At 46.9% G+C, this 57,671-nt stretch carries 46 protein-coding genes (1 of these 46 running past the window's edge); 22 read left to right on the top strand and 24 right to left on the bottom strand.

Going from position 1 to position 57,671, the window contains the following annotated elements:
• The 10 genes from KF839_RS01860 to KF839_RS01815 form a co-directional block, all read left to right on the top strand.
• Positions 1-2,061, top strand: partial view of a TonB-dependent receptor plug domain-containing protein gene (locus tag KF839_RS01860; RefSeq protein WP_292916120.1) — the 3' portion only. It extends 33 nt beyond the left edge of the window; the window shows 2,061 of its 2,094 coding nt (coding positions 34-2,094); its start codon lies off the left edge, out of view; its stop codon occupies positions 2,059-2,061.
• 14 nt (positions 2,062-2,075) lie between these two features.
• Complete coding sequence (locus KF839_RS01855; protein WP_292916119.1) at positions 2,076-2,651, top strand: YfiR family protein; 576 nt, start codon at positions 2,076-2,078, stop codon at positions 2,649-2,651.
• Between the two features lie 155 nt (positions 2,652-2,806).
• Positions 2,807-4,873: a TonB-dependent receptor plug domain-containing protein gene (locus tag KF839_RS01850; RefSeq protein ID WP_292916118.1), complete on the top strand. Its 2,067-nt coding sequence runs from the start codon at positions 2,807-2,809 to the stop codon at positions 4,871-4,873.
• A 2-nt stretch (positions 4,874-4,875) separates the two neighbouring features.
• On the top strand, positions 4,876-6,972 hold the full coding sequence (locus KF839_RS01845) for a TOL_0244 family TonB-dependent receptor (protein ID WP_292916117.1): 2,097 nt from the start codon (positions 4,876-4,878) through the stop codon (positions 6,970-6,972).
• Positions 6,944-7,558 (top strand): YfiR family protein, encoded by a 615-nt coding sequence (locus KF839_RS01840; protein ID WP_292916116.1) that lies wholly within the window; start codon positions 6,944-6,946, stop codon positions 7,556-7,558. The genes KF839_RS01845 and KF839_RS01840 overlap by 29 nt, the downstream gene beginning before the upstream one ends.
• Before the next feature lie 155 nt (positions 7,559-7,713).
• A complete protein-coding gene (locus tag KF839_RS01835; protein ID WP_292916115.1) occupies positions 7,714-9,774 on the top strand; it encodes a TonB-dependent receptor plug domain-containing protein in 2,061 nt (686 codons plus the stop codon).
• The gene (locus KF839_RS01830; RefSeq protein ID WP_292916114.1) at positions 9,774-11,867 is read left to right on the top strand and encodes a TonB-dependent receptor plug domain-containing protein; all 2,094 of its coding nucleotides are present in this window, start codon (positions 9,774-9,776) and stop codon (positions 11,865-11,867) included. Before KF839_RS01835 ends, KF839_RS01830 begins: the two co-directional genes overlap by 1 nt.
• A 20-nt stretch (positions 11,868-11,887) precedes the next feature.
• Positions 11,888-12,460, top strand: coding sequence for a YfiR family protein (locus tag KF839_RS01825; protein ID WP_292916113.1), 573 nt, complete (start codon positions 11,888-11,890; stop codon positions 12,458-12,460).
• Between the two features lie 371 nt (positions 12,461-12,831).
• Positions 12,832-14,829 carry a TonB-dependent receptor plug domain-containing protein gene (locus KF839_RS01820; RefSeq protein WP_292916112.1) on the top strand — a complete coding sequence of 666 codons (1,998 nt, stop codon included), beginning with the start codon at positions 12,832-12,834 and terminating at the stop codon, positions 14,827-14,829.
• A gap of 277 nt (positions 14,830-15,106) precedes the next feature.
• Positions 15,107-15,976: a hypothetical protein gene (locus KF839_RS01815; RefSeq protein ID WP_292916111.1), complete on the top strand. Its 870-nt coding sequence runs from the start codon at positions 15,107-15,109 to the stop codon at positions 15,974-15,976.
• Positions 15,977-16,268: 292 nt separating this feature from the next.
• Here KF839_RS01815 and KF839_RS01810 read toward each other — a convergent pair whose 3' ends face one another.
• The 6 genes from KF839_RS01810 to KF839_RS01785 form a co-directional block, all read right to left on the bottom strand.
• Positions 16,269-17,234: a septal ring lytic transglycosylase RlpA family protein gene (locus KF839_RS01810; RefSeq protein WP_292916110.1), complete on the bottom strand. Its 966-nt coding sequence runs from the start codon at positions 17,232-17,234 to the stop codon at positions 16,269-16,271.
• A 5-nt stretch (positions 17,235-17,239) separates the two neighbouring features.
• Positions 17,240-18,340, bottom strand: a complete 1,101-nt coding sequence (gene rodA / locus KF839_RS01805; protein ID WP_292916109.1) for a rod shape-determining protein RodA — start codon at positions 18,338-18,340, stop codon at positions 17,240-17,242.
• Between the two features lie 59 nt (positions 18,341-18,399).
• Positions 18,400-20,313, bottom strand: coding sequence for a penicillin-binding protein 2 (gene mrdA, locus KF839_RS01800; protein ID WP_292916108.1), 1,914 nt, complete (start codon positions 20,311-20,313; stop codon positions 18,400-18,402).
• Complete coding sequence (mreD, locus tag KF839_RS01795; protein WP_292916107.1) at positions 20,310-20,813, bottom strand: rod shape-determining protein MreD; 504 nt, start codon at positions 20,811-20,813, stop codon at positions 20,310-20,312. The genes mrdA and mreD overlap by 4 nt, the downstream gene beginning before the upstream one ends.
• Positions 20,814-20,841: 28 nt before the next feature.
• Entirely contained in the window at positions 20,842-21,732 is an 891-nt protein-coding gene (gene mreC, locus KF839_RS01790) for a rod shape-determining protein MreC (RefSeq protein ID WP_292916106.1), read from the bottom strand.
• A 72-nt stretch (positions 21,733-21,804) separates the two neighbouring features.
• Complete coding sequence (locus tag KF839_RS01785; protein ID WP_292916105.1) at positions 21,805-22,863, bottom strand: rod shape-determining protein; 1,059 nt, start codon at positions 22,861-22,863, stop codon at positions 21,805-21,807.
• A 130-nt stretch (positions 22,864-22,993) separates the two neighbouring features.
• Here KF839_RS01785 and gatC point away from each other — a divergent pair, with 130 nt between their 5' ends.
• The 7 genes from gatC (at position 22,994) to KF839_RS01750 (ending at position 29,721) form a co-directional block, all read left to right on the top strand.
• Positions 22,994-23,281: an Asp-tRNA(Asn)/Glu-tRNA(Gln) amidotransferase subunit GatC gene (gene gatC / locus KF839_RS01780; protein WP_292916104.1), complete on the top strand. Its 288-nt coding sequence runs from the start codon at positions 22,994-22,996 to the stop codon at positions 23,279-23,281.
• 70 nt (positions 23,282-23,351) lie between these two features.
• Positions 23,352-24,800 (top strand): Asp-tRNA(Asn)/Glu-tRNA(Gln) amidotransferase subunit GatA, encoded by a 1,449-nt coding sequence (gene gatA / locus KF839_RS01775; RefSeq protein ID WP_292916103.1) that lies wholly within the window; start codon positions 23,352-23,354, stop codon positions 24,798-24,800.
• Between the two features lie 43 nt (positions 24,801-24,843).
• Positions 24,844-26,283, top strand: a complete 1,440-nt coding sequence (gatB, locus tag KF839_RS01770) for an Asp-tRNA(Asn)/Glu-tRNA(Gln) amidotransferase subunit GatB (protein WP_292916102.1) — start codon at positions 24,844-24,846, stop codon at positions 26,281-26,283.
• Between the two features lie 208 nt (positions 26,284-26,491).
• Positions 26,492-27,091: a ubiquinone biosynthesis accessory factor UbiJ gene (locus tag KF839_RS01765; RefSeq protein WP_292916101.1), complete on the top strand. Its 600-nt coding sequence runs from the start codon at positions 26,492-26,494 to the stop codon at positions 27,089-27,091.
• Positions 27,092-27,193: 102 nt separating this feature from the next.
• Positions 27,194-28,708: a ubiquinone biosynthesis regulatory protein kinase UbiB gene (gene ubiB, locus KF839_RS01760; RefSeq protein ID WP_292916100.1), complete on the top strand. Its 1,515-nt coding sequence runs from the start codon at positions 27,194-27,196 to the stop codon at positions 28,706-28,708.
• Between the two features lie 38 nt (positions 28,709-28,746).
• Positions 28,747-29,055 (top strand): (2Fe-2S) ferredoxin domain-containing protein, encoded by a 309-nt coding sequence (locus KF839_RS01755; RefSeq protein ID WP_292916099.1) that lies wholly within the window; start codon positions 28,747-28,749, stop codon positions 29,053-29,055.
• 27 nt (positions 29,056-29,082) lie between these two features.
• Entirely contained in the window at positions 29,083-29,721 is a 639-nt protein-coding gene (locus tag KF839_RS01750) for an alpha/beta hydrolase (RefSeq protein ID WP_292916098.1), read from the top strand.
• Between the two features lie 15 nt (positions 29,722-29,736).
• Here the strand turns inward: KF839_RS01750 and KF839_RS01745 are convergent, their stop codons facing one another.
• From KF839_RS01745 to KF839_RS01730, 4 genes are read right to left on the bottom strand one after another with little or no spacing between them, the layout of a single operon-like run.
• A complete protein-coding gene (locus KF839_RS01745; RefSeq protein ID WP_292916097.1) occupies positions 29,737-30,369 on the bottom strand; it encodes a response regulator in 633 nt (210 codons plus the stop codon).
• Positions 30,362-31,819 (bottom strand): response regulator, encoded by a 1,458-nt coding sequence (locus KF839_RS01740; RefSeq protein ID WP_292916096.1) that lies wholly within the window; start codon positions 31,817-31,819, stop codon positions 30,362-30,364. Before KF839_RS01740 ends, KF839_RS01745 begins: the two co-directional genes overlap by 8 nt.
• A 6-nt stretch (positions 31,820-31,825) precedes the next feature.
• Complete coding sequence (locus KF839_RS01735; protein ID WP_292916095.1) at positions 31,826-32,269, bottom strand: response regulator; 444 nt, start codon at positions 32,267-32,269, stop codon at positions 31,826-31,828.
• 18 nt (positions 32,270-32,287) lie between these two features.
• Positions 32,288-33,532, bottom strand: a complete 1,245-nt coding sequence (locus KF839_RS01730) for a sensor histidine kinase (RefSeq protein ID WP_292916094.1) — start codon at positions 33,530-33,532, stop codon at positions 32,288-32,290.
• A gap of 997 nt (positions 33,533-34,529) precedes the next feature.
• Here KF839_RS01730 and KF839_RS01725 point away from each other — a divergent pair.
• On the top strand, positions 34,530-36,242 hold the full coding sequence (locus KF839_RS01725) for a methyl-accepting chemotaxis protein (protein ID WP_292916093.1): 1,713 nt from the start codon (positions 34,530-34,532) through the stop codon (positions 36,240-36,242).
• Between the two features lie 179 nt (positions 36,243-36,421).
• Positions 36,422-37,420, top strand: a complete 999-nt coding sequence (locus tag KF839_RS01720) for a YheT family hydrolase (RefSeq protein ID WP_292916092.1) — start codon at positions 36,422-36,424, stop codon at positions 37,418-37,420.
• 6 nt (positions 37,421-37,426) lie between these two features.
• Here the strand turns inward: KF839_RS01720 and trhP are convergent, their stop codons facing one another.
• Complete coding sequence (trhP, locus tag KF839_RS01715; RefSeq protein ID WP_416362341.1) at positions 37,427-38,794, bottom strand: prephenate-dependent tRNA uridine(34) hydroxylase TrhP; 1,368 nt, start codon at positions 38,792-38,794, stop codon at positions 37,427-37,429.
• 205 nt (positions 38,795-38,999) lie between these two features.
• On the opposite strand from trhP, the gene dnaE reads away from it, so the two are divergent.
• Positions 39,000-42,482: a DNA polymerase III subunit alpha gene (dnaE, locus tag KF839_RS01710; RefSeq protein ID WP_292916091.1), complete on the top strand. Its 3,483-nt coding sequence runs from the start codon at positions 39,000-39,002 to the stop codon at positions 42,480-42,482.
• Positions 42,483-42,556: 74 nt separating this feature from the next.
• Here the strand turns inward: dnaE and KF839_RS01705 are convergent, their stop codons facing one another.
• The 7 genes from KF839_RS01705 to KF839_RS01675 all read right to left on the bottom strand — a co-directional run bounded on the left by KF839_RS01705 (position 42,557) and on the right by KF839_RS01675 (position 52,771).
• The gene (locus KF839_RS01705; RefSeq protein WP_292916090.1) at positions 42,557-43,504 is read right to left on the bottom strand and encodes a class I SAM-dependent methyltransferase; all 948 of its coding nucleotides are present in this window, start codon (positions 43,502-43,504) and stop codon (positions 42,557-42,559) included.
• A gap of 215 nt (positions 43,505-43,719) precedes the next feature.
• On the bottom strand, positions 43,720-46,095 hold the full coding sequence (locus KF839_RS01700) for a fatty acid cis/trans isomerase (protein WP_292916089.1): 2,376 nt from the start codon (positions 46,093-46,095) through the stop codon (positions 43,720-43,722).
• 224 nt (positions 46,096-46,319) lie between these two features.
• Entirely contained in the window at positions 46,320-47,582 is a 1,263-nt protein-coding gene (gene odhB / locus KF839_RS01695; protein WP_292916088.1) for a 2-oxoglutarate dehydrogenase complex dihydrolipoyllysine-residue succinyltransferase, read from the bottom strand.
• Between the two features lie 12 nt (positions 47,583-47,594).
• Positions 47,595-50,435 (bottom strand): 2-oxoglutarate dehydrogenase E1 component, encoded by a 2,841-nt coding sequence (locus KF839_RS01690; protein WP_292916087.1) that lies wholly within the window; start codon positions 50,433-50,435, stop codon positions 47,595-47,597.
• Positions 50,436-50,464: 29 nt separating this feature from the next.
• Entirely contained in the window at positions 50,465-51,763 is a 1,299-nt protein-coding gene (gene gltA, locus KF839_RS01685; protein WP_292916086.1) for a citrate synthase, read from the bottom strand.
• Between the two features lie 82 nt (positions 51,764-51,845).
• Positions 51,846-52,079, bottom strand: a complete 234-nt coding sequence (locus tag KF839_RS01680) for an FAD assembly factor SdhE (protein ID WP_292916085.1) — start codon at positions 52,077-52,079, stop codon at positions 51,846-51,848.
• Positions 52,076-52,771 carry a succinate dehydrogenase iron-sulfur subunit gene (locus KF839_RS01675; RefSeq protein WP_292916084.1) on the bottom strand — a complete coding sequence of 232 codons (696 nt, stop codon included), beginning with the start codon at positions 52,769-52,771 and terminating at the stop codon, positions 52,076-52,078. The genes KF839_RS01680 and KF839_RS01675 overlap by 4 nt, the downstream gene beginning before the upstream one ends.
• 277 nt (positions 52,772-53,048) lie before the next feature.
• Between KF839_RS01675 and KF839_RS01670 the strand changes: the two genes are divergently transcribed.
• Both KF839_RS01670 and KF839_RS01665 read left to right on the top strand, forming a co-directional pair.
• Entirely contained in the window at positions 53,049-53,447 is a 399-nt protein-coding gene (locus tag KF839_RS01670; protein WP_292916083.1) for a hypothetical protein, read from the top strand.
• Between the two features lie 393 nt (positions 53,448-53,840).
• On the top strand, positions 53,841-54,020 hold the full coding sequence (locus KF839_RS01665) for a hypothetical protein (RefSeq protein WP_292916082.1): 180 nt from the start codon (positions 53,841-53,843) through the stop codon (positions 54,018-54,020).
• 10 nt (positions 54,021-54,030) lie between these two features.
• Here KF839_RS01665 and KF839_RS01660 read toward each other — a convergent pair whose 3' ends face one another.
• From KF839_RS01660 to KF839_RS01635, 6 genes are all read right to left on the bottom strand, one after another.
• Positions 54,031-54,165, bottom strand: a complete 135-nt coding sequence (locus tag KF839_RS01660) for a hypothetical protein (protein ID WP_292916081.1) — start codon at positions 54,163-54,165, stop codon at positions 54,031-54,033.
• Between the two features lie 387 nt (positions 54,166-54,552).
• Positions 54,553-55,398: an RHS repeat-associated core domain-containing protein gene (locus KF839_RS01655; protein WP_292916080.1), complete on the bottom strand. Its 846-nt coding sequence runs from the start codon at positions 55,396-55,398 to the stop codon at positions 54,553-54,555.
• A 56-nt stretch (positions 55,399-55,454) separates the two neighbouring features.
• Positions 55,455-55,802 (bottom strand): hypothetical protein, encoded by a 348-nt coding sequence (locus tag KF839_RS01650; protein ID WP_292916079.1) that lies wholly within the window; start codon positions 55,800-55,802, stop codon positions 55,455-55,457.
• Positions 55,803-55,841: 39 nt separating this feature from the next.
• Positions 55,842-56,768, bottom strand: a complete 927-nt coding sequence (locus tag KF839_RS01645; RefSeq protein ID WP_292916078.1) for an RHS repeat-associated core domain-containing protein — start codon at positions 56,766-56,768, stop codon at positions 55,842-55,844.
• Between the two features lie 339 nt (positions 56,769-57,107).
• A complete protein-coding gene (locus tag KF839_RS01640; RefSeq protein WP_292916077.1) occupies positions 57,108-57,536 on the bottom strand; it encodes a hypothetical protein in 429 nt (142 codons plus the stop codon).
• A 6-nt stretch (positions 57,537-57,542) separates the two neighbouring features.
• Positions 57,543-57,671: RHS repeat-associated core domain-containing protein (locus KF839_RS01635; RefSeq protein ID WP_292916326.1), on the bottom strand; the 129-nt coding region annotated here is incomplete at its 5' end.

The raw sequence follows: 57,671 nt of genomic DNA, 5'->3' as shown, positions 1-57,671 counted from the left end.
CGGCGGAAACAAGGCCTGTTGCATTTTTTGAAATTGAAATACTGCGTATTGCTATGCCTCGGATGCTTTGCAAATTTCGCTGATGCAACCAATCAATCTGTTGACAATCAGTTTCTAAATCTAAGCATCGAAGAATTGATGAATGTTAAAGTAACCACAGTCTCCAGAACACCTCAGAAACTCAACGAAGTCGCATCCGCCATCTTTGTCATCACCCAAGACGATATTCGCCGCTCCGGCGCAACCAGTATCCCGGATGCGTTGCGGATGGCGCCCGGTGTCCAAGTAGAGCGTGTCGGCACCGATAAATGGTCCATTGGCATCCGTGGTTTTAATGGTATTTACGCCAATAAATTGCAAGTACTGATGGACGGCCGCAGCGTGTACTCACCGATTTTTTCCGGCGTATTGTGGGAACAACAAGATACCATGATGGAAGATATTGAGCGCATCGAAGTCATCCGGGGTCCTGCCGCTACATCATGGGGATCGAATTCCGTCAACGGTGTCATCAACATCATCACTAAAAAAGCCGCCGACACGCAAGGTACGCTCTTTACCGCTGGCGGTGGAAGTTTTGAACATGGTTTTATCGGAGCCCGCTATGGCGGAACGATTAATCAGGAAACGCCGTTTCGTGTTTATGCCAAAGGCTTTACCCGAGGCCATACGCAAGCGCTATCGGGAGAGAACGCAAACGATCAATGGCATTCAGCCAGAGGCGGATTCCGCATCGATCATCGTCGCGGCATTGACCAGTTGACATTGCAAGGGGATTTTTTCTCCAATTTTAACGGCAGCACGCTGGATTATGACGCCCGCTATCTCTCACGCAACAATCCCACTGGCGAGATGCGCGGCCATAATGAAGGCGGCGATATTCGTTTCCGCTGGGACCGGACCTTCTCCGAACGTTCCTCCCTCATGCTGCAAGCTTATTATGACCGTACCTTGTCGCAAATACAGCCGCTCGGCAAATTTGACGCGGAAAGCTTCGATATCGACATGCAATACCGGTTCCCGCTTTTCGACCGGCATCAACTGACATGGGGAGCCAATTACCGGCTTTATCACAACAAAGTTTTCGATACCAACTTATATACATTTTCTCCGCGTGAACAAACCAACCATGTAGCCGGAACCTTCATTCGCGATGACATCACGTTGATACCCGACCGCTTATTATTCACTTTGGGTAGTCGATTCGAACATAACGATTTTACCGGCATGGAAATCCAACCCAATGCGCGCCTGATGTGGACGCCCAATCACGAGAATTCCGTTTGGCTGGCAGTATCCCGTGCGGTCAGAACACCTTCACGGGGTGAAAACGATGGCAAAATTGACATTACGCCATTCCTGCCCCCCGCGATCGGATCTGCGTTATCCGGCTTACCTTTTCCGTTATCCGCGACATTGTTCGGCAATCATCGCTACAATTCCGAGAAACTCATCGCGTACGAACTGGGTTACCGGCATCAATTCTCACCACAGGCTTCCATTGATATCGCCGGTTTCATCAACGACTACAGCCAATTACGCGATGTAAGCTTTGGCGCTCTATCGCTCAGCACCGGATTACCGTTACAGTTGCTACAACCTGTTGCGATCAATAATCACGGTTCTGCATTGACTTACGGCGTTGAAGCTTCCGCTGATTTAAAACCCAAAGAAAACTGGCGCCTGCAAGCAAGCTATAGTTTCCTCAATATTGATTTCTCTTCGAATAATTTATTATCACGATATGACCCGTCCGGAAAAGGCGCGGAAAAAGTCGCTCCGCAACATCAATTGTCAGTCCGTTCAAACTACGACTTTTCCGAAAGATTACAACTTAATCTCTGGATGCGTTATACCAGTAACATCGCGCTTTACAACATCCCAAGCTATGTCACGATGGATGCAAAGCTGGCTTACAAACCTACAAAAAACACGGAACTGTTTGTTGTCGGCCAAAACCTGTTTAGTCAGAACCACAGAGAATCCGTCGCTGAGTTCCTTCCTATAATCCCGGTGTATATTCCTCGAGGAGTTTACGCTGGCGTGCAGTGGCGTTTTTAAGGGATATCGGAACAGTGCGCGAGCTGACTCAACAATTTAAGTTACTGAATACATCGATATGGCGATGCATCGGTCGCTTTTTATTGATCATATTGTGTAGCTTCGGCCTCCCTATTTCCCATCCCGTCGCAAAAGCCGACAACATGCTGGAGTATCAGGTCAAAGCGGCTTTTATTTACAATTTCATCGCGTTCACACAATGGCCGGAGAATACCGATCCAGTGATCAATCTTTGCTTGTACGGCGTGGATTATTTCGGTCAAGAAATCGATAAATTACAAAACAGAGCGGTTGGTACGCAATCGATCAAGGTTATGCACATCAATAGCATCAACCAATTACAGCAATGCCAGGTCATCTTCTTTTCCAAATCGACTGACAATGCTTTGGCGAGTATCGTCAATAGCCTCCAGAATCGACCGATCCTGACCCTCGCGGATACTCCCAATGCAATATCAAGAGGTATTATCATCAACATGAATTTAATCAACGAAAAAATCGTGTTCGAAATTAATCTGGCAAATGCGAGAAAATCCGGCCTGGATATCAGCTCCAAGTTGCTGCAATTAGCAACCAAAGTTCATCAATAAAACATTCATAACGATTCACCGGTTTTCACCAGGTTGATTCGGCTTTTTTACTGAATTTAAAAAAAAGGAATTTTGTGCTTCAACTCAAAACATTACATTTCCAAGTCATCAATTATCATGACAAAATAAGCTTATATCATTCATTTTATTGATCTATGACGTTTGTGGACAACTTGACTGTCCTATTAAAATTCGGGTTATCGGTTTTTGTATTGCTTTGGAGCTTTTCCAAAACAGTTCAAGCTGACAACAAACCTCGTATTAAAAAAGATACCGATCAGCTATTGACGTTAAGCATCGAAGAATTGATGCAAGTCGAAGTCACGTCCGTATCCAGGCGCACACAGAAACTATCGGAAGTACCCGCCGCCATCTTCGTCATCACTCAGGACGACATCCGCCGTTCTGGTGCGACCAGTATTCCCGAAGCATTGCGCATGGCGCCCGGTGTCGAGGTTGCGCGTATCGGCACCGATAAATGGGCAATTAGCATTCGCGGTTTCAATGGTCGTTTTGCCGACAAGCTGCAAGTCTTAATGGATGGACGCAGCGTCTACAATCCGCTGTTTGCCGGTGTGCAGTGGGAACAGCAAGATACCTTGATGGAAGATATCGAACGCATCGAAGTCATCCGCGGCCCTAACGCGGCAGTATGGGGCGCCAACGCCGTTAACGGTGTTATCAATATCATTACCAAGAAAGCGGCGGACACTCAGGGTGCATTATTTTCGGGCGGCGGCGGCAGTTTTGAGCATGGTTTCACCGGTGCGCGCTACGGTGGAAAAATCAATGAAGACACACCTTTCCGCATCTACGCCAAAGGATTCACCCGAAGTCATACCAAATCCTTAACGGGTGAGAATATTAACGATCAGTGGCATTCCGCCCGTGGCGGATTCCGCATCGATCATCATCGCGGTATTGATCAGTTTACCTTGCAAGGTGACGTTTTTTTCAATTCGTATGGTGACCGGCTCGATAAATCCGCACTCAGCGCACCTATCATTCAAATAGCATCTGCCAGAGCGCATGATGCGGGTGGAAATATACGCTTCCGATGGGATCGCGCCTATTCGGAAAAGTCGGCCATTATGCTGCAAACTTATTACGACAGGGTTGATTATCGGGCATTAACCGGCTCAATCTACAGAACTGAAAGCTTTGATATTGACTTTCAATATCGTTTTCCTTTGTTTGAAAAACACGATTTGACATGGGGAGCGAATTATCGCCTCTATCACAATAAAGAATTCGATACGGAATTGGTTTCATTTAGTCCCCGCTCGCAAACCAATCACATGGCCAGTGCATTCATTCGTGATGAAATCACCTTGCTACCGGAATATTTGCGGCTTAATTTGGGATCACGCTTTGATCATAACGATTTTACCGGATGGGAAATACAGCCAAACGCACGTTTAATGTGGACACCTAATGAGCAAAATTCGATTTGGATGGCTGTCTCACGCGCGGTGCGCATCCCCTCCCGGGCGGAAAATGATATTCAACTCAATACCCGGACACTGAGTTCAATTCCCGGCTTGCCGATACTGCTCCCGTTCCCGGTTTTGGCACAATTAAATGGCACATCAAACTTCAAGGCGGAAAAACTAATCGCTTACGAAACGGGATATCGCTATCAGTTTTCGCCCCAAGCTTCCATTGATATTTCCGCTTTCTATAACGATTATAGTCAGTTACGCGACCTATCCGTCGGATCGCCATTGTTTCATGCGAGCTTTCCGCCGCATCTGATACTGCCGGTCGAACTGACCAACAATGCTTCGGGAAAAACATATGGGGTGGAAACATCGCTCGAATGGAAGCCAAATGAAAAATGGCGTTTGCAAGGCAATTATAGCTTTCTGAACATGCATATTCATTCCGACTCGGCACTGAAACAAATCGATCCCACGACCGGTAGCGCGGATAAGGTCAGCCCGCGTCATCAATTTTCGATACGTTCCAACTACGATTTCTCGGAAAAATCGCAACTCAATCTCTGGCTGCGTTATGTCAGCGGCGTGGATTTTTACCGCATTCCCGGCTACGTCACCATGGATGCCAAACTGGTGCATAGACCCCTCAAAAATGTCGAGTTATTTGTCGTCGGCCAGAATCTGTTTAGTCAGAACCACAGGGAACTTGTCGCTGACTTCCTCCCGTCATTACCAACAACGATACCACGCGGTGTGTATGCCGGAGTGGAATGGCGCTTTTAACCATGAATAATATTCAAATACCCCTGATGCAATCAGTGACAGCCTTTTGGCAGCGGCGTTTGTTGCAGATTTTTATTCTGGAGCTCTCAACTTTGATTCTGCTGATGGGAAGTTTTGCAAATATGGCCATCGCACAAAATAAGCCTATCGATAGCGAGCTTCTAAGCTTAAGCATTGAAGAGTTAATGAATGTCAAGGTAATCACCGTTTCAAGAAATCCGCAAAAACTGACCCAAGTCGCATCAGCTGTATTTGTGATCACCCAAGACGACATCCGCCGTTCCGGTGCCACAAGTATTCCGGACGCCTTAAGAATGGCGCCCGGTGTACAAGTAGAACGCATCGGCACTGACAAATGGGCGGTCAGTATTCGCGGCTTTAACGGTCGCTTCGCCAACAAATTGCAAGTCCTGATGGATGGACGCAGCGTTTATTCACCCTTATTCTCAGGGGTACTGTGGGAACAGCAGGATACGCTGATGGAAGATATTGAACGTATCGAAGTAATCCGTGGACCCGCCGCTGCGGTATGGGGAGCGAATGCGGTGAATGGCGTCATTAACATCATTACCAAGAAAGCCGCCGATACTCAGGGAGTACTTCTCAGCGCAGGAGGGGGAAGTTTTGAGCACGGCTTCGCCGGTGTTCGTTATGGCGGCATAATCAATGAAGACACGCCTTTTCGCGTCTATGCAAAAGGCTTCACCCGGAACAATACTGCATCGTTATCCGGAGAAAATAATCGCGACCAGTGGCATTCCGCTCGAGGAGGATTCCGGGTGGATCATAGCCGTGGCATCGATCAGCTCACCCTGCAAGGTGATGTTTTTTTTAATTCCAATGGCGACAAAATTAATAGAGCCGTACTCGATTTACCGACAATTCCGGTCAACGGCTATCGTGGCTATGAGGAAGGAGGAAATATTCGTTTCCGATGGGACCGGGCAATCGCTGACCGTTCTTCCATCATGTTTCAAACTTACTATGACCGTATTCGCCAAAAAATATTACCGGTTGTCGATTATGATGCTGAAAGCTTTGACGTTGATTTCCAGCATCGTTTCCCCTTGTTCGACCGACATGACTTAACTTGGGGCGCTAACTACCGGCTTTATCATAATACGTTCTTCGATACTGATGTTATTACTTTTCATCCGCGTACTCGAACCAATCAGCTCATCAGCGGTTTCATCCGCGATGAAATCACGTTAATACCCGATTACTTGCGGTTCTCAATCGGCACTCGTTTGGATCACAATGACTTTAGCGGGTTGGAAATACAACCCAATGCACGTCTCATATGGACCCCCGATGCCAAGAACTCGGTTTGGATGGCGGTTTCACGCGCAGTTCGCACCCCTTCTCGCGCTGAAAACGACATTCGCATCAACGCAGCGCAAATACGTGATTTTCCAGGATTGCCGGCCCTACCTTTCCCGATATTGGCAGTCATCCAAGGTTCGCACAACTTTAATTCCGAAAAGCTCATCGCTTATGAACTAGGCTATCGGCATCAATTTTCTCCGCGAGCATCTGTCGATATTGCCGGATTTGTTAATGATTATAGCCAGCTGCGCGATGCCAGTTTTGGCGCGTTGTCGCTAAGCACGGGAATACCCACTCAATTTTTATTGCCGGTCATGGGCAATAATCAAGCATCGGCATTAACTTACGGATTTGAGATTTCCGCTGATTGGAAGCCTACAGACAAATGGCGCTTGCAGGGCAATTACAGTTTTCTGCAAATGGATATCTCCGCGAATTCACTGACAAAAAGGTTTGACCCTATTACCAGCGGCGCCGACAAAGTCAATCCTCAACATCAATTGTCACTCCGTTCAAACCACGATTTATCGGATAAACTGGAAGCCAATTTCTGGTTGCGCTACACCAGTGATATCTCGTACTACAACATCCCCGGCTATGTCACGATGGATGCCAGAATGACGTATAAGCCGGCAAAAAATCTCGAGCTGTTCGTTGTCGGGCAAAACCTGTTCAGTCAAAATCATCAAGAATTCGTAGCTGATTTCCTACCCTCATCACTCGCCGTCATTCCACGAGGGATTTATGCAGGAGCGCAATGGCGCTTTTGGTGAGAATATGAACCTGCATACCCTTCATCGACTCACCAAATGGCCGGATGGCTTCGTGACACGGAGCATCTGCACCGGGCTGTTGGCCTTCTGGCTCGGCTATGGTCTGCCTGCTACTTATGCACCGGCAAAAGCGGATAGCATCCTGGAATATCAAGTGAAGGCCGCTTTTATCTATAACTTCATCGCCTTTACACAATGGCCAGAAAATACAAATCAGGCCATTCATCTTTGCCTTTACGGTGAGGATCTGTTCGGAAAAGAAATCGACAAGCTACAAAACAAATCGGTTGGCACGCGCCCGATCAAGGTGATGCGCGTCCACAATAGCAATCGATTATCGCAATGCCAAGCGATCTTTTTCTCCAAATCCGTCAATAACACCATGGCGGACATTATCAGCGGCTTGGAAAGTTATCCAATTCTGACGATTGCCGATACCCCTGATGCAATTTCGCAAGGAACTACCATCAACATGAATTTGGTGAACGAAAAAATCGTATTTGAAATCAATCTGAGAAGCGCCAGAAAATCCGGTTTGGACATCAGTTCCAAGTTACTGCAATTAGCAACCAAAGTTCATCAATAGAACTTCGCAGGTCTGCCCGTTTTCATCAGATCAATTCAATCTTCTTGCAACAGAGTTTGAAAAAAAGGAATTTATTGCTTCAACTCAGAGTATTACATATCCAAGTCATCAATTATTATGACAAAGTAAGTCTATATTATTAATTTTATTGATCTATGACGCTTGTGGACGATTTGACTGTCCTGTTAAAACTCGGGTTATTGGTTTTTGTACTGCTTTGGAGTCATTCCAAAACAGCTCAAGCCGATAACAAACCTCGCATTAAAAAGGATGCCGATCAGCTATTGACGTTAAGCATCGAAGAATTAATGCAAGTCGAAGTTACGTCCGTGTCCAGGCGCGCGCAGAAACTATCGGAAACCCCTTCGGCTATTTTTGTCATCACTCAGGATGACATCCGCCGTTCCGGCGTTACCAGTATTCCAGAAGTGTTACGCATGGCGCCCGGTGTGGATGTCGCGCGCGTCGGCACCGACAAGTGGTCGATCAGTATCCGCGGCTTCAATGGTCGATTTGCCAACAAACTACAGGTATTGATCGATGGCCGCAGCGTTTACACGCCATTGTTCTCGGGCGTCATCTGGAGTCAGCAAGATACGCTGTTGGAAGATGTCGAACGCATCGAAGTCATCCGCGGTCCTGGCGCCACTGTCTGGGGCGTCAACGCAGTCAACGGCGTGATTAACATCATCACCAAAAAAGCTGCTGATACGCAAGGCTTACTGTTTACAGCCGGCGGCGGCAGCTTCGAGCAGGGTTTTGTCGGTGCGCGCTACGGCGGCATGCTCGGTGAGAACACGCCGTTTCGCATTTATACCAAAGCTTTCAGCCGCGATCACAGTCACACTCTCTCGGGAACCAGTACGCATGATAGCTGGCAATCGGTCAGAACCGGTTTCCGTATCGACCATACTCAGGGGATCGATCAACTGACCCTGCAAGGTGATATTTTTGCGAACCGCATCGGCGACAGTCTGATGCAGCCTTCATTGATAGCGCCTTTTTCCCGTTTGGACGTTGTCGATACCACAGAAAAAGGCGGCAACATTCGCTTACGCTGGGATCGTACTTTCTCCGAAAAATCATCCATCATGCTGCAAACCTACTACGATCGCGTGCATAATCAGCTAGCGCCTTGGACAAAATACGCGGAGAGTTTTGATGTCGATTTCCAGCATCGACTGCCACTGCTTCAACGACACGATGTCACTTGGGGTCTCAATTACCGCTTATATAACAACAAAGTTACAGAAACAATGTTGACCGCTTTCACCCCGGCGCAACGCACCAATCACAATTTTAGCGCTTTCATTCGTGACGACATCATGCTGTTACCGGACAAATTGGTTTTATCGCTCGGCACCCGACTCGATCACAATGATTTCACCGGCCTGGAAGTACAACCCAATGGACGCCTGATGTTTACACCGGATCCGCAAAACTCGATGTGGCTATCGATATCGCGCGCGGTGCGGATTCCATCGCGCGGTGAAAATGATGTCACGATTGCCGGACGCGTAGTACCAGGACTGCCCGGTATGCCGGCATTCCCGGTACCGGTATTAATGGCGGTGCAAGGCAATCATCACTACCAAGCCGAGAAACTGATCGCTTACGAATTGGGCTACCGCCGCCGCATAACTGAAAATGCATCGGTCGATTTAGCCGGCTTCTTCAACGATTACAGTCAATTAAGGGATTTTCGTTTCGGCCCGATGGTACCCGGTACTGGTCCGATACCGTATTTGGTATTGCCGGTCGTCTTCAGTAACGACACCACCGCGCATTCGTACGGTTTTGAATCCTCAGTCGACTGGCGGCCTCGTGACAATTGGCGCTTGCAAGGCAGTTATTCATTTTTGCACATCAATACCGCTTCGAATCCCGAATTTCGTCAACTGGATTCATCTTCCGCCGGCGCTCACAAAGCCAACCCAAGCCATCAGTTATCAGTGAGATCGCACTATGATTTTTCCGAGAAACTCCAGCTGAATCTATGGCTGCGCTACGTCAGCGGTCTCGCATTCTTCAATATTCCAGGCTATGTCACCATGGATACCAAGCTCACGTGGAAGCCCATCAAGAATGCTGAAGTTTTCGTAGTCGGACAAAATTTGTTCAGTCAGTACCATCGAGAATCGCAATCCGATTTTATTCCGTCCTTAGCTACTTTTGTGCAGAGGGGTGTTTATGCCGGTGTCGAATGGAGATACTAATGCCATATAGGTATTTCAGTACATGGCTGCTACCGATAGCACCGGGGATAAGATTACCCGCGTTGCGAATGGCTTTCATAGGGGCATGGCTGATAATAATTTGTAGCAGTTCGGCAGTTGCGCAAAACAAACCGCTTGACAATCAATTTCTCAATCTCAGTATCGAGGAATTGATGAACGTCAAGGTAACCACGGTATCAAGAGCCCCTGAAAAGCTGACTCAAGTTGCGTCGGCTATCTTTGTCATTACGCAAGATGATATTCGCCGTTCCGGCGCAACCAATATCCCCGATGCATTGCGGATGGCGCCTGGTGTACAAGTAGAACGCGTCGGCACCGATAAATGGGCGGTCAGTATTCGCGGCTTTAACGGCGTATACGCCAACAAATTGCAAGTGCTCATGGACGGTCGCAGCGTCTACTCGCCGATTTTCTCCGGCGTATTGTGGGAACAGCAGGATACTTTGATGGAAGACATCGAACGCATCGAAGTGATTCGAGGTCCGGCTGCGACTTCTTGGGGCGCCAATGCGGTTAACGGTGTCATCAATATCATTACCAAAAAAGCCGCGGATACCCAAGGTACACTCTTTACCGCTGGAGGTGGCAGCTTTGAACGCGGTTTTATGGGCGCTCGCTACGGCGGAAAAATCAACGATGAAACGCCTTTCCGGGTTTACGCCAAGGGATTCACCCGCGATCAAACGCAGGCGGTTGCCGGTGAGCATGCCAACGATCAATGGCACTCCGCCCGTGGCGGGTTCCGCGTCGATCATCAACGCGGCATCGATCAATTTGCATTGCAAGGCGATGTTTTCTTCAATTTTGACGGCAGCACGTTGGATTATGACGCGCGCTATCTTTCAACATCCCCTAACAGTCAGATGCGAGGGCACAACGAAGGCGGGAATATCCGCTTCCGCTGGGACCGGACGTTCTCCGAACGATCGTCTTTCATGCTGCAAACCTATTACGACCGGAATCTTTCGCAACTCTTGCCAATCGGCAAATTTGACGCCGAAAGTTTCGACATCGATCTGCAATACCGATTCCCATTGTTCGACCGTCATCAACTTACTTGGGGCGCGAATTACCGGCTCTATCATAACAAGGTATTCGATACGCCCTTATTGACGTTTTCTCCGCGTGACCGGACTAATCACTTGATTGGCACCTTTATCCGCGATGACATCACGCTGATACCGGATCGTCTGTTGTTCACCATCGGCAGCCGGTTTGAGCACAACGACTTCACTGGCATGGAAATACAGCCGAATGCACGGCTGATGTGGACACCGAATCACGAGAATTCAGTTTGGCTAGCCGTGTCCCGCGCTGTCCGCACACCATCGCGCGCGGAAAATGATAGCCGGATCGATATTACGTCTTTCATACCCACCGCGTCCGAATCGATTTTATCCCAGTTGCCCTTCCCGATTTCAACAACACTGTTCGGCAACAGTCACTACAATTCGGAAAAACTGATCGCATATGAATTGGGATATCGACACCAATTTTCTCCGCAAGCGTCCATCGACATCACCGGTTTTGCTAATGACTACAGCCAATTACGCGATGTCTCCTTTGGCGTATTCTCTCTAAGCACCGGCTTACCGTTGCGATTGTTGCAACCGGTATTTGTTAATAACCAGGGATCGGCCTTAACGTACGGCGTGGAAACTTCGATCGACCTCAAACCGAGAGAAAACTGGCGCGTGCAAACCAGCTACAGTTTCCTCAATATTGATTTCTCTTCGGATAATCCACTTACAAATTCTAACCCAACCACCGGAGGATCCAAAAAAGCAAACCCTCAGCATCAATTATCAGTCCGCTCCAATTATGACTTTTCCGATAAATTACAACTAAACCTGTGGTTGCGCTATACCAGCGAAATCGCTTTCTACCGGATTCCGAGCTATGTCACGATGGATGCCAAACTGGCCTATAGACCGGTAAAAAATACGGAGCTGTTCATCGTAGGTCAAAACTTGTTCCGCCAGCATCACCAGGAACTGACCTCCGATTTTATTCCATTGGTACCCGCGTCCATTCCGCGCGGAGTTTTCGCCGGCGTGCAGTGGCGTTTCTGATGAGAGCATACGATCAAATCATGATGCCATTATTTCGGAAAATACTGAACGATTGTTTGCTCAAACGCTGGATTGGCCGCTTTATGCTAACCCTATGGTTAAGCTTCGGCCTGCCGCTCGCGCACGAAACTGCCAGGGCCGATAACACTCTCGAATATCAGGTGAAAGCAGCTTTCATCTATAACTTCATCGCATTCACCCAATGGCCGGATAACTCTGATGCGACAATCAACCTATGCCTGTATGGCGAGGATTATTTCGGTCAAGAAATCGACAAGTTGCAAAGCAGAACGGTGGGTACGCGTCCTATCAAGGTGTCACGAATCAGCAATCCTCAGCAATTGGTGCAATGTCAGGCAGTCTTCTTTTCCAAATCCGTCAATGACAACCTAGCGGAATTGATACCGGAGCTGGCGGACAAGCCAATCCTCACCCTCGCAGACAGTTCTAACGCCGCCTCCAGAGGAGTCGCCATCAATATGAGTCTAATAAATGAAAAAGTTATTTTTGAAATTAACTTGGGAGTTGCAAGGAAAGCGGGACTGGATATCAGTTCCAAATTGTTGCAACTCGCGATTAAAGTTTACCAATAACCACATTTTGCGAAACCATTAGATAAGATTCTGTATTTATTATGAATCAAACGATAGTCAATCAATTCCAAATCTTAAAAATACAGTATTTCTGACCATCAGCTTCACGTTTTACTACATCATTTGCTCAGGTACGATAGCAATCGGTCAAAAATCGCTGTCATTCCCTTTTTGATAATTTCGCTGGATTCGATCGCTAGATTCAGATGCAGTCAAGCATATCTGTTAGGTGATGGTATTGGAAAATGTTATTAATTAAAAAGCTAATAAAAATAACCGCTTCACTGGATAGATCAGCCGCAATTCCCCCCATTCCGGTATGGACTCGAGTGACAACCCGAATGCTAAAGATCGCCCTGTTGGTGATTCTTATGAGCGTAATGAAGTTATCGTTTTCCGACAACAAGTTAATTGATTCTTCGTTGCTTTACATGAGCATTGAAGAATTGATGAATGTTAAGGTGATCACCGTCTCAAGAACCCCGCAAAAGCTTGCCCAAGTTGCTTCAGCGATATTCGTAATCACACAAGATGATATCCGCCGTTCCGGTGCCACCAGTATTCCGGATGCGCTACGAATGGCACCCGGAGTACAAGTTGAACGTATCGGCACCGACAAATGGGCCATCAGCATTCGTGGTTTCAATGGTATTTTTGCGAATAAATTGCAGGTTCTAATGGATGGGCGCAGCGTTTATACGCCCATTTTTTCCGGGGTATTGTGGGAACAACAAGATACACTGATGGAAGATATCGAACGAATTGAAGTGATTCGTGGCCCTGCAACCACATCATGGGGTTCTAACGCTGTTAATGGCGTCATTAACATTATTACCAAACGGGCAACAGACACACAAGGTATGCTTTTCACGGTTGGTGGTGGAAGCTTTGAACATGGCTTTATCGGCGCCCGCTATGGCGGAATGATAAATGAGGAAACACCTTTTCGCGTTTATGCCAAGGGCTTTTCCAGAGGCCATACACAATCAATTTCAGGTGAAAATGCCAATGATCAATGGCATTCAGCGAGAGGCGGATTTCGCCTCGATCATCACCGCGGTATTGACCAATTTACCCTGCAAGGCGATTATTTCTCCAATTTCGAAGGCAGCTTGCTCGATAAAAACGCGCTTTATCTATCGTCGAATTTGACAGGCGGAATGCGCGTTAATAATCAAGGAGGAAACATACGTTTCCGTTGGGATCGGACTTTCTCCGAGAGCTCTTCCTTTATGTTACAAGCCTATTACGATCGCACTCAGTCAACACTTCAGCCGATCGGTCGATTTGATGCTGATAGCTTTGATGTCGACATCCAATACCGATTCCGCCCTTTCGACCGGCATCAACTGACATGGGGTTCCAATTACCGGCTTTATCACAATAAAGTTTTTGATACGGATCTGTTAGCATTTTCTCCTCGCGCACGCTCCAATCATTTAATCGGAACGTTTATACGCGATGATATTACCTTGATCCCTGATCGTTTATTGTTTACTTTAGGCAGCCGGTTCGAACATAATGATTTCACAGGAATGGAAATACAGCCCAGTGCGCGCCTGATGTGGACACCGAATCCGGAAAATTCTTTCTGGTTGGCGGTATCTCGTGCAGTCAGAACACCTTCCCGGGTTGAAAACGATGGCAAAATAAATATCACCCCATTCTTACTACCGGCTCTCGGGCCAGAGTTTTCAAATTTGGTTCTGCCAATCTCCGCAACACTGTTTGGTAATAAGCATTTCGGATCAGAAAAACTTATCGCGTATGAACTGGGTTATCGGCATCAATTCTCACCACAAGCTTCGATCGATATCGCCGCTTTTATAAATGATTACAGTCAATTGCGTGATGTGAGTTTTGGCGCTTTATCCCTGATCACTCGATCGCCCATCCAATTTCTGCAGCCGGTTTATCTGAATAATCAGGGATCCGCTTTGACGTATGGTATAGAAACATCGATTGACTGGAAGCCAAAAGATACTTGGCGTTTGCAAGGCAGCTACAGCTTTCTCGATATTAATTTCTCTTCCAGCAGTTTCATGAAAGACATCAATCCAACTACGGGTGGCACGGAAAAAGCCAATCCTCAGCATCAACTATCGTTTCGCTCAAACTACGATCTATCGGAGAAATTACAATTGAATCTCTGGTTACGATATACCAGCAAAATTGCCTTATACGATATTCCCAGTTATGTCACCATGGATGCAAAATTGGTCTATAAACCTGTCAGGAATACCGAGTTGTTCGTAGTCGGGCAAAATTTGTTTAAACAGAACCATAGAGAAATTGTGTCTGATTTTATCCCAATAGCGCCTGGGTATATCCCACGCGGGATTTATGCTGGCATACAATGGCGTTTCTAGTAACAATTTGTTCTTTCACCCGATTTGCAGAATTTCTTGACGACATTCATGCGTTTCTGAGCCGGTTGCGCCGAATGTAGCTTCAAGGATACGATTAATATCGCTTTTTTATCAATAGCAGCCTGATTAAGCAGAAATGTCGCCATTTTCATGGCCAATTCTTACCTTTGATCGCAAGGATATTTATTTAAAATCAGGTCTTGCCATTTTCTTTGCCTCAATGAGGTAATATTTTGATATTAAATACTTCCTTTTATTCAGCCCACAGGAGTTTCTCATGAAACAATTCAAATTGTTATTTCTCACACTCGCCCTATTCGGTAATATTCAATGGGCTCATGCCACGCTTGCAAGCGACTCTGAAAAGCTTTTCAATTGGGCGGAAAATACCTTCCCGACAATTTTTCCTAGCCGCCGTGCAACTCAAAATATCGAGCCTTGGTTTTTCAGGCATTACCCCGAATCCGATATTTACGTCGGTGTTAACAAAAGCGACAATAATGTTTATGCTATGGGCGGCCCTTGGGGGAGCAGTCCGGTAGTGATTGATACGCTATCCCGTCTGATCAGTCAGATTGACAACTCGGGCGGTTCAACCGGAATCGCTGCTTGCGATACTGCCGACATTCTCGCAGGCATCAGCTACAGCCAGAGCGACAACATTGTCACGGTAACCACCAATGGCGCCTGCGCCGTCGTGTCGGATCTTTCTAACACCAACTTATGCAAAACACCGGCGCAAACGACCGCCAGCGGCATTTCGATACTTGGAAGCAATAACGTTACTTCGTCGAGTATTGAAGGTCTATCGACCAGTATCCCTGGATTACCGAATCCCTTCCAAGCAATTGTCGATGCTGCGGCTAACGTTAAGCATTGCACTATCAATGCTCCTGCTAGTACTGCCAATCTGGTTGTAAATTCCGATCTATGTCTTGACATCACGGCACCGCTATCCGGTACTTTGTCCAGCCTTCCTATCGAAGGTATCGTTGTTACACCGCCGGTAAAGTATTACACCCGGGGAACCTATACGAGCCAGGTTGTTGCTGATTGTTTTGCGACGGATGCTGCAACGATAACCGATGCTTTTACCGGTGAGATTTGGGTCAATCAGGATGGTAATTTTGTCAAAGTCGGCAGTTAATGGTCATGATAAAAAATCTGCACGACAATGTGAGAAAAGTCACAGTCAAAACGGAGATATAAGGATATATTCCCCCTCTGTTTTCATCTTCAAAAAATTCAGTAAGTATTATACTTAAAATCAATTAATCGCAATCGATCCAAGTATCGAAGCGGAATGTAAAAAACGTGGCGATACTTTACTGATGAAGATGTTTTACATTCAACCGCTGATTGTGATGAACGATTTTATGACGAGGCCCTTTAATCCCTATTGCTCGCAATAGGGATTTTTTTTGCTTTGCTTACTTTGCTTAGTCAGTCACCACGATAGGTGTAATCGCCAGGTGCCGGCTAATCGTATTCGCCGCCAGTTTGGCAACCGCTTGATCGGGATATGGTCCCGCATGAATTTTGTACAACCCATTATTTCTTGAAATGTTGACGGAATCCTTCAAAGAAGGAATTCTTTTCTGCACTTGCGCCAGAAAATTCTGGGCATTATCCGATGAGCCAAAGGCTCCCAACTGCAAATAAACCAGAGTCATCTCAGTATTGCTATCCGCCACAGGTAATGACCGCGAGGGACTGGAAATGGCCAATGTCATTGAGTCATTATCCGGCAGGATGCTCTCAACCTCCACACGGCCACTGCCAGCCGCCAATATCCCTAGTTTATAAGCAGCAGTGTAAGACAAATCAATTAGACGATCGGCCAAAAATGGGCCGCGGTCGTTGAGCCGCACGATCACCGATTTACCATTATCCAGATTGGTTACCCGGACGTAACTCGGTAACGGTAGCGTCGGATGCGCTGCCGTCATTGCGTACATGTCATAGACTTCGCCCGAAGCCGTATTATTCCCGTGATAACGGCGCCCGTACCAAGAAGCAACTCCGCGTTGTTTATAAAGCCCCAGTTTAGACATCGGCTTAAAGGTTTTACCCAGAGCGACATACGGTTGCATATTGGCCTGGCGCAATGGTTCAGCCTTGGGAATCGCATCCGGAACCAAATGTAAATTTGGCGGAGGATTATCTTCAGGGCCATCATCAAGATAATATCCCCCCCCTCTTTTGGTCAGCGAGACAACCCGGCTACCGGGATCCGATTTGGATGTAGCAGCCGAAGACAAATGTTTAGATTGAGTCGCGCCGCTATAGTGAGGAGTGCTACTGCATGCAGTCAGTAATGCAATCAACAGTACTGGCAAATACCCAGCGGTAACCCATGCGAATGAAAAAAAACGCTTTCCGTATAACCGTAAGTCAGAGTTCATGTCTATCATGTTTTTACTAGCTTAGGATGTGTTTGAATGCTCATCAAAATACCAAAACCCAGTAACATTGTCACCATGGAAGTGCCGCCATAACTAATCAACGGTAACGGTACGCCCACAATTGGAAGAATTCCGCTCACCATGCCCATGTTGACAAAAATATACGTAAAGAACGTGAGTGTGATCGAGCCGGCAATCAGTCTTGTAAATTGTGTTGAAGCATTTGCAGTGATCACTAAGCAGCGCCCGATTACCAGGAAATAAAGTAATAATAACATAGTATTACCAATAAGACCAAATTCTTCGGAAAAGACAGCAAAGATGAAATCTGTGCTTTGTTCGGGCAAGAAATCCAATTGGGTCTGCGTGCCGTTAAGCCATCCCTTGCCACCAATGCCTCCGGAACCAATCGCAATCGACGACTGGATTGTATGATAACCGGCTCCCAGCGGATCTTGCGTCGGATCAAGCAATGTCATAATGCGGCGCCGCTGATAATCATGCATGAATGTCCAGAAAATTGGCAAGCTTGCCGATGCCGTCAACAATAATCCAATCATGATGCGCCAAGACAATCCTGCCAAAAACAGCACATAAAAACCGCTGGCCGCAATCAATAATGCAGTTCCCAAGTCCGGTTGCCGCAAAATCAAAAGCACTGGCAGCATCAATAAAATTGTCGCCCCCAAATAATCGCGCAGCCTTAAGGTAATTTCATGCTTATCAAAGTACCAAGCCATCATCAGCGGAATGGCGATTTTCATCAACTCCGAAGGCTGAATCCGGGTAATTCCGATATTCAACCAGCGTCTGGCACCATTATTAATCTCTCCAAATAGCGCGACACTCACGAGTAATACAAGCCCGATAAGATAGAGTGGCAATGCCAAACGCATGATTTGCTGCAAAGGAATATTCGCGACCATCCACATGATCACCAAGGCGATCAGCATATTGAAAAATTGATTACTGACCCGGGTTATATTTGCCCCGGTCGCGCTATAAAGCACAAACAATCCAACGGACATGAGCGCCAGCAGCCCGATTAGTAAAAAACTATCGACATAGCGCGTAAGGTAATGCCAGATGGTTTTAAATTCAATCATGCATCTATCAGTTCAACGCCATTCCAGGAATGGCTGCTGATGGTATCGACAAAGGATTTTCACAAATGATCATGGTCGTGATCTTCGGCCAACTCAGCCAGTTGCGCCACTGTTGTTTCCGGCATCTGCCCTAACAAAAAATAATCAAATACTTGCCGGGCAATCGGCGCCGCTGTCGAACCACCTGTTCCGGTATTCTCCACCAATACCGCCAAAGCAATTTGAGGCTTCTCCGCAGGAGCATAAGCGATAAACATTGCGTGATCGCGGTGCCGCTCATTGATGCGTTTCTCGTCGTAACGTTCACCTTGTTTGATACCGATTACCTGCGATGTCCCGGTTTTCCCCGCAAATGTGTAAGCTGCATTGGCTCCGGCTTTTGCCGCCGTACCACCCGGCTGAGTCACATCCACCAATGCCCTCTTTACCACTTCAAGATGCTTGGACTTCAGATCCAGGGTATAGAGCAATTGCGGCGGAATCTCCCTGATTTCACCGGTATGACTGTCCTGAATCTGTTTAACAAAATGCGGCTGAAACGCTTTACCGTCATTGGCAATCAACATCGTGGCAAAAGCAAGCTGCAACGGTGTAGTCAAATTGTATCCCTGCCCGATTGAAACCGAGATGGTATCTCCGGCATACCACTTCTGCTTGTATTGATTCATCTTCCAGGCAGCCGACGGCAATAAACCCGAAACTTCACCCTCAACATCAATACCCGTTTTCCGGCCCAATCCAAATTGACTGATGAAATCATAAATATTATCGATGCCGAGATCGTTCGCAAGACTGTAATAATACGTATCGCATGATACAACCAATGATTTATGCAAATCGACTCTGCCGTGACCACCCGGTTTCCAATCGCGGTAACGCCGATCGACACCCGGTAATGAGAAAAACCCGGGGTCATTCATACTGTATTCCGGCGTACGTTTCCCCAATTCCAACGCAGCTAACGCCATGAAAGGCTTAAACGTTGACCCTGGCGGATATACACCGCGCAATGCCCGGTTATTGAGCGGCCGGTCAATCGACTCGTTCAGCAATTTCCAATTCTCATGATCGATCCCGCCAACAAAAAGATTATTGTCATACCCGGGTTTACTGACAAACGCCAACACTTCGCCATTATTCGGATCCAAGGCAACCAACGCTCCGCGCCGATCGCCAAAAGCCTTTTCTACAGCTTGCTGCAATCCCAAATCTAAAGAAAGGATTAAATTATTGCCCGAAATAGGGGGCGTACGAGATAAAACACGAATGGAGCGACCTGCCGCATCAGTTTCCACCTCCTCAAAACCGGTGATACCGTGCAGGTATTTTTCATAGCTCTGTTCGATACCAATTTTTCCTATGTACTGTGAGCCGCGATAGTTGTTCAACTCTCCGTTACGTTCCAGATGTTCGAGGTCCTGATCATTGATGCGGCTAATATAACCGATCACATGTGAAACAATTTCTTTCTCAGGGTATTGCCGAAACACCCTTGCTTTGATTTCAATACCTGGAAAACGATAACGATTTGCGGCAAAAGTTGCGATTTCCACATCGGTCAAGCGGCTCCTAATGGGAAGGCTTTTGAAACGTTTGCTTTCTTTCAATAATTTCTTAAAACGCTGTCGATCCGTTGGAGTAATCTCGATCAATGTCGACAACTCATCCAGAGTCGCGTCAAGATCTTTGATTTTACTAGGCACCACTTCCAGAGCGTAAGCCGAGTAGTTTTGCGCCAGCGCCTGACCATGGCGGTCAAGAATCACCCCCCGATTAGGAACTATCGGAAGAATGGAAATACGATTTGCTTCCGCCAAGGTATGGTAGTGCTCTTGTTGAGTAACCTGCAGATAATAGAATCGTACATAGAGAATGAAAAATAACACGAGCATAAAACCCGCGCTTAGAGCGAGGCGAATGCGAAATTTGCTTAATTCAGCAGCGAGGTTTCGTAACTCTACATGCTGCTTCATAACGCATCGGGATCAGGTTTAGGCTGTAGCAGCAATGTTAGCAATAAAGACATCGGCACCCAGACAATACTGCCGGATACGGCAGCAAGAAAAAATTGCCAATCGACTAATGATGCGCCAGTGGAGACTGCAATCAAAACAATAACAACCTGCATGATAAACAGCACGAGACCAATCTGCGGCGCTTGCTGCAACGCGCTGAACAACCTTAAACGGCGTCCAAAGACTATGGTGAGATACATAGCCACGCAATAGGCCAGCGCGTGCTGACCCAATATACTGACATTACCGACATCCATCATGAGACCCATACCAAAAGCCACGCTCATGCTCATTCTTTCTGGATGATTAATGCTCCAATAAGCGATCAGGAGCGCAACGAAGTCAGGACGTAAGAACGCAATTCTCTCAGGCAATTGCAAAAAATTCAGTATCAAGGCTACCACCAGACTAATAGCGATAAACCAGCTACTCGCAGGAACATACATATCCTGTTCCATATAGCTTTCCTGAATCACATTATTTTCTTTAATTCTCTCCCGGTTCAATTGCCGGCACCTCTGAGGATTCGTTAAGTTCCGATTGTACTAAAGACAGAACCAATACCTGTCGGTTTCGTTCCACACCTGCCACCGGCATGCTGATGATCAACGCAAAGTCACCGGCAGGGTCTTGTTCGATCTTTTCAACAATAGCAACCGGAATGCCCGGTGGATATATTCCCCCGATTCCGGAAGTCACTAACAGATCGCCTCGCTGGATATCCGTATTGATCGACAAGTATCGCAGTTCCAATTCATTATTCTTGCCACTGCCTGAAACAATCGAACGCAAACCATTCCGAACCACCTGCACCGGCACGGAATGATCCTTATCGGTCAGCAGCGTCACTTCGGACGACCATGGATAGAGCCGCGTTACTTGTCCAATGATACCTTGGTCATCGATAACCGCTTGTCCAAGCTGAATACCGTGGAAACTACCTTTATTGATTGTAATTTTATGATTAAACGGATCACGCGGTGACGATAAAATCTCAGCCAATACCGTTGTTGTCTTACTATTGGCTTGAATTTCCTGAGCTGCTCCCAATAGCCTGCGCAAATGAAAATTCTCCGCTTCCAGCGCCTCCAGTTTCAGCAATTGCTCACGGCGATCCCAGTATAATTGACGCAGTTTGGCATTTTCCTCCAACAGGTAAAAACTGGCAATAAACGCCTCTAGCTGATCATAAACAACGACAGGGAAATATGCGATTTTTTGCAACGGATGAATCAGTACGCCGATAGTTTGCCGCAACTGTGGAAAATAATTAAAACGGGTATCCTCGGCAATCAGCGCAAACGAGAGTAATGCGAATACAAATAAACGCGCAAACGGGCCAGGGCCATTTCTAAAAAACTGAGGCGTTTTCTCCATTACGTTCCGTACTCAATCATTTGATCGTTTCCGAAGCGATACACAAGAAAGAATGGAAAAATCAAATCATTTCTAGTCGCGCGCAAAAATACCGATGGACCGATCCATATTCTCCAGCGCGATGCCAGCGCCGCGCACGACACAAGTCAACGGATCATCGGCAACAATCACGGATAAACCGGTTTCTTCCATGAGTAATCGATCAATATCCCGCAACAATGCACCACCACCCGTCATCACCATCCCTTTCTCGGCAATATCCGAACCCAGCTCAGGCGGGGTATGCTCCAATGCTGATTTAACAGCGCTCACAATACTATTGAGCGGTTCCGCCAGCGCTTCCAATATCTCATTACTCGAGATTGTAAAGCTTCGTGGTATCCCTTCCGCAAGATTACGGCCTTTCACTTCAATTTCGCGGACTTCGGAACCCGGAAAAGCCGATCCGATTTCTTTCTTAATAATTTCTGCAGTCACTTCACCAATCAACATGCCGTAATTGCGGCGAATGTAGTTAATAATCGCTTCATCAAATTTATCGCCACCCACACGAACAGAATTGGAATAGACGATACCGCCCAGCGAAATCACACCGACTTCCGTAGTACCGCCACCAATATCAACCACCATTGAACCGGTCGGTGATTCCACTGGCAGGTCAGCGCCCAATGCTGCCGCCATCGGTTCCTCAATCAACTCCACTTTGCGGGCACCCGCACCATATGCCGCTTCCCGGATTGCACGGCGCTCCACTTGCGTTGAGCCATAAGGTACACAAATGACGATACGCGGGTTGGCGGAAAACAAACGCGGGGGATTCACCTTACGGATAAACATCTTGAGCATTTGCTCCGTCACGGTAAAATCGGCAATCACACCGTCTTTCATCGGACGAATTGCGGTAATATTCCCCGGTGTGCGCCCGAGCATTTGTTTGGCCGCGAGACCGACCTGCTGAATCATTTTTTTTCCGTTAGCGCCGCTTTCTTCACGAATAGCCACTACAGAGGGCTCATCCAGTACGATACCTTGGCCATGAACATATATCAGCGTATTGGCCGTACCCAGATCAATCGCCATGTCTGTTGAAAAATAACTTCCAAGAATACTGTTGTTCAAGAAATTAAACATAGTGGCAGAATCCGATATTAATAATTATGATGAGAGCGAATGATAAATAAAACCGGCAAAAAATAATACGCCGGTTAAACTGCGGCATGATACCCTAATACTTCTTTGAATATAAGATTCCCCATATAAAATGACTTTGTCTGTTAACGATGTAAAACGGATTGCTGATCTTGCCTATATTGAGATAAACGATAGCGAAGCAACAGAAACTTTGGATCAGTTATCCGGTATTTTTAATTTGATTGAATCCATGCAAGCCGTCGATACCACTGAGGTGGAACCCATGTCTCATGCGCAGAATGTCTTTCAGCGGTTACGGGAGGACGAAATCACGGAAACTGACCAGCATGCACTATATCAATCGATCGCCCCGCAAGTTGAAGCGGATCTCTATCTGGTTCCTCAAGTTATAGAATAAAAAAAGGCACTGAAAATAAAAATATAACAATTTCACGCAACATTTTATTTTTTACAATCCCGCAATAGCCATGTTTAACGACAGTCTTAAGCAACTCTCAGATCAACTATCCGCAAAGAAAATTTCCAGCACAGAACTCACGTCCGATTTTTTGCGGCGTATCAAGCAACTTAATCCGGAATACAATGCATTCATCACGATTAACGAAGAAATGAGTTTGGCGCAAGCGCAAACAGCCGACAAAATGATTGCCGCCGGACAAGCGGGGCCGTTAACCGGTATCCCGATTGCACAAAAAGATATTTTTTGCGCCAAAGGCTGGTTAACCACATGCGGCTCGAAAATGCTGTCAAACTTTATTTCCCCTTACGACGCAGGCGTTATCGAGCGATTCAATCAAGCCGGCGCCGTCAATATCGGCAAAACCAATATGGACGAATTTGCCATGGGATCCAGTAACGAAACATCATTTTTCGGCTCGGTGAAAAACCCTTGGGACCCAGCTGCGGTGCCCGGCGGCAGTTCCGGTGGCGCAGCATGCGCGGTTGCTGCCAGGTTGGCGCCTGCCGCCACCGGCACCGATACCGGCGGCTCGATCCGTCAACCCGCTGCGCTATGCGGCATCTCCGGTATTAAACCGACGTATGGATTAGTATCCCGTTACGGCATGATCGCTTTTGCTTCCAGTCTCGACCAAGCCGGCCCAATGGCCAAATCAGCCGAAGATCTGACGTTATTACTGAATGTCATGACCGGCTTTGATGCGCGTGACTCCACCAGCTTACAGCGCGAAACCGAAGATTATGGACGTGATCTGCAAAAACCGCTCAATGGTCTGCGTATCGGCCTGCCTAAGGAGTATTTTGCCGCTGGCATGAGTAATGACGTCGCCAGCGCAGTCGACAAAGCGCTGGATGAATATCGTAAACTCGGCGCACAAACCGTTGAGATCTCGTTGCCGAATGCGCCGCTGTCGATCCCGGTTTATTATGTGTTAGCGCCCGCCGAGGCTTCAAGCAATTTATCGCGGTTCGATGGCGTTCGCTATGGTTATCGCGCCGAATCATATAGCGATCTCGCCGATATGTACCGCAAAACCCGTGCGCAAGGCTTCGGTGCGGAAGTCAAGCGGCGCATCCTGATCGGCACTTACGTATTATCACATGGTTATTACGATGCTTATTACATTAAAGCGCAAAAGCTGCGCCGCCTGATCGCGCAGGATTTCACCGACGCTTATCGACAATGCGACCTGATTATGGGTCCGACGACACCGACAGTGGCATTTAACCTCGGAGAAAAAAGCGGTGACCCGATTCAGATGTATTTATCGGACATTTACACCAGCGCCGCCAATCTGACCGGTATGCCGGCGATGTCGATCCCGATCGGCTTTGGCGATAAAAACCGCCCGATTGGCTTGCACATCATCGGTAATTATTTTAAGGAAGCGCACCTGCTCAATGCCGCGCATCAATACCAACTGGTCACCAATTGGCATTTACAATCACCTATTTAGTAATTCCTTGTTAATAATATACGTTATCTGAGAAGAACCTATCATGCAGTGGGAAATTGTCATCGGTCTTGAAGTTCACGCGCAACTGTCAACACATTCCAAGATCTTCTCGGGCGCCTCTACCGCCTACGGCGCCCCGCCGAATACGCAAGCATGCGTCATTGACCTGGCATTGCCTGGCGTATTGCCGGTTTTGAACAAAGGCGCGGTAGAACGTGCTATTAAATTCGGATTGGCGGTTGGTGCAAAAATCAATTCACCGTCGATTTTTGCGCGTAAAAATTATTTCTATCCCGACTTACCGAAAGGTTACCAAATCAGTCAATACGAATTGCCGGTAGTGCAAGGCGGGAGCATTGTCATACAAGCCGACGGCGTCGACAAGAGTATCCGTTTAACCCGGGCGCACTTGGAAGAGGATGCAGGCAAGTCTCTGCACGAGGATTTTCATGGCATGAGCGGTATCGATCTGAACCGGGCGGGTACGCCGTTGCTGGAAATCGTCTCCGAACCGGACCTGCGTAGCAGCATAGAAGCAGTGGCTTACGCCAAAACGCTGCACGCATTGGTGCGCTGGATCGGTATTTGCGACGGCAACATGCAGGAAGGCTCGTTTCGCTGCGACGCCAATGTTTCGGTACGCCCACGCGGCTCGGACAAACTCGGCACACGTTGCGAAATCAAAAATCTGAATTCATTCCGTTTCCTCGAAAGAGCCATTGATTACGAGGCCCGTCGGCAGATTGAAACTCTCGAGGATGGCGGTACAATCCGCCAGGAAACACGGCTGTACGATGCCAGCAAAGATGAAACGCGCACCATGCGCAGCAAGGAAGACGCCAACGATTACCGCTATTTCCCTGATCCGGATTTACTGCCGCTGGAAATTTCATCGGGTTGGATTGAGCAAATCCAGTCAACCCTGCCGGAACTACCGCAAGCGCGCTGCAACCGCTACGTAACGGAATTCAAGTTATCCGCTTACGATGCCGGTGTGTTGACAAGTTCACGCGAGACAGCGGATTATTTTGAAACAACTGTTAAACAATTACCGACGCAAGCCAAACTCTGCGCTAATTGGATTATGGGCGAAATCAATGGACAATTGAACAAAGACGGTATTGAGATCAACGACTGTCCGATTAGCTCTGCACAACTGGCGGCACTTTTAACACGTATCAGTGACGGCACCATTTCCGGGAAAACCGCTAAGACAGTGTTTGAAAGTATGTGGAATGGCGAACTCGACAAAGATGCGGATGCGGTCATTGCTGCAAAAGGCTTAAAACAAATTTCGGATGACAGCGCCATCGAGAAATTGGTGGATGAAGTATTGGCCGCCAACGCTCAACAAGTGACCGACTATCGTAACGGCAAAGAAAAAGCCTTTAATTCGCTGATCGGTCAGATTATGAAAGCCACGCAAGGCAAGGCCAATCCAGCGCAAGTCAATACTATTCTGAAAAAGAAACTCACCGGATAGGCAGGCTTCACTGCAAAACAGTCATTTTAACTATGCGAAACATCAACCAGTTCATATAATGAATGACCAATATGGTGCTATACTCAAACAGGCATTCCGAGATGCAAAGGCTGGCTGTGCGGCTAATTAGAATCCCGCAGATACTATAATGAAATAGCGGTAGCTTTTTCTGTTATTCCGATTATTAGATTTTCAAATCATACATATAATGCTGGCAGCAGTCGCAATTAACCCCGTCAATCATGTATTACGGTGTGAAGCTTGGGCAGGCAAGCGATTACAAAAACACTCGGGTAAGACCCTGCGTATAAAGATACCCCCCTTGATCAATCTCAAACTGCTGATTGATGAAGAAGGACAAATGCAGGCCGCAGAGAGTGATAGCGATGCCGACGCCACGTTTGTGCTGGCGCATGCCATGCTGCTCAAACTACTTTCAGGTGACGCTGCCGTATTTGAGCAAATAACAACGATAGGGAATCACGCTTTGGCAGAGGAACTGCTTGAGATCGGAAAACAAATCGATTTAAGCGTAATCTTTGAGAACGATCTGAGCAAAATGATCGGTGATATTCCTGCGCATCGCGTCTCACGAACCGGCAAGAATCTCGTTCAGTGGCAAATTGGCAATGTTGATCGCTTAATTCTGTCTCTTAAAGAATACTTGACCGAAGAAAATATCATTCTGACCAAGTCCATTGCTATGCTGAATCTGACTGAGGAAATAAAAAATCTGCAGATGGAAACTGAATTGTTGGAACAGCGGTTAAATCGATTGATACGGCAAACCACTTCGTTCAGCGAATAATCCGGGGCCATGATGATTATAGAAAATTTATTATGAAAAATAATTTGTGTTGCATCAATTGATCGCCAGGGTTCAAAGCTCGTCATCGATTTCTAATCATTCATGCGCCTATTCCGCCTCATAAAAATTCTGTACGTTGCGTTTCAATCCGGATTGGATGAATTTGTTCTCAGCCATAGCCGGTTGCAATTTTTGCGTGTCACTGTCAAAACTTTAACCTTTTGGCGCAAGTTGGATAAACCGCGGGGTCAACGTTTACGTTTGGCGCTAACGGCACTGGGCCCGATTTTTGTCAAATTTGGACAAATGCTTTCCACCCGGCGCGACCTTCTGCCGCAGGATGTAGCCGATGAATTGGCCAAACTGCAAGACCAGGTTCCCCCGTTTTCTTCCGATCTTGTAGTGACCACTTTAGAAGCGGAGTACGGGCAAAAGGTCGATGAGGTTTTTTTGAAATTTGATCTGACGCCGCTCGCCAGTGCCTCTGTTGCACAAGTTCATTTGGCCGTATTACACGACGGCACCGAAGTAGCGGTCAAAATTCTGCGCCCCAATCTGTCGCCTATTATCGCGCATGATGTTGCCTTGATGGATACCGGCGCCTGGCTGGCTGAGATGCTTTGGGCGGATGGCAAACGTCTGAAGCTGCGCCAGGTTGTCTCGGAGTTTGCCAGGCATTTGGACGACGAACTCGATCTGATGCGCGAAGCAGCTAATTGTAGCCAGTTACGCCGTAATTTCCTGAATTCTCCGTTACTGCTGGTTCCGGAAGTTTATTGGGATTACTGCCGCAGCAATGTCATGGTTATGGAACGCGTTAAAGGAATTCCGATCAGCCATGTCGAGGAGCTGAAAATACAAGGTATCGATATCCCTCAGTTAGCACGTGTCGGTGTGGAAATATTCTTTACCCAAGTTTTCCGAGATGGCTATTTCCATGCGGATATGCATCCAGGCAACATCTTCGTTGGCAAAGATGGCCGATATATTGCGGTTGATTTCGGCATCATGGGAACATTGAGCGACCAAGATAAAAATTACCTGGCTCAGAATTTCCTGGCTTTCTTCCGTCGCGACTACGCACGGGTTGCGCAAGCCCACGTCGAAGCCGGCTGGGCTCCCAAAGATACTCGCGTCGATGATTTTGAAGCCGCCGTGAGAGCCGTCTGCGAGCCTATTTTTGATAAGCCGCTGAAAGAAATATCATTTGGTCGCGTTTTGCTACAGTTATTCCAAGCTTCCCGGCAATTTAACGTTGAGATTCAACCGCAATTGGTCTTATTGCAAAAAACATTGCTCAATATTGAAGGTCTGGGACGCGATCTGGATCCCGATCTGGATCTATGGAAAACAGCCAAACCCTTTTTAGAAAACTGGATGTCCGAACAAATCGGCTGGCGCGGACTCACCAGCCGCATTCAAAAAGAAGCGCCAGGCTGGGCCGTCATCATGCCTGAATTTCCTCGCCTCATCCACCAAGCACTTGCGGAAAATCGCAATCATGAAATCGAAAAAAGGATGGCTGATTTAATTACTGAAGAAAAGCGCCAGAATCGATTACTCGCCCTCATCGCGATTCTGCTCGCCGGGTTGCTTGCTTGGCAAATATTTCATTAGCCTATAATGTTGCATATCTCCATATTCCAGGTACTCTCATGAGCTACTACCAATATCATGTTTTTTTTTGCACCAATCAGCGCGAAGGCGGCGCAAATTGTTGTAATAATTTTTGCGCTCAAGAATTACGCGATTATGCTAAACAACGCATCAAATCATTAAAACTGAGCGGTGAAAAAAAGATTCGCATCAACAATGCAGGTTGCCTGGATCGCTGCGACGAAGGTCCGATCATTGTCATTTATCCGGAGGATATTTGGTATACCTATATTGATAAAGATGACATTGATGAAATCATCAATGAGCATCTCATTAAAGGCAAGATCGTCGAGCGGCTTAGAATTTGATTGCTACTTCCAGTCAGCTAAAATAACTTGTCGACCACCCATCAAAAATTTTTTATAAGCGGACCTGCTGGAAAACTGGAAGCCGTTCTAGGCGAACCTTCCTCGAATCCAAAAGGAATCGGCATCATCGCACACCCTCACCCGCTTCATGGCGGGACCATGGAAAATAAGGTAGTGCATACGTTATTCACAACTCTGCTGGAACTCGATTTTATTACCGTCAAATTCAATTTCCGCGGCGTTGGTCAAAGCGACGGCATCTTCGCAAACGGAATCGGTGAAACAGAAGATGTCGTAGCAGTAACGCAAGCAATCCGGAAGCAATTTAGCAATCATTTTGCAGATCTGCCGCTGCTCTTAGCCGGATTTTCATTTGGCGGCGCGGTACAAATCTTTGCCGCAACGGAGTTGGCACCGGAATTTCTTATCTTGATTGCACCTTCGGTTGCAAGACTCCATGCACCGGCAATCCCTGACACGACTCAATGTGCCTTAATTATCCAAGGCGATAAAGATGACATCGTATTAACGGAAGAAGTGCTAACATGGGCAGCACCCGCATCACAACCCATCGTTGTTGTTCCGGGTGCCGAGCATTTCTTTCATGGAAAATTAACAATACTTAGAAAGCTGATATTGAAATACTTCTCGGAAACAGCAAAATAACCGGGATCTTCCTCATTACTCCACTAATTTGTGCTGGATCGCATACCGAACCAATTGGGCATTATTTTTCATATTCATCTTTTCCAAGATACGAGATCGATAAGTACTGACTGTCTTCACACTTAACGACAACTTATTGGCAATCGATGTTAAAGACTCTCCGGCAACGATCAATTTAAACACATGAAACTCGCGGTCGGAAAATGTCGTATGAAGCATTTCCTCGGAGTCCAAAGATGGATTAAACAAAAGTTTCTCCGCTAATTCCGGATTCACATATTTTCCGCCCTTCGAAAGCCTTCGAATCACATTTATCAATTGATCGGTCGGACTGTCTTTCGTCATATATCCGGACGCACCGGAGCGGATAGCCCGAATGGCATATTCCTCTTCGGGATACATGCTCAATACCAGCACGCAAGATGAAGCATTCGCGGTAATAATCCGCTTCAGGATATCCAGTCCGTTCATATCCGGCAGATTGATATCCAACAACGCCACATCCCATTTATATTCCCGTGTCTTCTTGATAATATCTTTGCCGTCCACCGCTTCTGCAACCACTTCGATATCATCCGTTTCGCTAAAAATTCTTTTTAATCCATCACGAAACAATGCATGATCATCAGCAATCAGAACATTAATCATTGACGCATTCTCCGTCACCGGTCGACACAACCGTCAGTGGTAATCTCAAAGTTACAACACTACCTTCCGAAGGAATTCCCATTATTTCTATCTTTCCACCAAATTGCCGCGCTCTTTCATTCATGCCTATTATTCCAAAGGATTCGGGATTCAGTATCTGAAACTCCGTAATCCCGATACCATTATCCCTAACCGTTATCACCGCTTCACCACTTTCTTCGGCAAGCTCAATATCAACCCTGCTTGCTCGTGCATGTCGCGTAATGTTAATAAATATCTCTTGAATAATCCTAAAAATACTGGTTTCGTAACTTTTATTAGAGCACGATAAACTAGAAACCATTGATTCGAGGTTACATTCGATGTTCGTTCGCTGTTCAAATTCTCTAGTCAACCATTCAATCGCACCACACAATCCCAAATTGTCGAGCACATTGGGCCGCAAATTAACCGATACTCGCCGTGCGGTCTCAATAGCCTCACCCGTCAATTGATAGAGCGATTCAATTCGTTCGTGCATGGGTTCAGCCGTGATTTTCTTGGAAAGCCAATCCAGATCCATTTTCAGAACAGTCAACGTTCCTCCCAAAACATCATGGATTTCACGACCAATCCGCGTTCTTTCCTCCTCTCTGACATCCTGCAGGTGTGCTGTCAAATGTCGTAAACTCTCGATCATCCGCTTGCGTTCCGTAATATCCTCTATCATGCATAAGTAGCATATTTCGTTGTCTTCTATGATCTCAAAAGGAACGATAGACATTTCAATCCAAATGACAGTTTTATCCGGACGCAGGATTCGTTTCTCAATCTTACAATCGTTCGATTGCTGACGTATAAAAAGTTCAATATCCTTATGATAAGACTGCACATCTTCCGGATATAGAATGTCGGATTGATTAACTTTAAGAAGCTCAACCACACCTCTGCCTGTGATCGCTGCATACCTAGGATTGACATCATAATAATTGCCGGTCTGCAGGTTAATCAATGCGATACCGAGAGGCGCTTTTTCAAAGATAGTCTGGAAGCGCTGCTGAGCTTTCCGGATACTCTCTTCGATGCGCTTTCGTTCAATAGAATAGCGAATCACACGAGCCAACACACCTTCCGTCAGGCTGCCTTTAACCAAATAATCCTGCGCACCTGCTTTAATTGACTTGATCGCGAGTTTCTCGTCATCGCGAAATGACAATACAGCAATCGGAATGCTGGCTGCGTGCTCGCGCAATCGATTAATGGTTTCAACCCCGTCGCTATCGGGAAGCGTGAGGTCTGATAAAATCAAGTCAAACGATTGTTCCTGAATGAGCTGTAATGCGGAGCTTAACCGTTCGGCGTGAACTACGGAAACCTGGCTGCCCATTGCATGCTGCAAATCATTCTGCACAAGAATCGCGTCCGTTTCATTGTCCTCGATCAGTAAAATATGAATTTGTGAGCTGTTCATAGTCGATTAAGATTTGCAAAGAATCGATGTATAAAACCAGAAGTCTTTAATCGACTTTGCAATTTTTATACATTCGTCGAAATTGACCGACTTTTTGATATAGCCATTCGCATAGTTCATAAATGCGGATTTAATATCCTGCGGCATTGCTGAAGACGTATAGATAATAACCGGAATGCTTCTTAGATTAAGATCCGCTTTCATCTCCGCTAGAAACTCAATGCCGTTCTTTCTTGGCATATTGAGATCAAGCAAAATAATATCGGGGCGGGGTGCTTGAAGATAGGAGCCTTGTTTTCTTAAAAACTCCAGCGCATAGACACCATCTTCAGCAACAAAAACTTCCGTGTTTCCATCAGAACATGCGAAGGCTTCTTTAACCAGCATAGCATCTGTGGGGTTATCATCAATCATCAGAATCACATTGGAATGGTTCATACCTTGATCCATTATCACTCGTTTATATTTTTATTTTGGAATTGAGAAATAAAATGACGATCCCGCATTGGGTTCAGATTCCACCCATATCCTGCCACCATGATGCTCGACCACTTTCTTACAGATTGCCAAGCCGATACCGGTACCCGAATACTCCTTGCGGCTGTGTAGGCGCTGGAATACCCGGAAAATGCGATCTATATACTGCGCTTCAATCCCGATACCGTTATCGGTTACCGAAAAAATCCATTCATTTTGGTTATCACCGACACCAACATGTATTCTGGGCGGCTCCGCTCTCTTGAACTTGAGAGCGTTATTGATCAAGTTAGTAAATAATTGAACAAATTGAAAAGGAATCCCTTTAATTACCGGAAGCTTATCACAAGTGACGGTAGCCTCACACTCATCAATGATAATTGATAAATCAATCAAAACATTACTTAACAAGTGATCGCAATCGATATCAGTCATCGTCTGACTGGCATTAACCTGTGCATAAGTCAGTAAATCGTCGATCAACATCTGCATGCGATTTGCACCGGCCACCGCATGCGAAATCAAATCATTTGCACGTTCATCCAGTTGATCATTACAATATTTTTTCAGCAATTGAACAAAGCTGGTAATGGCGCGTAACGGTTCTTGCAAATCGTGAGTAACGACATAAGCGAATTGCTCGAGCTCATCATTAGATCGGGCTAACTCCGCAACCTGTTCTTCCATTTTGGCTTCTAATTTTTTATGCGCTGTCACTTCGGTACGTATTGCAACATATTGATAAGGAGAGCCTCGCTCATCAAGCAAAGGAATAATAGTCGTATCAACCCAGTAGAAACTACCATCTTTCGCTCGATTCCTGATCTCCCCTTTCCATATTTCGCCTTTGGAAATTGTGGACCACAAGTTAAGAAAAAAATCCCGGGGGTGGTAACCGGAATTGATGATCCGGTGATCTTCCCCAATCAATTCTTCAGTCGAATATTTCGACACTTCGCAAAACTTCTGATTGACATATTGAATTTTTCCGCGCGAGTCTGTTATCGCAATAATCGCATGCTCATTAATCGCACGCTCGGTCATTTTGACATCACCTAAATACGCGGCTTCAATGTCACGAAGTTTTGATCTCTGCAACCAATCTCCAAAATCCAGAGCGATACTATTGAGAAAATCTGAAATACTAATTGCCCCCTTGTTCGAATATTCCAAGTGCTTATAATTAATACCTAACTGACCGACGGTTTCGCCATCCAACCTGATGGGAACTGACAATTCACTTCCTAACGAATGTTTGGTCTCATCCTGAGCAAAAAATCGATCCCCAATTTTTATGTAAGGAAAAACTTCGTTGCATGGGTACCATACCATCGATATATGCACTATCAGCTTTTTACATAGATCGTCAATAGAACAAGCAATCTGCATATCGCTAGAAATCTTGTACAGACAACCCAGAATTTGCAATCTATCCTGATATCCCGCATCAATGAATTTTGACGAATCACTTTCCGCCAGCAAAAGGCTGGAGACGAAACGAGTTCTGGAAAAATTACCTCCCGAATCTGGTTTACTGACATCCGTCCCTGATAATGAAATATCTGCGTCTGCGGAATTTATGGTACCAATCGGTATAAAATTATTAACCCAGTCGGACTCTTTTCGTAGATTCATTTTTATTTACTCTGCTTAAAAGAAAAACCTAAGTTTATTGCTAAAAAATAAACGGTTATTGGCAACTGGGAAAATCGAAAATTCTGAATACAATTCATAATGATATCTTCCTAACGAATTAAAAAAAATAGGAATCTTCTGATTGATTGTATTTATTCTTTAACTCAATCTGTTACTTATACTTACAATCAAGAAAATTTTTTTTCTTTCAAAGTATTGTGTCCGATTCTGATACCAACCCGTCATATTTTCACTACTTACATTCACAAAAAGAATATTTCAAGTTCATAGTAATTTAAATAATTTTTGAGCAATCATTGGAAAATAAGGCAAATTCCCGATTTATTCTTAAAAATGACAAAACACTGCTTTAAATTCAAACCGCAGTAACAGAAAATTTCCTTTTAGCTACCATCATCCGACTGGCATATTGGGATAACTTGTGCATTCAACTTACAATTTTGAGTCTCGATGATAAGATTATTCTTACAATAACCTCTTGATATCTTAAATACAAAGAGAAACAACTGACAAAATATTTTGATTCAAAAACCGTAAAGCTTAACCAGATTCAAAATAATATCCTAAGAGGTTAATCATGAGACTCAATCTTCCAATAACAAATACTGAATACCCCATTAACGACGACACACTGATCGTTTCCACAACCGACACAAAAGGCAGAATCACTTATATCAATCCGACATTTGTCGAAGTCAGCGGCTTCACTGAAGAGGAGCTGATCGGCAAAGCTCATAATATTGTGCGGCACCCCGATGTCCCGCCCGAAGCATTCGAAGACTTATGGAATACCCTTAAAAAGGGACAATCATGGACAGGTCTGGTCAAGAATCGCCGGAAAAATGGAGATTTTTATTGGATTACCGCCAACGCAACACCCATCATAAAGAACGGCGTGATTACCGGCTATCTTTCAGTTCGCACCAAAGCATCCCAAGATGAAATCAATCAAGCGATCCCCGTATACCGGCAAATTTTAGAAGGTAAAGCAAAACATTTAAAAATCGAAAAAGGACAAGTCGTTCGTACCGACTGGGTTGGTAAATTGTCAAAACTTTTTAGAATGACCGTCAGTAAGCGAATTTGTTTTTTTATGGCAATTTCGTCATTACTATTGGCCACGGTCGGCGGATTGGGCTGGTGGGGACTCACACAATCTGCAATCCCAGCCATCAGCAATACAATTGCGGCGACAACGCTGATCGGCCTATTCATGATGCTCTACTTTACTTTTAATTTGATAAAAAATACCGTCTCACCGCTAAAACAAGCAATTGGTGTTGCCAATACCATCGCTGCGGGTGATCTGACACATCAATTCGCAATCAGTCGAACAGACGAATTCGGTGAATTATCAAAAGCGTTAAAACAAATGAATGTAAATTTGCGAGCAACCGTTCTGGATATAACAAAGAATGCCGAATCAGTCCGTCAGGCAACTCAAGAGATTGCTGCAGGCAATCTGGATTTGTCGCAACGCACTGAAGAGCAGGCATCTTCTTTGGAAGAAACGGCGGCCAGCATGGAAGAACTAACCACTACAGTGCGTCAGAATACCGATAATTCCATTAGCGCCAATCAGCTTGCCAAAACCGCCAGCGACATTACTGCCAAAGGTGGAAGTATGATGAAAGAAGTTGTTACCACCATGTCGATGATCAGTGAAAGCTCCAATAAAATTGCTGACATTATTTCAGTGATCGATGGCATTGCTTTCCAAACCAATATTCTGGCATTGAACGCCGCTGTAGAAGCTGCGCGAGCTGGTGAGCAAGGCCGCGGCTTCGCTGTCGTTGCCACAGAAGTGCGTACGCTTGCACAACGCAGCGCTGCTGCAGCGAAAGAGATTAAGGCACTGATCGATGATTCAGTGAATAAAGTTACGGAAGGCACTGAGCTGGTCGGCCGGACCGGCAAAACGATGGATGAAATCGTCAGCGCTATTCAACACGTCACAGAAATAATGACCGAGATCACTTCAGCATCCAAAGAACAAAGCGCCGGTATCGATCAAATGCATCAAGCAATATCACAGATGGATGAAGTCACTCAACAAAATGCCGCTCTTGTTGAACAAGCCGCCGCATCTGCCGCTTCTTTGGAAACACAGGCCAGTGAATTGGTTGGAGCGACTTCCATTTTTAATGTCGCTAGCAGTAATTCAAAAGGATCGGCTACGGTTGTTCATCTGGCAAAAAAGAAAGCCGCAAATCACGGTAACATTTCAGACAATCATTTTGATCGAGACTTAAATTACAACTCGAAACAAAGAAATTTAATCGCGATGTAAAATCGAGAGATATGAATTTTTAGAGATACCTTTCAAATAAATCACCGCGTTTCTCTTTCATTTTCACAAGATTCCCATCTCATGGCCAGTCAAAAACTGGCCATGATCATTTTAGAATCCGCATCAATTTAGGTATAGTTGCAAAAAATAAGTATTCATCCAAATTCTACAAAAAATCTATGCCTGAAACTGCTATCCCCTTATACACGCAACCTTATGCGGCTCCATCGTGGTTGCCCGGAGGAAATTCACAAACACTTTATCCTTACTTCAACAAGCCTTCCCCGCTATACCACTATCGGCGGGAACGTTGGGAACTCAGCGATGGCGATTTTATCGATGTCGATTGGGTCGACGGTTCCAGCACTGCACCGCTCGTTATTTTCTTCCATGGTCTCGAGGGTGATTCCTCAAGTCACTATATTCTCAGCGCCATTAACAATCTTACAAAATATCGCTGGCGTAGCGCAGTAATCCATTTTCGCGGCTGCTCCGGCTCGCCCAATCGTTTGTCACGCGCCTACCACGCCGGCGACTCCCAGGAAATAGACTGGATGCTACGGCGCATCACCCGTCAAACACAGCAACCCGATGCCCCGCAACCAGTCTATGCGATCGGTGTATCGCTTGGCGGCAATGCCTTATTGAAATGGCTTGGTGAGCAAGGTGAAAATGCGAAAGATTTGGTCAGCGGTGCCGCAACAGTATCGGTACCGCTTGATTTAGCGGCTGCCGGTTTGGCGCTGGATCAAGGCTTCAATCTGGTTTACACGCGTCATTTCCTGAATTCTCTTAAAGACAAGGCATTTGGAAAATTACAACAATTTCCGGATCTATTTGATGCCGAGGCTTTGAGGAAATGCGTGTCGATTTACGATTTCGACAATATCGTGACCGCTCCTTTGCATGGTTTTCGCGATACCGATGATTATTGGCGGCAATCGAGCAGCAAGCAATGGCTGCCACATATCAAAGTCCCAACGCTGGTGATTAATGCCCGTAACGATCCGTTTATGCCGGCATCGGTACTGCCAAATCCAGCGGAAGTATCCGCCGAGGTCACGCTGGAATTTCCGGAACAAGGCGGTCACGCCGGTTTCATTCAAGGCCCGTTTCCGGGTGCTTTGAGCTGGCTGCCGCAAAAAATTCTCAGTTTCTTTCAGTATCAATGCTCGTAAAATTTCTCAAAAAAACCGTGCAACAAAAGCATTCTCCATATTTCTCGCAAGCGGTATCTTAACCCGGTGGCCGCTCCCGGGCGCAACTTGCACCGGCTTTCCCTTATTGTCGAGCATTTGCAATAATTCGACCACCTGATTACCGGACGGATGAATGATTTCCAGGCGATCACCGACCTGAAAGCGATTCTTCACCAGAATTTCCGCCATACCGTTAGCGGCATCGAAGCCGGTCACATCGCCAACATACTGGCTGCGGTTGGATTCGGAGTGCCCGCGCAGATAGTTTTGTGTTTCGTGGGTGCTGTGACGTTGATAGAAACCGCTGGTATATCCGCGATTGGCCAACCCTTCCAATTCACCCAGTAACGCCGGATCAAACGGTTTATTGGCGACCGCATCGTCGATTGCCTTACGGTAAACCTGCGCAGTGCGCGCGACATAATATAATGATTTGGTACGTCCTTCGATTTTCAAAGAATCCACACCGATCCTGACCAATCGCTCGACATGTTCGACTGCTCGCAAGTCCTTGGAATTCATGATGTACGTGCCGTGTTCGTCTTCCATGATCGGCATCAATTGACCAGGCCGCTCCTTTTCTTCGATCAAATACACTTGATCGGCTGCCGGGTGGCGTTCGATCGATCCGCACCCGCCGGACAAAGCGGATTGCTCTGACTGTTGCATCACCTGACCAAAATCGAAGTCGATTTTTCCGATCTCTTGAATATCGCCGCTCGCATTTTCTTCCGCTGCTTTCACTTTGTAATCCCAGCGGCAGGAATTGGTGCACGTACCCTGATTCGGATCGCGATGATTAAAATAACCCGATAATAAGCAACGGCCCGAATATGCGATACACAATGCGCCGTGCACAAACACCTCGATTTCCATGTCCGGGCAGAGATCGCGAATCTGCGCTACTTCATCCAGCGACAATTCGCGCGACAATATCACCCGCGTCAAGCCGATTTTCTGCCAGAACTTGACACCCATATAATTCACGGTATTCGCTTGCACCGACAAATGAACCGGTACTTCCGGCCATTTCTCCCGCACCATCATGATCAATCCCGGGTCCGCCATAATCAACGCATCCGGCTTCATGGCAATAACCGGCGCCATATCAGCCATATACGTCTTGACTTTGGCGTTATGCGGCATGATATTGCTGGCCACAAAAAACTTTTTCCCGGCGGCATGCGCTTCGGTAATACCGGTTTTAATTTGTTCCAAAGCAAATTCATTGTTACGCGCACGCATCGAATAGCGCGGCTGCCCGGCATACACCGCATCGGCACCAAAAGCATAGGCAATGCGCATTTTTTCCAAAGTACCGGCCGGAAGTAGAAGTTCTGGTGATTTCAACATAAGGGCGCCTCTAAAAATTCAAAGTTTTAAACAAAGCGAGGCGCGAGCAAAAAAATGTTGGCGCCGCATATGATTGATATGTAAGGAAACATTTTTTGTGAGTAACAAAGTGTTGTGACAAAATGTGGATTTTTAGAGATGCCCATAAGGTAAAATATCGTTCGATTAATCAATCACAGAATCAACTGATCTGAATTGTAACACCATGCCAACCACCCCTGCTTTTATTCATCTGCGGCTTCACAGCGAATTCTCGATCTTGGATAGCACGATTCGCATTCCCGATGCGGTTGCAAAAGCAGTAACGGATAAAATGCCCGCATTGGCATTGACCGATCTTTCCAATCTGTTCGGATTGATCAAATTTTACCAAAGCGCCATTAAAAATGGTGTTAAACCGGTTCTTGGCTGCGATGTCTGGATTACCAACGAAACCGACCGCAATAAACCGGTCCGGTTACTATTGCTGTGTCAATCGCATGCCGGTTATTTACTGCTATCGCGGTTGCTATCGCGTGCTTATCGCGAAAACCAATACCATGGCCGGGCTGAAATTAAGGAATCGTGGCTGTCACCTGACGAATATGGCACGGCAGGACTCATTGCGCTATCAGGCGGGCGTTTTGGCGATATCGGCCTCGCCATCCTGCAAAACAATCCTCAGCAGACAGCGCTTCAGGCCGGTAAATGGGCCGATTTGTTTCCCGGTCGCTTCTATCTTGAAATTCAACGCGACGGTCATGCCAATGAAACCATGCTGGTGCAGCAATCGCTGGCGCTGGCGCAAACGTTCGATCTCCCTGTCGTCGCCACACATGCCGTGCAGTTCCTGAATCCCGACGATTACCGTGCGCACGAAGCGCGCGTCTGCATCGCCGAAGGTTATACCCTGGATGATAAACGCCGCCCGAAGCATTACACCGAACAACAATATTTCAAAACCCAGGATGAAATGGCGCAATTATTTGCCGACATCCCAAGTGCGCTGGCCAATACCATCGAAATCGCCAAGCGTTGCAATCTGGTTCTGGAACTGGGAATTAACCGCTTACCGCTGTTTCCGACCCCTCATGACGAAAGCCTGGATCAATATTTGCAAAACCAGGCATCCGCAGGTTTATATAAGCGCATGCTGCAATTATTTCCGGATGATCAAATCCGCGCGGAGAAATTGCAGCGATATCAATCGCGCCTCGAATTTGAAGTCAACACCATTATCCAGATGGGATTTGCCGGCTATTTTTTGATCGTTGCCGACTTTATCAACTGGGCCAAGCAAAACAACGTACCGGTCGGCCCCGGACGAGGTTCCGGCGCCGGTTCGCTGGTCGCCTATTCGCTCGGCATCACCGATCTCGATCCGCTGCGCTACGATTTGCTGTTTGAGCGTTTTCTGAATCCGGAGCGAGTCTCGATGCCGGATTTCGACATCGATTTCTGCCAAGACCGGCGTGAGCTGGTGATTGACTATGTCAAACAGCGCTACGGCACCGGCAAGGTATCGCAAATCGCCACCTTCGGTTCGATGGCGGCAAAAGCGGTAATCCGCGACATTGGCCGGGTTATGGATCTACCGTATACCTTCGTCGATCAGCTCGCCAAGCTGGTACCGTTCGAGATCGGCATGACGCTGAAAAAGGCGCGTCAGCTCGAACCGCAGCTCAATTTGCGCGCCGAAGCCGAGGAAGACGTGCGCAATCTGCTGGAGCTGGCGGAAAGTCTCGAAGGTCTGACGCGCAATATCGGCATGCATGCCGGCGGCGTCTTGATCGCCTCCAGCGAAATTACCGACTTTTGTCCGATTTACTGCACCGAATCAGCGGATTCGGTCGTCAGTCAGCTCGATAAGGACGATGTCGAAAAAATCGGTCTGGTGAAATTCGATTTTCTTGGGCTGCGTACGCTGACGATTCTGGATCGTGCGGTCGATTACATCCGCCAGTTGCACCCGAACGAGAATCCATCGATCCCTCCGTTCTCTTTGGGATCGTTACCGCTCGACGACGAAGCAACTTACGCATTGATGCGTAAAGGCAATGCAGTCGGCATTTTCCAGTTTGAATCGCGCGGCATGATCGATTTACTGCAGAAAGCGAAACCGGATCGCTTCGAGGATATCATCGCGCTGGTCGCACTGTATCGCCCCGGTCCGATGGATCTGATTCCGGAGTTTATCGATCGCAAGCACGGCAGAAAAACCATCGAATATCTTGATCCGCGTCTCGAGCCGATTCTCGGACCGACTTACGGCATCATGATTTACCAGGAACAAGTCATGCAGATTGCACAAGTTATCGGCGGCTACAGTCTGGGTAGTGCCGACCTGCTGCGCCGTGCGATGGGCAAGAAGAAAGTCGAGGAAATGGCGCAGCAGCGTGACATTTTCGTCAGCGGCGCTGTCAATAACGACCTGAGCGAAGACAAAGCCACCGAGCTGTTCGGATTGATGGAAAAATTCGCCGGTTATGGCTTCAACAAATCGCATGCAGCCGCTTACGCACTGATCGCGTTTCAGACCGCCTACCTGAAAGCGCATTATCCGGCGGAATTCATGGCGGCATGCTTATCCGCTGATATGGACGATACCGACAAGGTGCAAATCTTCGTTGAAGACAGTATCGCCAACGGTTTAAAAATCCTGCCGCCGGATATCAATCAGTCCGTTTACCGCTTTATTCCGGTCGACAACCAAACCATCCGCTTCGGCCTCGGCGCCGTCAAAGGTACCGGCGAATCGGCGATCAGCTCGATTGTCGCAGGACGCGAACAAGATGGGGTTTTCGCCGATTTATTTGATTTTTGTAATCGTGCCGACCGGCGTATCGCCAACCGCCGGGTGATGGAATCACTGATTCGCGTCGGCGCATTCGATACGCTCAATTCCAATCGCGCCAGCCTGATGGCATCTGTCGGTGTGGCGATCGAAGCCGCAGAGCAACAGAGCCAGGCCATTAGCCAAGCTAATTTGTTCGGAGATTTCGACAGTCAATCGCACTTGCAGTCCCAACTGATACAAACCGGATCCTGGAGCGAGCGGGAGCAACTGCATCAGGAAAAAATCGGCCTGGGCTATTACTTCAGCGGCCATCCTTTTAACACCTATGCGCCGGAACTCAAGCAATTCATCCGTACCCGCCTTGATCGTTTGAACCCCAACCGCGAGCCGCAATTGCTCGCCGGCATTATTCACTCGCTACGCGTGCAAATGACGCGCCGCGGCCGCATGGGCGTCATCAACCTCGATGATGGCAAAGCGCGTATCGAAGTGGTAGTTTTCAGCGAGCTGTTCGACATCCATCGCAACCGGCTCAGGGAAGATCAATTATTAATCGTCGAAGCGAGAATCAGCAACCGCGGTTACAATGGTGAAGAAGACAGCGAACTGCGCATCACCGCCGAGCAATTATATGATCTCGCCGGAATCCGCACGCGCTTCGCCAAACAACTGCGAATCCACTGCGGTGCTGCCACCTCCGATTTAACAGCCAGTCTTAAAACACTGCTGACGCCTTTCTCCCCGCAAGCACAAAAACCATACACCCATTACTGTCCGGTCACGCTCATATACCGAAACGAATCAGCCAGCAGTGAACTGGAATTGGGAAATGACTGGCGGGTGTATTTGCACGACGATTTGTTGGAATCGTTGAACGGGCATTTCAAATACGAAAAGGTTGAGATTGTTTGAAGAGCACACAATAACCGGATGCTTCCTTTGCACTATTATATGCAATCTATTTGATTTGAGAACTCATAATAAACCTAGCTACGCTCAAACAACCCATAACAGCCCTTATGCATCACAAACCGTTTAATTGGCCGCAGCAGGTTTTTTGCGATGGCGCGGGTACCGCTCCAATCGGTCGAATAAGCATAAACCAGCCCGAGCGGTAACGAAACCGGCTTTAGTCCGCAGCCCTCGGCAAATTTACGCAAAGATGCCGGAGTAAAGCAATTGAGATGTTCGATCGGTTGCAGCGGCATGATTCTTTCCCGGTTCGCCATCGCATCGTTCCATGTCCATGAACGAAGAACAGCCCTGATATCGCTGCCATCCGGCACGCTGATTTTCAGTATGCCGCCGTCAGCCAGGGAGTTTTTCAGTGTCATCACGGTTTCACGAGGAAAGGGCAAATGTTCGACTACTTGTTCGGTACCGATAAAATCAAAGTTATTGTCCGGCAGTTGATCCGGTTGCAATACCCTGATACCTCGGGATTCCGCAAAAGCCGCTTTTACCGGAGATAATTCCACACCAAACACGTCAACGCCGAAAGCCTGCGCCATCGCCGCCCAATTGCCCCAACCCATGCCGTAATCCAGAAAACGCAACCGCCGCTGGCGCCCATGGCGCTTTTGCAAGAAAATGATCAATTGCATGATTTCCTGTGCAAAATAGGTGTAATAATCAAACGGCATCGGTGGTTTGGAAGGCGCCAGCGGATCATTCTTGCCCAGCCAATTACCATAAACTTCCGCCAGCATGGCATCGGAAGGCAGTTGATGCTGGAAAATCAAACCGCAGCCCGCGCATTCCACAATCGAATAAATCCCGTCTCCTAGCACATCCTGATGTTTTCCAGGTGGCACCGCGGAATAGTAGGCTGTCAGAAACGACAACATTTCCGGCGCATTATATGCGGTACGGTGCAATTCTTTGAATGTGGTGCCGTTGCAGGACGGACAATGATCGCGGATTTCAAAAGTCATGATGATTGAATGATAAGTTTATAACTGATAATTGCTTACACAGGCGCGTGAATTCAACGCAATAATCCCTGAATAATGATCCGGAATCACCATCGGATGCCACTCACCATCGAAAAAAGAATTTTTCTATTTTATAACAAAGACATGAATATATAGAATGCACTCATCAGCGTCAAGAATATTGAGCCGCTTATTGCGGAACCTATTCGATCATGCTAGTGGTTTTCATAGCGATTGACATCAAAAATACCGGCTATCAGAGGTTCCCGGTCTTTTTGCCAAGCCGTGATATCGTGCAGAATTTCCCAGAATTGCGGATGCGTACGGCGCACGCCCCAGGTTTCCACAATTTGTTCAAAATGCTCATCATTTTCAGCTGCCCCAAGCAACGATACAAATTTCTCGATATCAGCATTTGACACATCAAAAATAAAATTAGGATAACTGCCGATAATACCCGGGTATAGCGTGAGGCGATCTTTCTCCGGCTGATAGCGCAGCTCTTCTCCCAGAATAAAAGCAACATTCGTATGCGCGCGATCTCTCAGCAACGTATAGACCGTGCGCTGATCTTGCTCATGCCTGACCCGCACAAATGTCAATTCCGGTAATTGCGTAACCCCTGCCAGTTCGGCTGCGGGGCGCGCCGCGATCGTCGATAATGCCTTATCCGCTTTTTGTATCCAGAGCGGTTGATCATGACGTGCGCAATTGGTCCCCTGGCAGCGATTAAGCGGATCTTCGGCCATCACATTCACTGCTTTAAAGCGCTGCAAAATCCGGGTTGCCAGTTCCTGTTTGGGCGTCTTTGTTGAAAAGCTTTCGGCGGAAGGCGACACATCGTCGATTTTCTCGTAAACAATCCCGAACTTCAGTTGCCCCAGATGCTGATACCAGTCTTGCAATATGGCTTGACGATAACCGGCCGGTATCAGTCGCAAAAAATTTTGTTCCGAGCTGTTGCGAATCAAATCGAAATAAAGTCTGGTCAATAGCTGGTGCGCAACGTTACCGAAAACATTGTAATTAACCACCAGCTCATAGTAAGTCTGTTCAAGTAGCGGATAATCCATCCACCACATCGTCTGCGGCACGTCTCCGACAAGCCCTCTGACAACCGAAGCGCTATCGTAGTGACGGAATATCGTCAACAGCGCATCGTGATTCCGCCCGTCACCATCCCAAACATGCTTAAGCGAAGCACCGTCCGGTTGCTGTGATAAGTAATGATTATTACGTTGCACTAAATAATCATTATGGCGATTGAGATAGCGCAACCATTGTTCGCCCATTGCGAGCAAATCATCGTTTTGCCCCGGCATTTCAAGCAATGGAATCGCTTGTTGATGATAGGCATGATCGGTGATGAAAAGATCGGACTCCGGATTCTGGAACAGTACCCAGAAATGATCGCGAATCACCTCGGTCGCAATCTGACCACGGCAAACGGGCCCATGAATAACATTGCGAATAAAAAACTCCGCATCGTCCAACATGAAGCGATAACGAGCGTGCGCCGGGATACTGGCAAACGTTGCAAACGGATTGACGCGCTCTTCATAGCTATACCCCGGTAAGTCTTTTACCGACCAACGCTTTTTAAAAAATAACTCATTAATACGCCGTTGCTTCGCGGCAGTCAGCGGGTATGGAATGCGTCGTTTATGCAAAATGCTGCCCATAACAGGGCGTAAACGATAGAAAAATGGTTCTTCGGGATCATCGTTGGGAAACACGGTTGTAATCGGTATGATCTCATTGCCGGACGGCGTGGATGAACGTATCAACTCAAAGAAACGCAATTCCCCATCCAGTTCTGGAAAATACAGCGTCGCCATAAACAAATGTTCAAACAACCAGCGCATGACAAGTATGCTGCGTTTATCATCCCGGTTAAAGAAAGCTTCCCATTGCTTAACCGTCTCTCTTTCAGCTTTCGTTAGCGTAACGACTTCTTCCGGTATCACCGCGCCTTGATTCACCCACCCTGCCAAAAGCGCGTATTCCTCGTCACTTAAGCCGGTAACCGCAAACGGCATCCCGCTATGAGGATAATCCCGCGCATAGTCTGAAAATTTCTCGCTGGAAACACACTGATTTTTTCTGGTAATACCCAGCTCGATCGAATCGGGTATTTTGCTATTGGCTGGGAAAGGATGTTTTTTTGCTAACGAAATCATTCCCGATATCAATGGCCCTGAATGCTCATCAGCGGATTCCAAAACCGAATGAAAGCCGCGCTTGCGCCAACCGGAAATCGTCAATTCGTCTATTCCCAGCCGGGTTGGCGGCAAAGCCTCGGTCCGCGCGCCACTATAAATCGACTCGCGAAAAGCGCCGCGCAACAATCCTTCCGTGCTCTCCAGCTTCAGCTGGCACGGCGCATCATAACAACTATGACAGGATAAACATTTGGCCTCCAGAATCGGACGGATCTCTTTATGATACGAAACCGGTCTTTCTACCGCAGGAGGCAATGCAACTGGCACCGGTGCTTGTTGACGGGCAACTATCGGATTGTTATTGCCTTGACAAGCGGATAACAGAAAAACGAAACAGCAAAAGAGCCTGATTGTATAAATTAACTTCATGAAGATCCCTGGAACATGAATTCAAAATGCTATCTTATTGCTTATCGCCGCAGGAATCGTCGAGCTTGCCAACGTATATTCATAATATCCGGCAATCCGGATTTATGAAGTTGATTTCACTGAAACGTTATCAATATGTAACTAACTGAAAAGAATGAAACTCTGATTACTCTAACCCTAAAGGATATGCAGCTATAAGATAAGGATAATTTTCTCGTTTGTTCTTATTTCTCCAGCAACGGACTCATCGGATACTCCAGCGCTTCTTTCATCGCCACCAGCGACAACACCGCTTCGCGGCCATCGATAATGCGATGATCATACGATAACGCCAAGTAATTCATCGGACGAATCACAATCTGGCCGTTTTCGACCACCGGGCGCTCCTTGGTAGCATGAATACCGAGAATGGCACTCTGCGGCGGATTGATGATCGGGGTCGAGAGCATGGACCCGAACACGCCACCGTTGGTAATCGAGAAAGTACCGCCGCTGAGTTCGTCGATACCAAGCTTGCCATCTTGCGCACGCTTCGCGAAATCGGCAATCTGCAGCTCGATTTCAGCCATCGATAGCTTGTCGGCATCCCGGATGACCGGTACCACCAGTCCACGCGGACTACCGACTGCAATACCGATGTCGTAATAATCATGATAGATGATTTCATTACCTTCCACCGATGCATTCACGATCGGATACTTTTTCAACGCTGCAACAGCCGCCTTGACGAAAAACGACATAAAACCCAACTTAACGCCATGCTCCTTTTCGAATTCGACTTTGTAACGCATACGCAAATCCATGATCGCTTGCATATTGACTTCGTTAAATGTCGTCAAAATGGCAGCTGTGGATTGCGATTGCACCAAGCGCTCCGCAATTCGCTGCCGCAATCGCGACATCGCAACCCGGCGTTCCGTGCGTACTCCCGTCGCAGCCGCTTCGGGAGAAGCGGGTTTACTTTCCGCCGGCGCAGGCGCACGAGATTTGTTCTCCATATAGGCCTGCACATCTTCCTTGGTAATACGGCCGCCGAGGCCAGTGCCCTTGATCGCGGATGTTTCCGTCGCCTTCAGATCGTTTTCTTCGGCCAGCTTGCGCGCCGCCGGCATCAGCATCGGGATAGCCGCGTCGGTCGCTTCCGTACTGGCTTTTTCAACGCTTTTTCCGGTAGCAATGACTGTTTCCTTTTCAGTGCTCGCTGCTTGCTTTTCAGTACTCACCTCTTGCTTCTCACTTGGTACGGCAGCTTCGGTTTCAATCATTGCGATCACTTCCCCGCTGACAACCGTTGCACCGTCCTGTTTTATGATTTCACTCAATACACCGGCATTCGGCGCAGGCAATTCCAGCACGACTTTATCGGTCTCGATGTCGATCAGATTTTCAGATCGGTTTACGGTATCGCCTACTTTTTTATGCCAAGCAATCAGTGTTGCTTCGGCAACGGATTCAGATAATACGGGAACTTTGACTTCAATTAACATGGCGCCCTCTTTCTAAATTTTTTCTCGGAATGCCGCAACAATTAATTCGTTTTGCGTAAATTTGTGTCTTGCCGTGTAACCGACCGCCGGGGAAGCCGATGATGCGCGTAGCGCATAAGCCAGTACTTGATCCGGTTTCATATGACGCAACAGATAATGCTGAATACGATGCCAAGCACCTTGATTGCCTGGCTCTTCCTGGCACCACACCACTTCTTTGGCATTCACGAAACGATCGATTTCCGCTTGGAATTCTTCGTGCGGAAATGGATACAATTGTTCCAAACGAATAATTGCCATATTACCAATGCGTTGCTCCTTACGGTACGCCAGCAATTCATAGTAGATTTTTCCACTGCAAACAATGAGCCGTTTAATGGTGTGCGGATCCAGGTTATCGACTTCTGAGATAACCGGGTAAAAATAACCATGCGCCAATTCATCCAAACTCGATACCGATTCCTTATGCCGCAGCAGGCTCTTCGGACTCATGATAATCAGCGGCTTACGGATCGGGCGGATCATTTGCCGGCGCAATAAATGAAACATTTGCGCCGGCGTCGATGGAACGCACACCTGAATATTGTAATCGGCACACAACTGCAAGTAACGTTCCAATCGCGCCGATGAATGTTCCGGTCCTTGACCTTCGTAACCGTGCGGTAACATCATTACCAAACCGCACAACCGCCCCCATTTGGCTTCCCCGGAAGCGATGAACTGATCGATAACAACCTGCGCTCCATTGGCAAAATCACCGAACTGCGCTTCCCAGATCTCCAACTCATTGGGTTGCGTAGTCGCATAACCATATTCAAATCCTAATACCGCTTCTTCCGACAGCATCGAATTGATCACGACAAAATCCGGTTGCTCCGGATAAAGATGGCGCAACGGCACATAAATCCGTTCATTTTCATCCGCAGCCACCTGATCGTGCAGCTCCGCGTGACGATGAAAAAAGGTTCCACGCCCCGAATCCTGCCCCGACAATCTGACCGGATAACCTTCCTTCAATAAAGCGGCGTACGCCAGATTCTCGGCCATGCCCCAATCCAGAGGCAACTCGCCTTTACCCATCAGCCGCCGATCGGCAATAATTTTCTCCACCCGTGGATGCAGTTTGAAACCTTCAGGAGTATCCGTAAGCCGTATTGAGAGTTGCTTCAGCATTTGCAGCGAAATACCGGTTTTAACTTTCTTGTTCCACTTGAATGGCCGGATAAAAGGCTCCCAGTTGATGGCATAGGGTGACTTATAATCGTAACAAACCGCTTTATTCGGATTGACGCCTTCATCCATCGCGTCACGATACGCTTGAACGAGTGAATCCGCATCTTGCGGTTGAATCACTTTTTCGGCGATCAGCCGGTCGGCATACAACTGACGGGTGCCAGGATGCCGGCTGATCACTCGATACATCTTCGGCTGCGTCACCATCGGCTCATCTTGTTCATTGTGACCCAGCCTGCGAAAACACACCAAATCGATCACCACGTCTTTGTGAAAACGCATGCGGAAATCAAATGCCAACTCGGCCACCATCACCACGGCTTCCGGATCATCGCCGTTGACATGAAAAATCGGCGCTTCAACCATTTTGGCAACATCGGTGCAATACAGCGTCGATCGGCTGTCACGCGGATCCGACGTGGTAAACCCAATTTGGTTATTGATAATGATGTGCACCGTGCCACCGGTACCATAACCCCGGGTTTGGGATAAATTCAGCGTTTCCATTACCACGCCCTGACCGGCAAACGCAGCATCGCCATGAATTAACAACGGTAACACCCGGTCGCCCAATTTATCGTTGAGCAGATGCTGGCGCGCGCGCACCGAACCTTCAACCACCGGATTGACAATTTCCAGATGCGAAGGATTAAAAGCCAGTGCCAAACGCACGATGCCATCCGCAGTTTTGATCGCCGAGGAAAAGCCTTGATGATATTTCACATCACCCGAAGGTAAATGCTGCGGCTGTTTTTCTTCAAATTCCCGGAACAAATCCTCCGGCATTTTTCCTAGCGTATTGACCAATACATTGAGTCGCGCACGGTGCGCCATACCCATGATAATCTGCTGCACGTCGGTTTTTCCGGCTCGGTGAATAATGCTGTCGAGCAATGGAATCAGACTTTCATTACCCTCTCCGGAAAAACGTTTCTGTCCGACATAACGGGTATGCAAATACTTCTCCAATCCTTCCGCCGCGACCAATCGTTCCAGAATATGCCGCTTATAGTCGGCGGAAAAATTCGGATTGGAACGTTGACCTTCCAAACGCGTCTGAATCCAGCGTTTTTGTTCGATCGAAGAAATATACATATATTCAGCGCCAATCGAACCGCAGTAGGTTTCCCGCAAAATTTGCAAAATCTCGCGTAGAGAAGCGTGATCAGGACCAACCAGTGAACCGGTGTTGAATACTTTGTCCATATCCGCTTCGGTAAACCCGAAGTACGCTGGATGCAACTCGGGGATATCCGACTGCTGCTTGAGTCCGAGCGGATCGAGCTTCGCTAGATTGAGACCAAGATACCGGTGCATGTTGATCAACTGCAACACGGCCACTTGCTTACGATCATCAGTGTCCACCATTCCCACGTCGGACAAGGCGGTTTGTATTTCAATACCGGGCGATTTCGCATCGTCCCTCCCGGGCGTGCTACTTGCGGGAGCTTGTATAGGTTTGGTCGCAGCTGCATCCGACGGTTTCGCCAATCGATCGAAATATTCCCGCCAAGCCAAACTCACTGAGTTTGGATTATGCAAATACTCATCATAAACCGCCTCGATAAACGTAGCGTTTGCAGCGGATAACAGGGAATCGTCCAGCAACGGTTTATTCATGAATGACGGGGTCTCAAATGGATGAACGACTATTTGATATACGAGCCGGGTACGTCGCGCATCGTTGTCCCCGTATAGAGTTGGCGCGGACGTCCGATTTTATGATCCGGATCCGATACCATTTCACTCCATTGCGCTACCCAGCCGATGGTTCGCGCCATCGCAAAAATGGCGGTAAACATACTGGTTGGAATCCCCAATGCGCGTTGTACGATACCGGAATAAAAATCGACATTCGGATATAGCTTGCGTGAAATGAAATAATCATCTTCCAACGCAATCTTTTCAAGCTGCAGCGCCAGTTTAAACAAGCGATCATTGTGTAAACCCAGCTCATTCAATACTTCATGGCAGGTTTCGCGCATCAGCTTCGCACGCGGATCCATATTTTTATAGACACGATGCCCGAAACCCATCAAACGATAATTATCTTCTTTATTTTTAGCGCGCTGAATAAATTCATCGATACGCGACACATCACCGATTTCTTCCAGCATGCGTAAACATGCTTCGTTGGCGCCGCCATGCGCAGGCCCCCACAAACAAGAAATACCGGCGGAAACGCAAGCAAACGGATTGGCACCGCTGGAGCCGGCCAAACGAACGGTCGATGTTGAAGCATTCTGTTCGTGATCGGCATGCAAAATCAAAATCCGATCTAAAGCACGCACAATCACCGGATTGGCTTCGTATTTTTCCGTCGGCACGGAAAACATCATATGCAGGAAATTCTCCGCATAACTCAGACTGTTCTGCGGATAAACATACGGTTGACCGATATTGTATTTATACGCCATTGCAGTAATCGTCGGCAGTTTCGCAATCAAGCGAAATGCGGATTGTTCGCGGTGCACCGGATCGGAAATATTCAAAGAATCATGATAAAATGCCGACAACGCGCCAACTACGCCAACCATCACGGCCATCGGATGCGCATCACGACGAAAACCGCTATAGAATCGGACCAGTTGCTCATTCAACATCGAGTGGTTTTTGATCGCGGCGTCAAAGGTCTTTTTCTGATCCGGCGTAGGCAATTCTCCATGCAGCAATAAATAGCAAACGTCCACGAAATCGCAATGCAACGCCAGTTGTTCAATCGGATAACCGCGATAAAGCAGTATCCCCTTGTCACCATCAATGAAAGTAATCGTGGAGCTATTGCTAGCCGTCGACAAAAACCCGGGATCATACGTAAATAAGCCACTCTGCGCGTGCAGTTTACGAATATCGATCACATCCGGTCCCATGGTTCCGGATAACACTGGCAGCTCGATCGGCGCGCTGCCATTATTCAGATTCAGAATCGCTGTGCCTCTTTGTGTCATATTTACTTCTCCACTTGATGCGTATAATTCACTAGTATGCTCTGGTTATAGATAAAAACACCGTCAGAATACCACTAGAAATCTAACTCTTTTGTAATAATTCCAAAATTGCCAGCCAACGATGATCCGTATTAATCTGTCGGCCAGTAATTAAATCCCATAAATCGTTATCTGCTAACGACAGTAATCGTTCAAACTGCTCCAGATCCTGCTCATCCAACTGCGTATAATAATGATCCATGAAACGCTGCAATACGATATCCAATTCGAGCAGCCCGCGCCGGCAGCGCCAGCGCGCTCGTTCGAATTCCTTCATACCATTCGTTTAACCATCATATCTTTGATTTTGCCGATTGCTTTCGTTGGATTCAAGCCTTTAGGACATGCATCAACGCAGTTCATGATGGAATGGCAGCGGAATAACCGGTAAGGATCTTCTAAATTATCCAATCGTTCGGCAGTGGCCTGATCCCGGCTGTCCGCCAGAAACCGGTACGCTTGTAGCAACCCTGCCGGACCGACGAACTTATCGGGATTCCACCAAAACGAAGGGCATGCTGTCGAGCAGCACGCGCATAATATGCATTCATAAACGCCATCCAGCGCTGCGCGTTCCTCCGGCGATTGCAATCGCTCGGTTTCCGGCGGTGGATCATCGTTAATCAAATAAGGCTTGATCGAATGATATTGCTGAAAAAACTGCGTCATATCAACGATTAAATCACGAATCACCGGCAAACCCGGTAGCGGAAGGATTTTAACCGGCTCCGCCAGACCACTGAGCGGTGTGATACAAGATAAACCGTTACGGCCGTTGATATTCATCGCATCCGACCCGCACACGCCTTCACGGCAGGAGCGGCGCAGACTCAAGCTATCATCAACCGATTTGATACGCAGCAACGCATCCAGTAGCATTTTATCGGTCGGCGCCAGTTGAACATCATAGTCCTGCATATAGGGCTTTTCATCTTTATCGGGATTGTAGCGGTAAATTGAAAACTTCATTGACTAGCTCCGGCTGGTTGGTTGATGAATTCAAATCAAAATAATTCCGAATGTTCTGAAGTATACAGATTTGAAATCGGGTTCGCATAGTCCGGTTGCTTTTTAATACTGTTGATTTCAATCATTGATCACTCGGCATACCGTTTCCCGCATGATCATCAAATTGAAGCAATCTAATGGTTTCCCTTATAAAAAAACCAGGGTTTCCCCAATATACGCTATTCCTTATCTTCGTTAAGATGGCAACACTGAAATCTTAACGTTGGAGGAAATTGAAATGAAAGCATTGAAAGTAAGCGCAGTTTTGTCTTTCTTCGCATTCGGCTTGTTAGCAACTTCCGCATTCGCCGAAATACCCTCATTGCCAAGCAACATTAGCCCGGACGATCATACCGCCGCTGCCGCGTTTTATGAAAACCTGGCTAAAGAAGAAACCGCCATTGTAGAAAGATACCAGCAAGAATTGGAAGAACATGAAGATCATGCTTTTTTTTATGGCCGTAGAGGACAAGATCAAGTTTCACATCTTCGCGCCAACATTCGCGAGCACAAACATCAGCTCGAGGAAGAATTGGCACAAGCAGCGCTGTACAGAAAACTGTCAACCGCCGGACAACAAGTTGACAGAACAAGCAGTGCCGATGCAAGTGCAGTAAATGCAGCAGTAGTACGGTAGTTTAAGTTATTTTTTCATATCCCTTGTAGTATCGTCAGTTGAGTATCATTGCTACAATCACTCAACCTCCGGCTCTGAAGCCGGAGGTTTTTTTATTGATTTCTCCAACAAACCCTCCTGCTCCGACTCCAAGATAACAAAAGTATACTCAGTCTGCTTACTGCCTGAACGCTTAGCAGAGCATGAAAATATTTTTCACCTGATCGTTTCCTGTACACAACAACAAACTATTTATAGTTTAGTAGTATTATTGACGGCTTCTGTAATCACATGGAATGTTTCGTCACTGTATCAAGCGATATTTAAACGACACACCCATGTTATCCATGGTAAAACGCATAGTTTAAGTTTAGATCCGGAATACCGGCTCACTCCATTCAACGAGGTTAAATCATGAGTGAAAAGACAAAAGTTTTTTTATATACCGCCCTCTTATTAGCTTTATTTATTGCATCGTTCGTATACGCTAATAATGAAAAAGAAGCCTGTGAATCCAATGGTGGTGCTTATACCAGGCAAGCCATGAGCTGGTCTTACGAATGCATAATACAACCCACTGAAGTAAAACCTTGAGCAACTGAACCTAAATCGCGCTGGTAATGATGGATTCCGTGATTACGGCAATCGCAATATCACCCAGCCACACGGTTTCTTGTCTGACCAGCAAATCGTCAGTTGGTGTCGCGGTGTTTGAGTTATCCCGATATTCCCTGATCAACTGTCCATTTGGATCATAGAAAAACAAAAACTTTGGGTTCAGCGGGACATGTTTGATGATACGCTACCTCTGGATACCGCAAGCTTATCCACGCTACTTGCTACGGAGCAAGTCCTCGTAGGTACCAAATTGCCAACATTGCAATCAACTCAATCAACCACCGTTGACCAATGATAAAAATAACTACAGCTCCTAGCCGCAGCAGAAATTTATCCGGATTTTCTCTGATTATCAAGATACTAACAATGAAATGCAGTAAAGCAAGAATACCCAGTATCAACATGTAATTCGAGTAACCAATATGCCAAAATAATCTTTCAACCCACATAGTGCTCAAAGCAATAAACACACTTACTGCGAGTAAAACAAATGGTTTTCTTGGAATTCTCATGGACCAAAAATCAGAATAGCTCCGATTAAAAATAATATCGTATCGGCTTCAGTTCCAAGTTTTGACGGTACTGGCCATTTCCGTGGATTAATAGGCAATGGCTTCAGTTCACTAATTAGTCTAGCATCACATTGCTTCTTCGCAGTGCCCGAGTCGTAACATAGATCATGTCTCATATAACAGGCATCCGCACTGTCAAGTGGCAAAGCTCTTCCTGTAACATTGCCCGATCTTCCTCCACCCCAATTTCCGTTACGAGGGCCATCAGCAATACTTCGTCCATCGCCGAGTGGAAACCAAATTGTCTTATCTAAACCAAGTCGATCCACAAAACCCAACGGACTCTGCCCCACATACCCGTAGATATTAATTCCCCCCATCAGCCCAATCGGGTCGGGTGAGAGGTATCTTCCCGTCTCCGGTTCATAATAGCGGAAATAGTTGTAATGCAGGCCAGTTTCCTTATCGAAATACTGCCCGGAGAACCTCGGGTTGTATTCAAATTGTTGACCGTTACCATCCGGGTCTTCGTCCGGCAAGTTCGCGCCGAACGCGTGCATATTCTCCCAGCGCCAGACAATGGTGTTGGTCTGATCCACGATCACCCGCGGGGTGTTAAGGTGGTCGGCGTGGATGTAATGCACCTGAATCGGTCCGGTGGCGGTAGGTTTCTTGATTACGGCTACAGGAATATCGCCCAGCCAAACGGTTTCCTGCCGTAACAGCCAATCATCGGTTGGTGTGGCAGTGTTTGAGTTATCCCGGTATTCGCCGATCAATTGTCCATTTGGATCATAGAAGAACAAAAACTTTGGACTCAGCGGTCCGTTTTGATGGCGCATTGATCCAAAGTAAAAAACCTTCATCATCATCTTGGATAGCCACTCGCTTTGGAGCCTCACGAGCTTGGTGGCTTCAATCCAACAGGAATTATTTCGATTGAAATATTTCGCTTCTGACAATAGCTAATAATTTTTTGTTGGATTTCTTTTTTCTTTTGTTCGGATAATACTTCAAGCTCATGTGGAGAATTCCAGTAACCAATGTCATCAGCATAAAGAAGCCGTCCACTTCCAAAACGGCTATTGAAATACCATTCCACTTCCATTCGATGTCCATCTTTCTCAGCATAAAGAATGGCTTCCCTATCTAAATATTCAATATAAGAACCATCATCGAAGTCGATTCGAGGCGTTGGTAATATTCGATTTATTAAATCAATGATTACTGTACTCAGTTTTTTCATATCCTAATTAATGGTAAATAATTGGAACACTACGCATATTCAATATTGCACGCTCGACATTCCATAGTAGCTAGGATTTACACTTCGAGCGACTACTGTAGCTGTTCCTGATGCATTTGCAGCAAAAGTAGAAGATGCAATTCTCCATGCAGTTCGATTCTCAATTCCCAATCTATTCATAAACCAGCCAATAGGAGTTTTTGCAATTGTTGTTCCTAATGAAGCTGCTTCTGATCTCGCAGTATTACCGACCCAGAATACCGAATTTGAACCACCATTGAGACCTGCCGCCCAAAGTGTTCCAGTACCCCGGGCGTACCCTGCAAACTTACCGCCAGAATATAACGAAGAACAGTAATCAACTCCATTATTGATGCCCAAGCTGTTGCGTACATCGATAGTCGAGTACATTCCAAAGGTTGCAAAACTTGAAATTCCGTCTCCAAAACCCACTATGGCATTAACAATTCCTTGTGGTAGAGGATCCCCAATAGCCCATAAACCATACGGATCCACAAACCTCAACGGATTCTGCCCCACATACCCGTAGATATTAATTCCCCCCATCAGCCCAATCGGGTCGGGTGAGAGGTATCTTCCCGTCTCCGGTTCATAATAGCGGAAATAGTTGTAGTGCAGGCCGGTTTCCTTATCGAAATACTGCCCGGGGAAACGGGGGTGGTATTCAAATAATTGGCCGTTGCCATCCGGGTCTTCGTTCGGCAAGTTCGCGCCGAACGCGTGCGTATTCTCCCAGCGCCAGACGATGGTGTTGGTTTGATTCACGATCACTCTGGGGGTGTTGAGTTGGTCGGCATGGACGTAATGCGCTTGGATCGGCCCGGTGGCGGTGAGTTTGGTAATCACAGTCACCGGAATATCGCCCAGCCAGACGGTTTCCTGCCGTACCAGCCAATCGTCGGTTGGTGTAGCCGTCGATGCATTGTCTTTATATTCCCCGATCAATTGCCCATTGGAATCGTAGAAGAATAAAAACTTCGGACTCAGCGAGTCTTTTTTGATGATGCGTTGATCCTGGATAGCATAAGCTTATCCAGGCTACTTGCTAAGCTACTCGTCAACACACGCTATCGGTATTTCTTTCGTCTACCCTGCTGTTTACTATGTTTTCGGAAAAAATTGTTGAAACAGTAGGATCATTAACACGCCACCCGATACGAAAAAAATCGCGGTACTCTCATATCCAGGAAAGAAAAATTTGGCAATCAAAATAGATACAGCATAAACAAGAAAAAACCCACCAACATGTATAGCAAAATCTTTACTAGTTGAATTCTTCATTTACTACCTACATTCACACTGAAGAGAAGAATTGCCAAAAATGTTTCCAATTCTCACATGTTTATCATTAGGAATCAGATTTCCGAGTCCTTCTGCACCAAGCTCTATTACTGCCCATGAACCTAATTCTTTTATAGCCGCAGCTCTGTTTTTATCCGAGCGAAATTCCGTGCGTTTGACAGCTCGACTACCTGCTCTTAATGCATACGCTCGCTGAAGCTGTCGGTTTGCCTTATTCACCGTAACCATCGCTCTACCAAGTGCAAAAGGATTCAAGGCCCCTGCAGCAGCCGCAATTGAGACAGATTCCAACTTAACACATTCAATCCTTCCACCATTCAAAGCCGACTGTATACTAATATCAAGTATCGCTCCTAAAACTGCACCGCTTGCCGAAAGTGCTATCTCCCCCGTCGGATCCACAAAACTCAACGGATTCTACCCCACATACCCCCAAACACTTATCCCTCCCGCCAACCCGATCGGGTCGGGTGAGAGGTATCTTCCGGTCTCCGGTTCATAATAGCGGAAATAGTTGTAGTGCAGGCCGGTTTCCTTATCAAAATA

The organism is Nitrosomonas sp., from assembly GCF_019635155.1.
Taxonomy (GTDB): Bacteria; Pseudomonadota; Gammaproteobacteria; order Burkholderiales; family Nitrosomonadaceae; genus Nitrosomonas.
This window is presented reverse-complemented; position numbering and strand designations above follow the sequence as displayed.

Bases quoted from the DNA above. Each gene is read 5' to 3' on its own strand.
- KF839_RS01850 (WP_292916118.1), top strand. From the start codon at position 2,807: ATGACGTTTGTGGACAACTTGACTGTCCTATTAAAATTCGGGTTATCG.
- KF839_RS01845 (WP_292916117.1), top strand. From the start codon at position 4,876: ATGAATAATATTCAAATACCCCTGATGCAATCAGTGACAGCCTTTTGG.
- KF839_RS01840 (WP_292916116.1), top strand. From the start codon at position 6,944: ATGCAGGAGCGCAATGGCGCTTTTGGTGAGAATATGAACCTGCATACC.
- KF839_RS01835 (WP_292916115.1), top strand. From the start codon at position 7,714: ATGACGCTTGTGGACGATTTGACTGTCCTGTTAAAACTCGGGTTATTG.
- KF839_RS01830 (WP_292916114.1), top strand. From the start codon at position 9,774: ATGCCATATAGGTATTTCAGTACATGGCTGCTACCGATAGCACCGGGG.
- KF839_RS01825 (WP_292916113.1), top strand. From the start codon at position 11,888: ATGATGCCATTATTTCGGAAAATACTGAACGATTGTTTGCTCAAACGC.
- KF839_RS01820 (WP_292916112.1), top strand. From the start codon at position 12,832: ATGAGCGTAATGAAGTTATCGTTTTCCGACAACAAGTTAATTGATTCT.
- KF839_RS01815 (WP_292916111.1), top strand. From the start codon at position 15,107: ATGAAACAATTCAAATTGTTATTTCTCACACTCGCCCTATTCGGTAAT.
- KF839_RS01810 (WP_292916110.1), bottom strand. From the start codon at position 17,234: ATGAACTCTGACTTACGGTTATACGGAAAGCGTTTTTTTTCATTCGCA.
- rodA (WP_292916109.1), bottom strand. From the start codon at position 18,340: ATGATTGAATTTAAAACCATCTGGCATTACCTTACGCGCTATGTCGAT.
- mrdA (WP_292916108.1), bottom strand. From the start codon at position 20,313: ATGAAGCAGCATGTAGAGTTACGAAACCTCGCTGCTGAATTAAGCAAA.
- mreD (WP_292916107.1), bottom strand. From the start codon at position 20,813: ATGGAACAGGATATGTATGTTCCTGCGAGTAGCTGGTTTATCGCTATT.
- mreC (WP_292916106.1), bottom strand. From the start codon at position 21,732: ATGGAGAAAACGCCTCAGTTTTTTAGAAATGGCCCTGGCCCGTTTGCG.
- KF839_RS01785 (WP_292916105.1), bottom strand. From the start codon at position 22,863: ATGTTTAATTTCTTGAACAACAGTATTCTTGGAAGTTATTTTTCAACA.
- gatC (WP_292916104.1), top strand. From the start codon at position 22,994: ATGACTTTGTCTGTTAACGATGTAAAACGGATTGCTGATCTTGCCTAT.
- gatA (WP_292916103.1), top strand. From the start codon at position 23,352: ATGTTTAACGACAGTCTTAAGCAACTCTCAGATCAACTATCCGCAAAG.
- gatB (WP_292916102.1), top strand. From the start codon at position 24,844: ATGCAGTGGGAAATTGTCATCGGTCTTGAAGTTCACGCGCAACTGTCA.
- KF839_RS01765 (WP_292916101.1), top strand. From the start codon at position 26,492: ATGCTGGCAGCAGTCGCAATTAACCCCGTCAATCATGTATTACGGTGT.
- ubiB (WP_292916100.1), top strand. From the start codon at position 27,194: ATGCGCCTATTCCGCCTCATAAAAATTCTGTACGTTGCGTTTCAATCC.
- KF839_RS01755 (WP_292916099.1), top strand. From the start codon at position 28,747: ATGAGCTACTACCAATATCATGTTTTTTTTTGCACCAATCAGCGCGAA.
- KF839_RS01745 (WP_292916097.1), bottom strand. From the start codon at position 30,369: ATGATTAATGTTCTGATTGCTGATGATCATGCATTGTTTCGTGATGGA.
- KF839_RS01740 (WP_292916096.1), bottom strand. From the start codon at position 31,819: ATGAACAGCTCACAAATTCATATTTTACTGATCGAGGACAATGAAACG.
- KF839_RS01735 (WP_292916095.1), bottom strand. From the start codon at position 32,269: ATGGATCAAGGTATGAACCATTCCAATGTGATTCTGATGATTGATGAT.
- KF839_RS01725 (WP_292916093.1), top strand. From the start codon at position 34,530: ATGAGACTCAATCTTCCAATAACAAATACTGAATACCCCATTAACGAC.
- KF839_RS01720 (WP_292916092.1), top strand. From the start codon at position 36,422: ATGCCTGAAACTGCTATCCCCTTATACACGCAACCTTATGCGGCTCCA.
- trhP (WP_416362341.1), bottom strand. From the start codon at position 38,794: ATGTTGAAATCACCAGAACTTCTACTTCCGGCCGGTACTTTGGAAAAA.
- dnaE (WP_292916091.1), top strand. From the start codon at position 39,000: ATGCCAACCACCCCTGCTTTTATTCATCTGCGGCTTCACAGCGAATTC.
- KF839_RS01705 (WP_292916090.1), bottom strand. From the start codon at position 43,504: ATGACTTTTGAAATCCGCGATCATTGTCCGTCCTGCAACGGCACCACA.
- KF839_RS01700 (WP_292916089.1), bottom strand. From the start codon at position 46,095: ATGAAGTTAATTTATACAATCAGGCTCTTTTGCTGTTTCGTTTTTCTG.
- odhB (WP_292916088.1), bottom strand. From the start codon at position 47,582: ATGTTAATTGAAGTCAAAGTTCCCGTATTATCTGAATCCGTTGCCGAA.
- KF839_RS01690 (WP_292916087.1), bottom strand. From the start codon at position 50,435: ATGAATAAACCGTTGCTGGACGATTCCCTGTTATCCGCTGCAAACGCT.
- gltA (WP_292916086.1), bottom strand. From the start codon at position 51,763: ATGACACAAAGAGGCACAGCGATTCTGAATCTGAATAATGGCAGCGCG.
- KF839_RS01680 (WP_292916085.1), bottom strand. From the start codon at position 52,079: ATGAAGGAATTCGAACGAGCGCGCTGGCGCTGCCGGCGCGGGCTGCTC.
- KF839_RS01675 (WP_292916084.1), bottom strand. From the start codon at position 52,771: ATGAAGTTTTCAATTTACCGCTACAATCCCGATAAAGATGAAAAGCCC.
- KF839_RS01670 (WP_292916083.1), top strand. From the start codon at position 53,049: ATGAAAGCATTGAAAGTAAGCGCAGTTTTGTCTTTCTTCGCATTCGGC.
- KF839_RS01665 (WP_292916082.1), top strand. From the start codon at position 53,841: ATGAGTGAAAAGACAAAAGTTTTTTTATATACCGCCCTCTTATTAGCT.
- KF839_RS01655 (WP_292916080.1), bottom strand. From the start codon at position 55,398: ATGCGCCATCAAAACGGACCGCTGAGTCCAAAGTTTTTGTTCTTCTAT.
- KF839_RS01650 (WP_292916079.1), bottom strand. From the start codon at position 55,802: ATGAAAAAACTGAGTACAGTAATCATTGATTTAATAAATCGAATATTA.